The organism is Methylobacterium sp. C33D (assembly GCF_053345825.1).
The window spans coordinates 1-56,381 of the sequence record NZ_JBKFAV010000017.1 but is presented as its reverse complement, the minus strand read 5'-3'; the positions used below and the strand labels follow the sequence as shown (position 1 = coordinate 56,381).

50 protein-coding genes, 2 tRNA genes and 1 pseudogene (1 of these 53 running past the window's edge) are annotated in these 56,381 nt (G+C 73.1%); 35 read left to right on the top strand and 18 right to left on the bottom strand.

The annotated features are described in order from the left end of the window. A protein-coding gene (locus ACLBXO_RS15395) for a LysR family transcriptional regulator (protein ID WP_447685867.1) crosses the window boundary here: on the bottom strand, positions 1–861 show its 5' portion. 57 nt of this gene lie to the left of the window's left edge; the window shows 861 of its 918 coding nt (coding positions 1–861); it begins with the start codon at positions 859–861; its stop codon lies off the left edge, out of view. 129 nt (positions 862–990) lie between these two features. Between ACLBXO_RS15395 and ACLBXO_RS15390 the strand changes: the two genes are divergently transcribed. After that, on the top strand, positions 991–1,845 hold the full coding sequence (locus ACLBXO_RS15390; RefSeq protein WP_447685866.1) for an alpha/beta fold hydrolase: 855 nt from the start codon (positions 991–993) through the stop codon (positions 1,843–1,845). Here the strand turns inward: ACLBXO_RS15390 and ACLBXO_RS15385 are convergent. Next, positions 1,842–1,945: pseudogene (locus tag ACLBXO_RS15385) on the bottom strand (IS481 family transposase); the annotation flags it as partial. The gene ACLBXO_RS15390 and the pseudogene ACLBXO_RS15385 sit on opposite strands and share 4 nt — an antisense overlap. Positions 1,946–2,082: 137 nt before the next feature. Here ACLBXO_RS15385 and ACLBXO_RS15380 point away from each other — a divergent pair. Continuing rightward, positions 2,083–2,292, top strand: a complete 210-nt coding sequence (locus tag ACLBXO_RS15380) for a hypothetical protein (protein ID WP_447685865.1) — start codon at positions 2,083–2,085, stop codon at positions 2,290–2,292. 431 nt (positions 2,293–2,723) lie between these two features. Further along, a complete protein-coding gene (locus tag ACLBXO_RS15375) occupies positions 2,724–3,002 on the top strand; it encodes a hypothetical protein (protein WP_447685864.1) in 279 nt (92 codons plus the stop codon). A gap of 361 nt (positions 3,003–3,363) precedes the next feature. Here ACLBXO_RS15375 and ACLBXO_RS15370 read toward each other — a convergent pair. Beyond that, positions 3,364–3,439 (bottom strand) — tRNA-Glu (locus tag ACLBXO_RS15370). Between the two features lie 147 nt (positions 3,440–3,586). Here ACLBXO_RS15370 and cobU point away from each other — a divergent pair. The 5 genes from cobU to ACLBXO_RS15345 all read left to right on the top strand — a co-directional run bounded on the left by cobU (position 3,587) and on the right by ACLBXO_RS15345 (position 7,923). Beyond that, entirely contained in the window at positions 3,587–4,144 is a 558-nt protein-coding gene (gene cobU, locus ACLBXO_RS15365; protein ID WP_331318991.1) for a bifunctional adenosylcobinamide kinase/adenosylcobinamide-phosphate guanylyltransferase, read from the top strand. Further along, a complete protein-coding gene (gene cobO / locus ACLBXO_RS15360; RefSeq protein WP_447685863.1) occupies positions 4,141–4,743 on the top strand; it encodes a cob(I)yrinic acid a,c-diamide adenosyltransferase in 603 nt (200 codons plus the stop codon). Before cobU ends, cobO begins: the two co-directional genes overlap by 4 nt. A 35-nt stretch (positions 4,744–4,778) precedes the next feature. After that, positions 4,779–6,221 carry a cobyric acid synthase gene (locus tag ACLBXO_RS15355; RefSeq protein WP_447685862.1) on the top strand — a complete coding sequence of 481 codons (1,443 nt, stop codon included), beginning with the start codon at positions 4,779–4,781 and terminating at the stop codon, positions 6,219–6,221. 77 nt (positions 6,222–6,298) lie between these two features. Next, complete coding sequence (locus ACLBXO_RS15350) at positions 6,299–7,645, top strand: MFS transporter (RefSeq protein WP_331318988.1); 1,347 nt, start codon at positions 6,299–6,301, stop codon at positions 7,643–7,645. A 101-nt stretch (positions 7,646–7,746) separates the two neighbouring features. After that, on the top strand, positions 7,747–7,923 hold the full coding sequence (locus ACLBXO_RS15345; protein WP_010687019.1) for a hypothetical protein: 177 nt from the start codon (positions 7,747–7,749) through the stop codon (positions 7,921–7,923). Between the two features lie 30 nt (positions 7,924–7,953). Here the strand turns inward: ACLBXO_RS15345 and ACLBXO_RS15340 are convergent, their stop codons facing one another. Together ACLBXO_RS15340 and cbiB are read right to left on the bottom strand one after the other, a co-directional pair. Next, positions 7,954–8,868 carry an NAD(P)-dependent oxidoreductase gene (locus tag ACLBXO_RS15340; protein WP_447685861.1) on the bottom strand — a complete coding sequence of 305 codons (915 nt, stop codon included), beginning with the start codon at positions 8,866–8,868 and terminating at the stop codon, positions 7,954–7,956. 178 nt (positions 8,869–9,046) lie between these two features. Beyond that, a complete protein-coding gene (gene cbiB, locus ACLBXO_RS15335; protein ID WP_447685860.1) occupies positions 9,047–10,042 on the bottom strand; it encodes an adenosylcobinamide-phosphate synthase CbiB in 996 nt (331 codons plus the stop codon). On the opposite strand from cbiB, the gene cobD reads away from it, so the two are divergent. Beyond that, complete coding sequence (gene cobD / locus ACLBXO_RS15330; RefSeq protein WP_447685859.1) at positions 10,034–11,068, top strand: threonine-phosphate decarboxylase CobD; 1,035 nt, start codon at positions 10,034–10,036, stop codon at positions 11,066–11,068. The genes cbiB and cobD overlap by 9 nt on opposite strands. On the opposite strand, the gene ACLBXO_RS15325 is transcribed toward cobD, so the two are convergent. After that, the gene (locus ACLBXO_RS15325; RefSeq protein WP_331318941.1) at positions 11,061–12,236 is read right to left on the bottom strand and encodes an MFS transporter; all 1,176 of its coding nucleotides are present in this window, start codon (positions 12,234–12,236) and stop codon (positions 11,061–11,063) included. The genes cobD and ACLBXO_RS15325 overlap by 8 nt on opposite strands. Positions 12,237–12,569: 333 nt before the next feature. On the opposite strand from ACLBXO_RS15325, the gene ACLBXO_RS15320 reads away from it, so the two are divergent. The 3 genes from ACLBXO_RS15320 to ACLBXO_RS15310 all read left to right on the top strand — a co-directional run bounded on the left by ACLBXO_RS15320 (position 12,570) and on the right by ACLBXO_RS15310 (position 16,056). Beyond that, positions 12,570–12,761 carry a hypothetical protein gene (locus ACLBXO_RS15320; RefSeq protein ID WP_331318939.1) on the top strand — a complete coding sequence of 64 codons (192 nt, stop codon included), beginning with the start codon at positions 12,570–12,572 and terminating at the stop codon, positions 12,759–12,761. A 251-nt stretch (positions 12,762–13,012) separates the two neighbouring features. After that, on the top strand, positions 13,013–14,422 hold the full coding sequence (locus tag ACLBXO_RS15315; protein ID WP_447685858.1) for a malonyl-CoA decarboxylase: 1,410 nt from the start codon (positions 13,013–13,015) through the stop codon (positions 14,420–14,422). Positions 14,423–14,538: 116 nt separating this feature from the next. Next, entirely contained in the window at positions 14,539–16,056 is a 1,518-nt protein-coding gene (locus ACLBXO_RS15310; RefSeq protein ID WP_447685857.1) for a malonate--CoA ligase, read from the top strand. Between the two features lie 175 nt (positions 16,057–16,231). On the opposite strand, the gene ACLBXO_RS15305 is transcribed toward ACLBXO_RS15310, so the two are convergent. From ACLBXO_RS15305 to ACLBXO_RS15290, 4 genes are all read right to left on the bottom strand, one after another. Beyond that, positions 16,232–17,059, bottom strand: coding sequence for a hypothetical protein (locus ACLBXO_RS15305; RefSeq protein WP_447685856.1), 828 nt, complete (start codon positions 17,057–17,059; stop codon positions 16,232–16,234). A gap of 110 nt (positions 17,060–17,169) precedes the next feature. Next, a complete protein-coding gene (locus ACLBXO_RS15300; protein ID WP_020095580.1) occupies positions 17,170–17,541 on the bottom strand; it encodes a DUF3618 domain-containing protein in 372 nt (123 codons plus the stop codon). 5 nt (positions 17,542–17,546) lie between these two features. Next, positions 17,547–17,984 carry a phage holin family protein gene (locus ACLBXO_RS15295; protein ID WP_331318933.1) on the bottom strand — a complete coding sequence of 146 codons (438 nt, stop codon included), beginning with the start codon at positions 17,982–17,984 and terminating at the stop codon, positions 17,547–17,549. 4 nt (positions 17,985–17,988) lie between these two features. After that, positions 17,989–18,522 (bottom strand): hypothetical protein, encoded by a 534-nt coding sequence (locus ACLBXO_RS15290; RefSeq protein WP_331318931.1) that lies wholly within the window; start codon positions 18,520–18,522, stop codon positions 17,989–17,991. Between the two features lie 419 nt (positions 18,523–18,941). Here ACLBXO_RS15290 and ACLBXO_RS15285 point away from each other — a divergent pair, with 419 nt between their 5' ends. Together ACLBXO_RS15285 and glgX are read left to right on the top strand one after the other, a co-directional pair. Further along, positions 18,942–20,363: an alpha,alpha-trehalose-phosphate synthase (UDP-forming) gene (locus ACLBXO_RS15285; RefSeq protein WP_331318930.1), complete on the top strand. Its 1,422-nt coding sequence runs from the start codon at positions 18,942–18,944 to the stop codon at positions 20,361–20,363. A gap of 54 nt (positions 20,364–20,417) precedes the next feature. After that, complete coding sequence (glgX, locus tag ACLBXO_RS15280) at positions 20,418–22,538, top strand: glycogen debranching protein GlgX (protein WP_447685855.1); 2,121 nt, start codon at positions 20,418–20,420, stop codon at positions 22,536–22,538. Between the two features lie 37 nt (positions 22,539–22,575). On the opposite strand, the gene ACLBXO_RS15275 is transcribed toward glgX, so the two are convergent. Both ACLBXO_RS15275 and ACLBXO_RS15270 read right to left on the bottom strand, forming a co-directional pair. Continuing rightward, positions 22,576–23,520 carry a ribose-phosphate pyrophosphokinase gene (locus tag ACLBXO_RS15275; RefSeq protein WP_012318471.1) on the bottom strand — a complete coding sequence of 315 codons (945 nt, stop codon included), beginning with the start codon at positions 23,518–23,520 and terminating at the stop codon, positions 22,576–22,578. Between the two features lie 235 nt (positions 23,521–23,755). Continuing rightward, entirely contained in the window at positions 23,756–23,992 is a 237-nt protein-coding gene (locus ACLBXO_RS15270) for a DUF4170 domain-containing protein (protein ID WP_331318928.1), read from the bottom strand. A gap of 140 nt (positions 23,993–24,132) precedes the next feature. Between ACLBXO_RS15270 and ACLBXO_RS15265 the strand changes: the two genes are divergently transcribed. Further along, positions 24,133–24,537, top strand: coding sequence for a hypothetical protein (locus ACLBXO_RS15265; RefSeq protein WP_447685854.1), 405 nt, complete (start codon positions 24,133–24,135; stop codon positions 24,535–24,537). Between the two features lie 70 nt (positions 24,538–24,607). On the opposite strand, the gene ACLBXO_RS15260 is transcribed toward ACLBXO_RS15265, so the two are convergent. Next, positions 24,608–24,844 (bottom strand): hypothetical protein, encoded by a 237-nt coding sequence (locus tag ACLBXO_RS15260; RefSeq protein ID WP_331318925.1) that lies wholly within the window; start codon positions 24,842–24,844, stop codon positions 24,608–24,610. Positions 24,845–25,054: 210 nt separating this feature from the next. Continuing rightward, positions 25,055–25,147 (bottom strand) — tRNA-Sec (locus ACLBXO_RS15255). Positions 25,148–25,278: 131 nt separating this feature from the next. On the opposite strand from ACLBXO_RS15255, the gene ACLBXO_RS15250 reads away from it, so the two are divergent. From ACLBXO_RS15250 to ACLBXO_RS15215, 8 genes are all read left to right on the top strand, one after another. Continuing rightward, the gene (locus tag ACLBXO_RS15250) at positions 25,279–27,738 is read left to right on the top strand and encodes an ATP-binding protein (RefSeq protein ID WP_447685853.1); all 2,460 of its coding nucleotides are present in this window, start codon (positions 25,279–25,281) and stop codon (positions 27,736–27,738) included. Beyond that, a complete protein-coding gene (ntrX, locus tag ACLBXO_RS15245) occupies positions 27,735–29,099 on the top strand; it encodes a nitrogen assimilation response regulator NtrX (protein WP_012318476.1) in 1,365 nt (454 codons plus the stop codon). The genes ACLBXO_RS15250 and ntrX overlap by 4 nt, the downstream gene beginning before the upstream one ends. 196 nt (positions 29,100–29,295) lie before the next feature. Then, complete coding sequence (gene hfq / locus ACLBXO_RS15240; RefSeq protein ID WP_007563033.1) at positions 29,296–29,547, top strand: RNA chaperone Hfq; 252 nt, start codon at positions 29,296–29,298, stop codon at positions 29,545–29,547. Between the two features lie 212 nt (positions 29,548–29,759). Then, entirely contained in the window at positions 29,760–31,172 is a 1,413-nt protein-coding gene (gene hflX, locus ACLBXO_RS15235) for a GTPase HflX (protein WP_331318923.1), read from the top strand. After that, entirely contained in the window at positions 31,172–32,497 is a 1,326-nt protein-coding gene (locus ACLBXO_RS15230; protein ID WP_447685852.1) for an adenylate/guanylate cyclase domain-containing protein, read from the top strand. Before hflX ends, ACLBXO_RS15230 begins: the two co-directional genes overlap by 1 nt. A gap of 155 nt (positions 32,498–32,652) precedes the next feature. Beyond that, the gene (locus ACLBXO_RS15225; RefSeq protein ID WP_447685851.1) at positions 32,653–33,612 is read left to right on the top strand and encodes a putative selenate ABC transporter substrate-binding protein; all 960 of its coding nucleotides are present in this window, start codon (positions 32,653–32,655) and stop codon (positions 33,610–33,612) included. A gap of 5 nt (positions 33,613–33,617) precedes the next feature. Continuing rightward, on the top strand, positions 33,618–34,310 hold the full coding sequence (locus ACLBXO_RS15220; RefSeq protein ID WP_331318920.1) for an ATP-binding cassette domain-containing protein: 693 nt from the start codon (positions 33,618–33,620) through the stop codon (positions 34,308–34,310). Continuing rightward, complete coding sequence (locus ACLBXO_RS15215; protein WP_447685850.1) at positions 34,310–35,854, top strand: PhnE/PtxC family ABC transporter permease; 1,545 nt, start codon at positions 34,310–34,312, stop codon at positions 35,852–35,854. The genes ACLBXO_RS15220 and ACLBXO_RS15215 overlap by 1 nt, the downstream gene beginning before the upstream one ends. 154 nt (positions 35,855–36,008) lie before the next feature. Here the strand turns inward: ACLBXO_RS15215 and ACLBXO_RS15210 are convergent, their stop codons facing one another. Both ACLBXO_RS15210 and ACLBXO_RS15205 read right to left on the bottom strand, forming a co-directional pair. Next, entirely contained in the window at positions 36,009–38,252 is a 2,244-nt protein-coding gene (locus ACLBXO_RS15210) for a TonB-dependent siderophore receptor (protein ID WP_447685849.1), read from the bottom strand. A 228-nt stretch (positions 38,253–38,480) separates the two neighbouring features. Then, on the bottom strand, positions 38,481–39,917 hold the full coding sequence (locus ACLBXO_RS15205; RefSeq protein ID WP_447685848.1) for an alpha/beta hydrolase: 1,437 nt from the start codon (positions 39,915–39,917) through the stop codon (positions 38,481–38,483). Between the two features lie 285 nt (positions 39,918–40,202). Here ACLBXO_RS15205 and ACLBXO_RS15200 point away from each other — a divergent pair, with 285 nt between their 5' ends. Continuing rightward, on the top strand, positions 40,203–40,388 hold the full coding sequence (locus ACLBXO_RS15200) for a hypothetical protein (protein WP_447685847.1): 186 nt from the start codon (positions 40,203–40,205) through the stop codon (positions 40,386–40,388). Positions 40,389–40,481: 93 nt separating this feature from the next. Here the strand turns inward: ACLBXO_RS15200 and ACLBXO_RS15195 are convergent, their stop codons facing one another. Next, positions 40,482–42,119: an acyl-CoA synthetase gene (locus tag ACLBXO_RS15195; protein ID WP_331318916.1), complete on the bottom strand. Its 1,638-nt coding sequence runs from the start codon at positions 42,117–42,119 to the stop codon at positions 40,482–40,484. Between the two features lie 119 nt (positions 42,120–42,238). Next, positions 42,239–42,799, bottom strand: a complete 561-nt coding sequence (locus tag ACLBXO_RS15190; protein ID WP_331318915.1) for a PAS domain-containing protein — start codon at positions 42,797–42,799, stop codon at positions 42,239–42,241. A 371-nt stretch (positions 42,800–43,170) separates the two neighbouring features. Here ACLBXO_RS15190 and ACLBXO_RS15185 point away from each other — a divergent pair, with 371 nt between their 5' ends. From ACLBXO_RS15185 to ACLBXO_RS15135, 11 genes are all read left to right on the top strand, one after another. After that, positions 43,171–43,818 (top strand): ParA family protein, encoded by a 648-nt coding sequence (locus tag ACLBXO_RS15185; RefSeq protein WP_012318487.1) that lies wholly within the window; start codon positions 43,171–43,173, stop codon positions 43,816–43,818. After that, on the top strand, positions 43,802–44,125 hold the full coding sequence (locus ACLBXO_RS15180) for a ribbon-helix-helix domain-containing protein (RefSeq protein ID WP_020095560.1): 324 nt from the start codon (positions 43,802–43,804) through the stop codon (positions 44,123–44,125). The genes ACLBXO_RS15185 and ACLBXO_RS15180 overlap by 17 nt, the downstream gene beginning before the upstream one ends. Positions 44,126–44,570: 445 nt before the next feature. Then, complete coding sequence (locus ACLBXO_RS15175) at positions 44,571–45,947, top strand: septal ring lytic transglycosylase RlpA family protein (protein ID WP_447685846.1); 1,377 nt, start codon at positions 44,571–44,573, stop codon at positions 45,945–45,947. Positions 45,948–46,101: 154 nt separating this feature from the next. Beyond that, a complete protein-coding gene (locus ACLBXO_RS15170) occupies positions 46,102–47,346 on the top strand; it encodes a D-alanyl-D-alanine carboxypeptidase family protein (RefSeq protein ID WP_447685845.1) in 1,245 nt (414 codons plus the stop codon). 10 nt (positions 47,347–47,356) lie between these two features. Next, a complete protein-coding gene (gene tmk, locus ACLBXO_RS15165) occupies positions 47,357–48,079 on the top strand; it encodes a dTMP kinase (RefSeq protein ID WP_447685844.1) in 723 nt (240 codons plus the stop codon). A gap of 151 nt (positions 48,080–48,230) precedes the next feature. Continuing rightward, the gene (locus tag ACLBXO_RS15160; protein WP_447685843.1) at positions 48,231–49,283 is read left to right on the top strand and encodes a DNA polymerase III subunit delta'; all 1,053 of its coding nucleotides are present in this window, start codon (positions 48,231–48,233) and stop codon (positions 49,281–49,283) included. A gap of 179 nt (positions 49,284–49,462) precedes the next feature. Further along, the gene (locus ACLBXO_RS15155) at positions 49,463–50,071 is read left to right on the top strand and encodes a MarR family winged helix-turn-helix transcriptional regulator (protein WP_447685842.1); all 609 of its coding nucleotides are present in this window, start codon (positions 49,463–49,465) and stop codon (positions 50,069–50,071) included. Further along, positions 50,068–51,783, top strand: a complete 1,716-nt coding sequence (locus ACLBXO_RS15150) for an FAD-dependent monooxygenase (protein ID WP_447685841.1) — start codon at positions 50,068–50,070, stop codon at positions 51,781–51,783. The genes ACLBXO_RS15155 and ACLBXO_RS15150 overlap by 4 nt, the downstream gene beginning before the upstream one ends. A 1,005-nt stretch (positions 51,784–52,788) precedes the next feature. After that, positions 52,789–54,366, top strand: coding sequence for a methionine--tRNA ligase (gene metG, locus ACLBXO_RS15145; protein ID WP_331318909.1), 1,578 nt, complete (start codon positions 52,789–52,791; stop codon positions 54,364–54,366). Between the two features lie 15 nt (positions 54,367–54,381). After that, a complete protein-coding gene (locus ACLBXO_RS15140; RefSeq protein ID WP_331318907.1) occupies positions 54,382–55,182 on the top strand; it encodes a TatD family hydrolase in 801 nt (266 codons plus the stop codon). A gap of 23 nt (positions 55,183–55,205) precedes the next feature. Continuing rightward, positions 55,206–56,009 (top strand): MBL fold metallo-hydrolase, encoded by an 804-nt coding sequence (locus ACLBXO_RS15135; protein ID WP_447685840.1) that lies wholly within the window; start codon positions 55,206–55,208, stop codon positions 56,007–56,009. Positions 56,010–56,381 lie beyond the last annotated feature (372 nt).

Below are 56,381 nucleotides of genomic sequence, written 5' to 3'. Positions count from 1 at the left end.
GAGGAACGCCCGAAGCTTGAGCGGAAGGCGTCCGTGCCCGACATGGACCACGCTGACCGGGACCGGGTCGAGCTCGAACGACCGCAGCACGAGGACCTGTCGACCGGCGGCGACGAGGGGTGCCGCCTGGTACGACAGGACCTGCGTGAGCCCGACGCCGGCCGCCGCTGCGTCGAGCGCCGCCTCGGCCGTGTTGACCTGGAGGCGGGAGCGTACCCGGACCACCTGGACGGCCTGCCTATCGGGCGTGGCGAAGTGCCAGGCCGGGCCGGCGGCCAGGTCGCTGAAGGTCACGCACGGGATCTCGGCGAGGTCTGAAAGGGTCCGGGGCGTTCCGTGGGCGGAGAGGAAGTCGGGACTGCCGCAGACCACGCGCGTGACCGTGCCCAGCCGCGCCGTCACCAGGGCGCTGTCCGGGAGGTGCGAGATGCGGACCGCGATGTCCACGTGGTCCTCCACGAGGTCCAGGGCCCGGTCGGTGAGGACGAGGCGCACGGTTATGTCCGGGAACCGGGACAGGAACGCCGAGACCACCGGCAGGACGTGGAGCCGCCCGAAGACCAGCGGGGCCGTTATCGTCAACGCGCCCCGTGGCTCGGTGAACTCGCCCTTCACCGCCCGCTCGGTCTCCTCGACCTCGCCGAGCAGGCGTCGGCACGCCTCGATGTAAGCGACCCCCGCGTCGGTCGGGGTGAGCTTGCGAGTGGTGCGCACGATGAGCCGGGCACCGAGATAGGCTTCCAGGTCCGCGATTTTGCGGCTCACGCTGGGCAGGGGGATGCCGAGTCTCCGCCCGGCTGCCGACAGGCTTCCGGTCTCCACCGCGGCGACCAACAGGCTCATGGCCTCCAGCCGGTCCATGCCACCCTCTCGTTTTCGGCAACGATCACTCTCGGATAAGCCTGATTATCCCACGGTGAGCAAGTCGGTATTCAAGCGTCACCGACGGCGCGCAGCAGGGGCTGCGCCGGCCGGACCGGAGGGCAAACGATGACCGAGACTGCCTATCGCACCGTCGACGTCGACGAACATAAGGTCTTCTACCGGGAAGCTGGCGATCCGACGAAGCCGGCGCTCCTGCTGCTGCACGGCTTCCCCTCGTCCGGCCACATGTTCCGCGACCTGATCCCGCTGCTCGCGGACCGCTTCCACCTCGTCGCCCCCGACCTGCCGGGCTTCGGCCTGTCTGAGGTGAAGCCGCGCGACGTCTTCGCCTACACCTTCGACGCCCTCGCGAAGGTCGTCGGGCGCTTCACAGAGGTGATCGGGCTGAAGACCTACGCGCTCTACGTCTTCGATTACGGCGCGCCCACCGGCTTCCGCCTGGCCATGGCACATCCCGAGCGGGTGACCGCCATCGTCTCGCAGAACGGCAACGCCTACGAGGAAGGACTCAGCGAGGGCTGGAACCCGATCCAGCGCTACTGGCGCGACCGGAGCGACGCCAACCGGCAGGCCTTGCGCGAGCTGCTCACCCCCACCTCGATCCGCTGGCAGTACGAGCACGGCGTGCCGGACCCGTCTTCGGTCTCGCCGGACGGCAGCGCGTTGGACGCGTGGTACATCCAGCGGCCTGGGGTCGACGAAATCCAGCTCGACCTGTTCGGCGACTACGCCAGCAACGTGGCGCTCTACCCCGACTTCCAAGCCTATTTCCGCACGCACCGGCCGCGGCTGCTGGCGACCTGGGGCCGGAACGACCCGTTCTTCCTGCCGGCCGGCGCGGAAGCGTTCCGGCGCGACATCCCGGACGCCCAGGTCCGTTTCTTCGACACGGGGCATTTCGCCCTGGAGACGCATGCCAAGGACATCGCCGAAGCTATCGCGAGCTTCCTCAGGGCCTAGCTGTTCGGTCCCGGCATGTGGTGTAACGGATCGAGCCTGAAGCGTTCGGGCTCTCTCGTCCAGTGTGGCAGAAGAATTCGTAGGGCGTGAGGCCGCGCAGCCAGCCCCCGCAATCATCGCCAGCGGCGGTCCCGTGTCCCGTGCCGTCCAGGCCGGACGTGGCGAGCCGCTGCCAACCCGTCATCGCGATATCCGCACCCTCGTGGTCGCCGTGCTTTCCACCGAGGGCGCGCGCCCGTGATCAAGAAGAAGGAACTCAATCTCAGCTCCGGGCGGCACCTTCGCTTCGTGCTCGGTGTCGTGGAGGCGATCGACCTGCTCGTTGAGAGCGACAAAGGCGTGAGCCTGCGGTGCATCCGCATCCTCGCTGACACCGCCAGCTTCCACGCTGCGCATCTGGTCGAGATCCTTGAGATGACGGAAGAAGCGGAGGCGACGTTCCGATGAGCGCCCCCGGATCCCGTCGCGGCTTCCTCCGCGGCCTCGTTTCGCTTCCCCTGGTCGGGGGCGGCGTGACGCTCATCGGGGCTCCGTCTGCAGCAGCCCTTCCCAAGACGCCGGCCCTGCTGAGGGCCTACGCCGATTGGCTCGCCGTGGAAGTATGGCGAGGCGCTGATTGAACCGGACGTCCTCGGTGCGACGGACAAGCCGCTGAGGGTTGCGCTCGCTGTCGAGCAATCCCGCCGGGGATGGTGCCGGGACAACGGCATCCTGAACCCGCCGAGCGGCAGCGGCAGGCGCTTTGAGTGCGCACCTGCCGCTGCCCCGTCCACCCGCGCGGCTGTCGAGTTAGCGGCGGTCAACGGCGATTGGCGGGAGGGCTAATCATGGCTCTAGCGCCTCAGCATGTCCGGCTGGCGGCCAAGGATGGTCGCCGGGTGGGCAGGATCAAAAAGGGGGCGCGCCAAGCCGCTGATCCTGCCATGGAAATTGCCCGCTTACGGCGAACCTTGGATGAGATCAGGAAGCAGGCAAGAACGTCAATCGCCGCGGCGATGGAAGTGCTGAACGCGGCCTTCACCGCTGTGTGTGGAACCGACCGGTTGGCGGCGCGGGCTCTCGTGCCTGAGGCTCTTATCGAATGCCGCTTCGCGCTCGGCGCTCATCTTGTCGTCCGCCCTTGCGCGTTGGCCGAGGAGGGCTCGCTATGCGCCTGACAGTCGGCAATGGTGGTCCGTCCAGTCCATCATCGGACGGTACGAGCCCGCCGCTCATAACGGTCTGATTGGGGGTTTGAATGACACCCCTTCCGCCAGGGGGGTAGCGGCTCGCGCCCCCCCTTGGCATCCACGCCCGCCGTTCAGCTTGGTTCGGACTGAGGAAGACGGGTGCGCGAGCGGGGCTTAAGCTGCCAGCAAGCTCGGCAATAGGTGGCGGGCGTTGCCGGTTCATGTCCGCCATCACAGCCGCCGCTCGCGTCCCCGGTGCGGGCGACAGAGTCCGCCACTGTATAGGTGCGTTTACGGGACATTCGTTGGACATGCCCGCGGCCAACACAAGCTAAGTGCTTGAAAACCCTGGCGCGCCCTACGGGAATCGAACCCGTGTTTTCGCCGTGAAAGGGCGACGTCCTGGACCGCTAGACGAAGGGCGCTCTGGCTGGGCCGGGGTTCTATAATCGGACCGGAGACGCCCGGCAACCGTCCAGGCGCGGCACAGGTGCCACAGGTCCCGAGTTTGCGGGTCCTGGATCTGTCGGTCCTGCGTTTGACCGCGCGCCGGGTTGGGGCGATGGAGAGCCATGCCCCAGCCCACTCCTCGCATGACCCTCGTCCTCGGCGGGGCGCGGTCCGGCAAGAGCGCCTACGCGGAGGGGCTGATCGAGACCTGTCCCGGCCCGTGGCTCTATCTCGCCACCGCCCAGGCCTTCGACGACGAGATGGTCGACCGCATCGCCCAGCACCGCGCGCGGCGCGGCGGCGCCTGGCGCACCCGCGACGTGCCGCTCGCCCTGCCGGAGGCGGTCGCCGAGGCCGATGGACCGGTCCTGGTCGACTGCCTCACGCTCTGGCTCACCAACCTGATCCTGGCGGAGGCCGACGTGGCTCAGGCGACGGCGCGGCTCCTCGCCGCCTGCGCCGGCGCCCCGGGCCCGCTCGTGCTGGTCGGCAACGAGGTCGGGCTCGGGATCGTCCCCGACAACGCCCTCGCCCGGCGCTTCCGCGACGCCGCCGGCCGCCTCCACCAGCAGCTCGCCGCGCGGGCCGACCGGGTCGTGCTCACCGTGGCCGGCCTGCCGCTGGTCGTGAAGCCGCCGGCCCCGCAGACACAAGCCCCCCCGACAGGAGCCTCCGCATGACCGACGACGCCGCGCGCCACCGGGAGAAGATGGAGAAGCGCAAGGCCGTCCAGGACGCCGAGGTGGCCGCCAAGACCCTCGAGAAGGGCCTCCTCCTCGTCCATACCGGCCCCGGCAAGGGCAAGAGCACCGCGGCCCTGGGGCTGATGCTGCGGGCGCTCGGCCGCGGCTGGCGGGTCGGCATGGTGCAGTTCATCAAGGGCGGCTGGGACACGGGCGAGCGCCACGCCGTGGCGGCCTTCGGCGACCGGGTCGCGTGGCACACCCTCGGGGAGGGGTTCACCTGGGAGACCCAGGACAAGGCCCGGGACATCGCCGCCTGCCGCCACGCCTGGGACGTCGCCGCCGCGCTGATGGCCGATCCCACGATCCGCCTGCTCGTCCTCGACGAGCTCAACATCGCGCTGCGCTACGACTACCTCGACCTCGACGCGGTGCTGGCCGCCCTGCGCGCGCGCCGGCCGGACCTGCACGTCGTGGTCACCGGCCGCAACGCCAAGCCGGCCCTGGTCGAGGCCGCCGACCTCGTCACCGAGATGGGCAGCGTCAAGCACCACTTCGCCGCCGGCGTGAAGGCGCAGGAAGGGATCGAGTTCTGAGCCCGCCGCGCGCGAAGGCGCCCAAGAAGGCCCTGATGATCCAGGGCACCGGCTCCGATGTCGGGAAGTCGCTGATCGTGGCGGGGCTGGCGCGCGCCTTCACCGAGCGGGGCCTGAGGGTCCGGCCGTTCAAGCCGCAGAACATGTCGAACAACGCCGCCGTCACCGCCGACGGCGGCGAGATCGGCCGGGCGCAGGCGCTCCAGGCCCGCGCCGCCCAGGTGGCGCCCTCCGTGCACATGAACCCGGTCCTGCTGAAGCCGCAGAGCGAGGTCGGCTCCCAGGTTGTGGTGCAGGGCCGGATGGTCGCCACCGTGAAGGCGCGCGACTACCAGGCCTGGAAGCCCCGGCTGATGTCCGCCGTCCTCGACAGCTTCGCGCGCCTCGCGGAGGAGGCCGACCTCGTCCTCGTCGAGGGCGCGGGCTCGGCCTCCGAGGTCAACCTGCGCGCGGGCGACATCGCCAATATGGGCTTCGCCCGGGCCACCGACACGCCGGTGGTGCTGGTCGGCGACATCGACCGGGGCGGCGTGATCGCGAGCCTCGTCGGCACGCGGGCGGTGATCGACCCGGAGGACGCCGCGCTGATCGCCGGCTTCCTCGTCAACCGGTTCCGGGGCGATCCGAGCCTGTTCGCCGACGGCATGCGGCTGATCGCCGAGCGGACCGGCTGGGCGGCGCTCGGCCTCGTGCCGCACTTCCCCGACGCGGCGCGCCTGCCGGCCGAGGACGTGCTGGGACTGGCGGGCTCCGACGCGCGCGGGCCCGGAGCCCTCACGGTGGCGGTGCCGGTGCTCCCGCGCATCGCCAATTTCGACGATCTCGACCCCCTGCGGGCCGAGCCCGGCATCTCCGTGGTCCTGGTCCGGCCCGGCACGCCGATCCCCGCCGGGGCCGCCCTCGTGCTGCTGCCGGGCTCCAAGACGACGATCGACGACCTGGAGGCTTTCCGCCGCGAGGGCTGGGACGTCGACCTGCGCGCCCATGTCCGCCGGGGCGGCCGGGTGCTCGGCCTGTGCGGCGGCTACCAGATGCTCGGAAGAAGCCTCGCCGATCCGCACGGGATCGAGGGGGCGCCGCGCACCGTGCCGGGCCTCGGGCTCCTCGACGTCGACACCGTGATGTCGCCGGAGAAGCGCCTCGCCGCCGTCACCGGCACGAGCCTGCCCGACGGCGTTCCGTTCTCCGGCTACGAGATGCATATCGGCACGACCGCGGGGCCCGACGCGGACCGGCCGCTGCTGCGCCTCGCCGACGGGCGCCCGGACGGGGCGGTCTCGGCGGACGGGCGCGTGGCCGGGACCTACGTCCACGGCCTGTTCGCCGACGACGCCCAGCGGGCGGCGTGGCTCGCGCGCCTCGGCACCGTCTCGGCGGGCGCCGGCTACGAGGCCGGGGTCGAGGCGGCCCTCGACGGCCTCGCGCGACACATCGCGGCCCATGTCGACTGCGACCGGCTCCTGGCGCTTGCCCGGTAGGCGGCGCCTGAGCCAGGGATTACTCTGTGTAATGCCGGCCCCGCCACGAAGGGCCGCACCGCCCGGAGGAACGCCCCATGCCGCCCACGCCGTCCCCCGCCGGGGAGGATCTCGCCGCGAGCACCGTCCGGACCGTGACCCTGCGGCTCATGCCGCTCCTCGGCCTGCTCTACCTGATCGCCTATATCGACCGGCAGAACGTCTCCTACGCCAAGCTGGAGATGGTCGGCAGCCTCGGCCTCTCCGAGACCGCCTACGGGCTCGGGGCCTCGCTGTTCTTCCTCGGCTACTTCCTGTTCGAGGTGCCGGCCAACGTCTTCCTGGAGCGGGTCGGCGCGCGGATCTGGTTCGCCCGGATCATGATCACCTGGGGGATCGTCACCGTCCTGCTGGGCTTCACCCAGGGCACGGCGATGTTCTACGTGCTGCGCTTCCTGCTCGGCGTCGCCGAGGCGGGCTTCTTCCCCGGCGTGCTGTTCGCCCTGACCCTGTGGTTCCCGCAAGCGCACCGGGCGCGGATGGTCGGCTGGTTCATGATCGCGAGCGCGATCGCCAACGCGGTCGGCGCGGCGGTCGGCGGCGCGCTGCTCGGCCTCGACGGGCTCCTCGGCCTCCAGGGCTGGCAGTGGGTGTTCCTGGCCACCGGCGCGCCGGCGATCCTCATGGCCGCGGTGGTGCTGTTCGTCCTCCCGGACGGCCCCGAGACCGCGCCCTGGCTGTCGCAGGCCCAGCGCGACTGGCTCGCCCGCACGCTCCGGGCCGAGCGCGAGGACGGCGGCCACGTCGACCACGGCAACCCGTTCGCGGCGCTCCTCGACCGGCGGGTGCTGATGCTCGCCGGGGTCTACGTCTCCCTGCCGCTCGCCGCCTACGGCCTCGGCTACTGGCTGCCGACCGTGGTCAAGGGCTTCGGCGTCTCGAACCTCACCAACGGCTTCCTCAACATCATCCCGTGGCTCGCCACGGCCTTCGCCCTGTGGTGGGTGCCGCGCCACGCCGCCCGCACGGGGGCGCAGGGCAACGCGCTGACCTGGCACGTGGTCGGGCCGGCGCTGGTCGGGGCGGCGGGCCTGGCCCTCAGCGTCGTCCTGCCGGGCAATGCCGTGAAGTTCGCCTGCCTGTGCGTGGCCGCGGCCGGGACCTTCGCGGCCCAGCCGGTCTTCTGGTCGATGCCCGGGACGTTCCTGCGCGGCGCCTCGGCGGCCGCCGGGATCGCGGCGATCAACTCGGTCGGCAATCTCGGCGGCTTCGTCGCCCAGAACGCCGTGCCGTTCATCCGCGATCAGACCCGGAGCGACCTCGTGCCGATGCTGTTCCTGGCCGCCTGCCTGGCCCTGGGCGCCGGACTCATGTTCGTGGTGCTCTCCGCCCTGCGCCGCGACGCGGCGCGGCGGGCGGTGCCGACGGCCGCGAGACCGGCCTGAACACGGCACGGATTCGTGCGTTATCCTTCCTCAGGCCGGCTCGTCCGGCAAGATGATGCAGACCCGCAAGCCCGCGGGCCATCGTCGAGGAGGGCACCGCGATGAGTCAGGGATTTCCGCTCATGATCCTCGCCTTCGGGACGCTCGGCGGCATCTGGTTCCTGGCCGCCGCGGCCCGGAAGCAGGTCGCCGACGCGAAGGGCAGCCCGGAGCGCTCCAGCGTGATCCACCACCACGGCGGCGAGCCGCGCCCGAACATGCAGGGCACCGAGCACTGACGCGACCGCGGCGTCCCCGCCGCGCGTCCGTCAGCCCGCCGCGATCCGCCGGCAATGGTCGAGGGCGGCGCCGATCAGGTTGTCGCTGGCCTCGGGCGTGCGGAACGCCGAGTGCGCCGACAGGGTGACGGTGGGCAGGCTCGCCAGCGGGTGATCCGCCGGCAGGGGCTCGACCGTGAACACGTCGAGCCCGGCCCGCGCCACGTGGCCGGCGCGCAGGGCCTCGACCAGGGCGGCCTCGTCCACCACCGCCCCGCGGGCGGTGTTGATCAGCATCGCGCCGGGCTTCATCGCGGCGATCCGCGCGGCCGACAGGAACCCGCGCGTCGCGTCGGTCAGGAGCAGGTGGAGCGAGACCACGTCGCTCTCCGCGAGCAGGTGCTCGAGCGGGACGAAGTCGACGCCGGGATGGGTCTTCGGAGTCCGGTTCCAGGCGAGCACCCGCATGCCCGCGCCCCGGCACAGCCGCGCCATCTCGGCGGCGATCCCGCCGAACCCGACGAGGCCGACGGTCTTGCCGGTGAGCTGGATGCCCTCCGTGCGCAGCCAGGATCCGGCGCGCATCGCCCGGTCCATCTCGGGCAGGCCGCGGGCGGCGGCCCACATCAGCGCGAAGGCGCACTCGGCGACCGCCGTGTCGCCGTAGCCCTTGATGGTGTGAACGCTGACGCCGAGCGCGTCCCGGAGCGCCTCCGGGTCCATGTAGCTGCGGGCGCCGGTGCCGAGGAACACGACGTGCTTCAGGCCCGCGCAGGCCCGGGCCACGTCGAGGGGGAGGGCGGTGTGGTCGATCACCGCGGTCTCGGCGCCGTCGAGGATGGCGGGCAGATCCTGCGGCGCGATGCCGGGATCCGCGTGGATCGCGAAGGGCGGGTCGTCGGGCCGCAGCAGCCGCCGGGCCACCGCCGCCAGGGTCTCGCTGGCATCCACGAACACGGCGCGCATCGGCGTCTCCCTCATCCAGTCCCGTCCGGCCACGATGCGTCCGGTGCGCGGACCGTGCCAAGGCCCGATCGAACGGCGCTCCGTCTCGGCGAGCGGCGCGGAGCCAGCCAGGGCAGCGGGCGCCCCGTCCGCGTGGCGCGGCTGGATTGCTTCGCTCCGCTCGCGAAGACGGCGTGGCTCAGCCCGTGAGCGACAGGCAGAGCCCGAGGAGCGCCAGCACGAGCCCGCCCTGGAGCCAGCAGGCCGTCCGGTAGAGGGTCAGGGCCCGGGCGATGTCGTCGGCCGTGGCCGCGTCCCGGCCGTCGCCCATATGGGCGTCCGGGACGAGGGTCCCGTCGTAGACCCGCGGCCCCGCGAGCCGCAGGCCGAGCGCCCCGGCCATGGCGGATTCGGGCCAGCCGGCATTCGGCGAGCGGTGCCGGCGCGCGTCCCGGGCCATGGCCCGGAGCGCCCCGCGCGCGTCGGCGCCGCGCAGGGCGGCCGCCCCGGCGATCAGCAGGCCCGCGAGCCGGGAGGCCGGGAGGTTCACGCCGTCGTCGAGCCGGGCCGCCGCCCAGCCGAAGGCCGCGTAGCGCGGGCTGCGGTGGCCGATCATGCTGTCGGCGGTGTTGATCGCCTTGTAGAGGGCGCCCCCCGGCAGGCCGAGGCAGCCGATCCAGACGGCCGGCGCCACGATCCCGTCGGAGAAGTTCTCCGCCAGGCTCTCGATCGCGGCGCGGCAGACCGCCGCCTCGTCGAGGCGGTCGGGGTCGCGCCCCACGATCATCGCCACGGCCCGGCGCCCGGCCTCCAGGCCGCCCGCGCGCAGGGCCGTCTCCACGGCGGCGACGTGCTGGTGCAGGCTGCGCTGCGCCGGCAGGCTCGCGCTGAGCAGGCCGAGGAGGAGCAGGGCGGGGAGGGGGCCGGCGAGCCCCGCCAGCGCCGCGACGGCGAGGGCGGCCGAGCCCACCGCGGCGAGGAGCAGCGCCAGCGCGGCGCAGCCGGCGATCCGCCGCCGGCGCGGCGAGCCGCGGTTGAGACCGCGCTCCAGGACGGCGATCAGCCGGCCGATCCAGGTGACAGGGTGACCGGCCGCCCTGTAGAGCGCGTCGGGATAGCCGGCCGCCGCCTCGATCCCGAGGGCGACGGCGAGGACGGCGAGCGTGTCGGCGAACGTACCGGGCAGATGGACCATTCGGTGTGGAGCGTTCCCGCGCGTGAGGCCGCCCCGATCGCGCATGGCGGCGATCTCGGCGGACTCCGACAAGCCTTTCCCGACGCGCCGGAGCCCTGGCTCGACCTCTCGACGGGGATCAACCCGGTCCCCTATCCCGTGCCCGCCCTGGAGGCCAGCGCCTGGGCGCGGCTGCCCGAGGCCGCGGAGGTTCGGGCACTCCGGGAGGCCGCCGCCGCGGCCTACGGCGCGCCGGACGCCGACCACGTCGTGCCCGCGCCCGGCACGCAGATCCTGATCGAGACCCTGCCCCGGCTCCTGGCCCCGACCCGGGTCGCGGTGGTCGGGCCGACCTACGCCGAGCACGCCGCCGCCTGGGCGCGGGCCGGGCACGCGGTGGCGGAGGTTCCGAGCGTCGACGCCCTCGGCGAGGCCCGGGTGGCGGTGATCGTCGATCCCAACAACCCGGACGGGCGGACCCATCCCCTGGCCGAGCGCCGGGCGCTCGCCGCGGCGCTCGGTCGGCGCGGCGGCCTGCTCGTCGCCGACGAGGCCTTCGCCGACCTGGAGCCGGTGGAGAGCCTGTGCCCGCACGTCGCCGCACCGGACTTGGTGCCGGGCACGGTGGTCCTGCGCTCCTTCGGCAAGACCTACGGGCTCGCCGGCCTGCGCCTCGGCTTCGCGGTCGCCGAGCCCGGCACGGCGGCCCGGATCGCCGCGGCGCTGGGCCCCTGGGCGGTGTCGGGCCCGGCCCTGGCGATCGGGCGCGCGGCCCTGTCGGACGCGGGCTGGCGCGCTGAGGCCGCCCGGGACCGCGCGGCGGACGCGGGCCGCCTCGACCGGTTGATCGCCCGGGGCGGCGGCCGAGTCGTCGGCGGCACCTGCCTGTTCCGGACCGCCGACTTCCCCGACGGGCCGGACCTCTACCGGCGGCTGGCGGCGTCCGGGATCGCGGTGCGGCGCTTCGCCGGGCGCCCCGAGCGCCTGCGCTTCGGCCTGCCGCCCGACAGGGCGGGCTGGTGCCGGCTGTCGCGGGTGCTCAGGTAGGCCGCGCCCCCGGCGGGTGCGGGTCGCGGGCCGCCACGATGACGGCCAGCGCCGAGAAGGCGAGGCCGACCGCGCAGACGCCCGGCCATCCCACGAGCAGGAAGGCCTGCGAGCCGGCATAGGCGCCGAGCGCCCCGAACACGAACAGGGTGGTGAACAGCACGGTGTTGATGCGGCCGCGCGCGCCCGGGACCAGCGCGTAGGCGCGGGTCTGGTTGGCGATGAGCGCGCCGTTCATGCCGATGTCGATGAGCAGCACGCCGAGCGCCACCGCGGCGAGCGACCACGTGCCCCCCGCCCAGAGCACGACGAAGGACAGGGCGACCAGCAGGCTGCCGCCGAGGACGACGGGCTTCGCCCCCCGCCGGTCGGTGAAGCGGCCCGAGATCGGCGCCACGAAGGCGCCGCAGACGCCGATCACCCCGAACAGCCCGGCCCCGGCCGCGGTGAGGCCGAAGGGCGGCCCCTCGACCAGCAGGGCCAGGGTCGCCCAGAAGGCGTTGAAGCCCGCGAACAGCAGCGCCTGCGACAGGCTCGCCGTGCGCAGGACCGGCTGGGTGCGGGCGAGGTGGAGGATCGACAGCATCAGGGCGCGGTAGCGCAGCGGGTGCGTCTGCACCGTGTGGGGCAGGGTGGCCCGCGCGATGCCCGCCATGGCGAGCGCCAGCACGGACGCGACCAGGAAGACCGGCCGCCAGCCGAGATGCGCCCCCAGGAAGCCGCTCGCCGTGCGGGCGAGCAGGATGCCGGTGAGGAGCCCGGTCATGACCTGGCCGACGATCCGCCCGCGGCTCGCGTCCGGGGCGAGCTCGGCCGCGAACGGGACCGCCTGCTGGGCCGCGCAGGACAGCACGCCGACCACCAGATGGGCGAGCGCGAGGCAGGCGAGGTTCGGCGCGAGGCCCACGGCGAGCAGGGCCAGGGCGAGGCCGAGGCACTGCCCCACGATCAGGGCGCGGCGCGGCAGGGCGTCGCCGAGCGGCACGAGCCCGACGATGCCGAGCCCGTAGCCGACCAGGGCCGTGGTCGGCACCCACAGGGCGGCGCGGTCGCCGAACTCGGCCACGATCAGGCCGAGCAGCGGCTGGTTGTAGTAGATGTTGGCCACGGCCCCGCCGGCGATCAGCGTCAGGCCGAGCCGGGCCTTCGCGTCGAGGGGTGCGGTCACGGCCGGGTCGGGGGCAGGCGGGTGGGCCGCCGCGGGAGAACCATGGTCGGGTCCGTGTGGGGAGGGCGATCGGAGCGGCGAGCGATACGGGCGGAGCGCGCCGCCGGGCAAGCTGCGGCGATGCATCCCTGCCGGGACGCTCGGGGCCCCTTCACCGGAGCCGGCGGCGCACCATATGCATCAGACGCAGCCGGCGCCGCCCGCATGCCGGCGGGCGCCGCGACCGATGCGCCGGGCGCCGAGCCTCGCGGGGTTTTCGGACCGGACTACGAACGAGAGGGCGGTTTCGTTCCGTACGGACGGCGCCGGGGCCGCCGCAGCAGGGAGTACGGGATGCCGAACTACCGCGTCGACTTCGCCAAGGAGATCCTCGGGGTGCCGTTCACGATCGGCACGGTCGCGATCGCGCGGGCCCGCGACCCCGAGCGCGCCCGCCGCGCCGCGGAGCTGCGCTTTGCCCGCCAGCACGGCGTCGGCGACTGGCGCGAGCGGGCGGACCTCGCCACCGTGGCCGAGCGGCTCTGACGACCGCCCGGCCGGACCCGTCGCGCGGCCCCACCCGTCACACGATCTTCGTGCCGCTCCCGCACTCTGGGATCCCCGCGTCGGCGACCGGTCAAGCTCTGGTCGCGGCGGCCGCGGCGCCGTAGAATGGCGGGCGGACCGGGACGCCCGCCGGCGTCCCGGTCCGGTTCCGTCCGCGCCCGACCGGCGAGCCGGCGTCGCGGGACCGGACACGTCTCGAATCCGGGTCGACGGGAGTCAGTGCGAAGGTCATGGCGGCGATCTCCTTCTTCGGCGACCTGCTTCAGACCATCAGCGAGCGCGGCCGCGACCTGATCGGGATCGGGCGCGGCGACATGGGGTCCCGGGCGAGCGCCGGCGACCTCGTGAAGCTCTGCGAGGACCTGATCTCCCGACGCGGCGAGGCCTCCGGGGTGGCGCTGGCCCGCCTGATCCTCGACCGCTACGCGAGCTTCGGCCAGGCGGAGCGCCACGCCTTCCTGCGGGCCATCGCCCTCGACTTCGACGCGGACCACGCCGCCGTCGACGAGGCGATCGCCGCCTACCGCGCCGCCCCCTCCCGCGCCCGGCTCGGCAGCCTGCACGAGGCCGCCGAGCCGCGCAGCCAGGAGCTGATCCGCCGGCTCAACCTCGCCCGCGGCGGCACGCTCAGCCTCGTGCGGATGCGCGAGGACCTGTTCGACCTGCGCCGGGCGCTGCGCGCCGGCGACGCGGCCGATCCCGCCCTGATGGACGCCGTCGACAGCCTCGACTGCGACTTCGAGCACCTGTTCGCCTCGTGGTTCAACCGCGGCTTCCTGGTGCTGCGGCACATCGACTGGACGACGCCGGCGCACATCCTGGAGAAGATCATCCGCTACGAGGCGGTGCACGCCATCTCCGGCTGGGACGACCTGCGCGCCCGCATCGAGCCGCCGGACCGGCGCTGCTTCGCGTTCTTCCACCCGGCGCTCGCCGACGAGCCGCTGATCTTCGTGGAGGTGGCGCTCACCGGAGAGATCGCCGCGGCGATCGCGCCGATCCTGTCGCAGGAGCGCAAGCCGCTGCAGCCGCAGGCCGCCACCACGGCGGTGTTCTACTCGATCTCGAACTGCCAGAAGGGCCTCGCCGGCGTGACCTTCGGCAACTTCCTGATCAAGCAGGTGGTCGAGGACCTGACCCGCGAGGTCCCCACGCTCAAGACCTTCGTGACGCTCTCGCCGGTGCCGGGCTTCGCCGCGTGGCTGGCGCGGGAGCGCCGGGCCGACAGCCCCCAGGGCCTGCTGCCCGAGGATGTCGAGACCCTGCGGGCGCTGGACGACCCGGCCTGGTCGGCCGACAAGGCCCGGGCCGAGACGGTGCGCCGGGCGCTGATCCCGGCCGCGGCCGCCTATTTCCTGCGCGCCAAGAACGAGCGCGGGCGCCCCCTCGACCCGGTGGCCCGGTTCCATCTCGGCAACGGCGCGCGCCTCGACCGGATCAACTTCCTGGGCGACACCTCCAAGAAGGGGCTGGCGCAGTCCCACGGGCTGATGGTCAACTACCTCTACGACCTCGCCGCCATCGAGCGGAACCACGAGACCTACGCCAATCTCGGCACCGTGGTGGCGGCCCCGGCGGTGACCCGGGAGCTGCGCGCCAAGCTGCCGCCGCCCCGGGCCGTGGTGCTCGCCGAGGCGTAGGCGTCGCGACTCACCGGACCGCGCGGACGACGCGCCGCCGGAAAGGGCTCGCCGAGGGGGCCTCCGGGCGGTTATGGGTGCGCGCGACCCATAGCCCGTGATAGCCCAGCCTCACGATGACGAACCACCTCTTCTCCCTGGTGCGGGACGGTGCCGCCGATCCCGTCAAGACCGTGATCGAGACGCCGGACGGGCGCCGCTACGCGTACGCGGACCTGATCGCCCGCTCCGGCGCCTACGCGGCGGCCCTGCGGGCGGCGGGCGTCGCGCCCGGCGACCGGGTGGCCGTGCAGGTCGAGAAGAGCCCCGAGGTGATCTTCCTGTATCTCGGCGCGGTCCGGGCCGGCGCCGTGTTCCTGCCGCTCAACACCGCCTACACCCCGGCGGAGATCGGCTACTTCCTGGGCGACGCCGAGCCGACCGTGTTCGTCTGCGACCCGGGCCGGCGCGACGCGCTCGCCGAGGCCGCCGCCGGCGTCCGGCAGGTCTGGACCCTCGACGGGGCGGGCGGCGGCAGCGCCGCGGAGGCCGCTGACCGGGCGGCGACGGCGGGGCACGATTTCGCCGACCTGACCCGGGGTCCGGAGGATCTCGCGGCGATCCTCTACACCTCGGGCACGACCGGGCGCTCCAAGGGCGCCATGCTGACCCACGACAACCTCGCGTCGAATGCCCGGACGCTGGTCGAGTACTGGCGCTTCACCGCCGACGACGTGCTGATCCACGCCCTGCCGGTGTTCCACACCCACGGCCTGTTCGTGGCGACCAACACGGTGCTGGCGAGCGGCGGCTCCATGCTGTTCCTGCCCCGGCTCGACCCGAAGCTGATCCTGAGCCTGATGCCGCGGGCGACCGCCCTGATGGGCGTGCCGACCTTCTACACCCGGCTCCTCAAGGAGCCGGGACTATCGCCGGAGGCGGCCAAGGGCATGCGCCTGTTCGTGTCGGGCTCGGCGCCGCTGCTCGCCGAGACGCACCGCGAGTGGCAGGCCCGCACCGGCCACGCCATCCTCGAGCGCTACGGCATGACCGAGACCAACATGAGCACCTCGAACCCCTACGCGGGGGACCGGGTCGCCGGCACGGTGGGCTTCCCCCTGCCGGGCGTGTCCCTGCGGGTGGTCGACCCCGAGACCGGCGCGGCCCTCGGGCCCGACGCGGTCGGCATGATCGAGGTGAAGGGCCCGAACGTGTTCCAGGGCTACTGGCGCATGCCCGAGAAGACCGCCGCCGAGTTCCGGGCCGACGGGTTCTTCATCACCGGCGACCTCGGCAAGGTCGACGGCCGGGGCTACGTCCACATCGTCGGGCGCGGCAAGGACCTGATCATCTCGGGGGGCTTCAACGTCTACCCGAAGGAGGTCGAGACCGAGATCGACGCCCTGCCGGGCGTGGTGGAATCCGCCGTGATCGGCCTGCCGCACCCGGATTTCGGCGAGGCCGTCACCGCCGTGGTGGTGGGCGGCGCCGGCTGCCCCGACGAAACCGGCGTGCAGGCCGCCCTGGAGGGCCGGCTCGCCAAGTTCAAATGCCCCAAGCGCGTCCTGTTCGTGGACGAGCTGCCGCGCAACACCATGGGCAAGGTCCAGAAGAACCTGCTCCGCGAGGCGCATGCGGGGCTGTATCGGGACTGACGCGCAGTCCCGTCAGAAGGGTCGACGGGAGCGAGGATCCGGCCACCGCGTCGTTGCGAGCGGAGCGAAGCAATCCAGGCGGCGCCACGCTGCTCAGCGTCGCGCAACTCCGGGGCACGTCGCCTCGCCCGGGATGACGGCGCCGAGGCCCCCACGGAGGGGCCTCGGCCACGGATCAGAGATTGTGCTGCGTCCGCTCGCCCTCGGGCGGGGTGTGGCCATCCGGATCGACCACCTTGCGGGCGGCGGCGTTGAGGTTGTCCGGATCGAGGGCGGTCTGGACGAACTCGCGGCCGATATTGGTCACCTCACGGGCGTAGCGCAGACCCTGGTCGCGAACCTCGTCGGCCCAGGGACCGATGCTCCGGTCCTCCTGGCGGGTGCGCGGCAGCAGCGCGCCGAGCAGCAGGCCCGCGGCCACGCCGACCACGCCGACGAGCAGCGGGTTGTCGTCCACGAAGCGCTCGACCGCGGTGCGGCCGCGGTTGATCCCCTCGATCCCCTGGTTGGTCAGGTCGTCCAGGGCCCGCATGTTGCGGCGATGGAGGGCGCCGGCCCGCTCCCGGGCATCGTCGTAGGCCGCGGCGGCGCGGTCGCGCGCCTGATCGGCCGCCCCGCCGAGGCGGTCGTTGATGTCGTCGGCGAGGCCCGACACGGTGCGCCGCGCCTGTCCGGCGAACTCCGTGGCCCGGTCGCCCGCCGCCCGGATGCCGTCCTTCGCGGCCGAAGCGGCGTCATGGGCAGCGTCATGGGCAGCATAATGGGCGGCGTCGTGCGCGGACGCGTCGTGCGAGCCCGTCGCCGCGCCGGGCCGGAGCGGGTCGTGCAGGCCGCGCGGATCGGGCCGGATGGTGAAGTCGCCCGCGGCCGTGCCGGGCGCGCCCGGGTCGCCGAAGCCGGCCGGATCCGGGCGCAGGCTCTTGTCGTCGGCGCCGTGCGGCATCCCCGCCGCGGCGGCGAGCTGCTCGGGGGTGCTGGAGGGGATACCCGGCTTGTCGGTCATGGCGCTGTCCTCAAATGTCGGTCTCGGCGGCCCGCCCTCGGCGCCGGTCTGCCCGGTCGTCCGGCCGGGCGCGCGCGGTGTCTCGTCCCGGATCCGGCCGGATCCGGTCCTCAGATCTCGGTCGTGTCCAGCGGATCGCGGGCCGGGCGGACCGTCGGGCGGTCGGGATCGTAGCCGCGGGCCGCGCCGGTGTTGAGGGTGGGCACGCGCTCGGCCGAGACCTCGGTGCGGCGGCGCTGGGCGTCGCGGGCCATCCGGTTGAACAGCAGGCCGACGCCCGCCGCGATCAGCAGCACCGGCACCGGGTTGCGGCGCACCGCCTCCAGGGCCGAATCGTAGGTGGTGTTCAGGGCCGGCACCCGCCGGGCATTGCCCAGCATCTCGTCCACGAGATTCGGCACCGAGAGCCGGCCCTGGATCCGGTCGATCGTGTCGTCGAGCCGGGCGCGGCTCTCCTCGATCTCCTTCTCGAGGTCGTTCATCGTACTCATCCGGACACGCGCTCCGAGAGGGCCTGGGCATCCTGGCGTACCTGGCGCGTGGTGCGCTTCGGGGCCAGGGTCGAGAGGGACAGGACGCTGCGCGCCCACAGGGCCATCCCGAGGGCGAGGAGCAGCAGCACGCCGCCGACGATCAGGGCGGAGAGCCATTCCGAGCCCACGATGGTGGCGAGCCACTTCACGAAGGCGCCGATCAGGACCAGCAGGGCGACCACCGCGAAGACCGCCGAGCCGACCATGCAGGCGAGTCCGACGATCAGCTGGCGGACGTTGCCGGCCATCTCGGCCCGGAACAGCGCGATCTCCTTGCGGGCGAGCTCGTTGGTCTCCCGCAGGGCGTCGCCGATCAGGCTCTGGATGCTGGAGGGGCCGGTGGACGGGTTCGAGGATGGGCCCGCCTGGCGCGGGTCGGAGCCGTGGGTCATGGCGTCAGGCCCGGAAGCTGTCGCGGGCGTCGCCGTCCGGCGCCTCAGGCGGGAGGCTCGACGACTTGATGAAGCGGGCGGCGATCAGGCCGGCCACGAAGGTCCCGACCGCCACCGCGACCGGCGCGCGCCGGGCGAAGGACTCGGCCTCGCTGTAGAACTCGCCGAGGCTGCGGCGCTCGATCGAGGAGCCGAGCTGCTCCAGCCCGTCGGCGGCGCTGTCGAAGAAGGCGCGGACATTCGGCTTGTCGCCGAGGTCGCGGCCAGAATTGCGGATCGTCTGCGCCAGGTCGTGGACCGACTGGGCGGCGTCGCTCTTGCGCTGCTCGACGTAGCTCTGCGCCTGCAGCCGGGCCGCGTCGAGCAGGCCGCGTCCGCGCTCGGCCGCCACGTCGGCGAGCCCCTCGACGTCGCCCTGCAGGGCGCGCCACTGCGCGCGCTCCTCCGCGGCGGTGTGAGGCGCGTCGTGCGACCCCGCGCGGTGCGGATCCGCGATCGGGTCCGCGGGGGTGCCTTGCGGTAACTCGTTGCCGGCCATCTCGAAAACACTCCTCGCGGCGCGGGGACGGGGCCGCTCGCGGCGACCGCGGGCCCCGCGATGGCTGAGTAACCGACTCGGCTGTCGCGGGTTCCGGTCCCTCTGCACCCTTCCGGTGCGCGCGGGGTCCGGCGCGGCACCGCTCAGTCCCCGTTCAGGCAAGGTCTGCCAGAACCGCCACGCTTGCACAACGCTCGCACAACGCCCGCACGGGGCGACCGCCCGGGACGGAGGGGCCGCCCTGTCCCGGAACGGCAGGGCCTCGACTTGACCCGCGCCCGGCTTCACGCTTGGGTTGCCGGACGACCGACAAAGGATCGCGCAGGGACTCCGCGCGTTCTGACATAGTAGTGATGTCCCGATGCAGGCGCGGCGAGATCCTCGACCTGGCCCGCGCCCCTGATCCGGAGCCGACCCGCGTGGCACGCCTTGTGATCGTATCGAACCGCGTCGCCGTCCCGGAAGAGGGCGGCAAGGCGGTGGCGGCGGGCGGTCTCGCCGTCGCGGTCAAGGAGGCCTTCACGGCCTACGAGGGTCTGTGGTTCGGCTGGAGCGGCACCATCACGGAGGAGCCCTCCGAGGAGCCGACGCTGATCGACCGGGGCCGGGTCCAGTACGCCGTCGTCGACCTCTCGCCGCAGGATCACCTGGAATACTACGCCGGCTTCGCGAATCGGGCCCTGTGGCCGATCATGCATTACCGGCTCGGGCTCGGCGCCTTCTCGCGCTCGGACTATGCCGGCTACAGCCGCGTGAACCGGACCTTCGCGCGGGCGCTCGCCAAGCTGGTCGAGCCCGACGACATCATCTGGGTCCACGATTACCACCTGCTGCCGCTGGCGGCCGAACTGCGCGGCCTCGGGCTCGACAACCCGATCGGCTACTTCCACCACATTCCCTGGCCGGCCGCCGACGTGTTCAACTCGCTGCCGGCGAGCGGCGAGCTCCTGCGCGCGATCGTCGATTACGACCTGATCGGCCTGCAGACCGAGGCGGACGTCCAGAACCTGCAGCGGAACCTCGTCGACACGCAGCGGGCGATCCCGCTCGGCGGCGGCTCGCTGATGGTCGACGGCCGCCGGACCCGGATCCGCGCCTTCCCGATCGGCATCGACGTCGCGGGCTTCAAGGAGGCCGCCGAGAAGGCCAGCGCCAACAAGGTCGTGCGCGAGACCATCGCGGGCCTGCGCACCCGCAAGCTGCTGATCGGCGTCGACCGGCTCGACTATTCCAAGGGCGTACCCGAGCGGATGGAGGCGGTGGAGAGCTTCTTCGCCTCGAATCCCGACCAGCGCGGCAACGTCACCTACATCCAGATCACGCCGAAATCCCGCAGCGAGGTGCCGGAATACGAGCAGCTCGCCCGTGAGGTGAACGAGAAGGTCGGCGAGATCAACGGCTCGCTCGGCGACCCGGCCTGGACCCCGATCCAGTACATCACCAAGGCCTATCCGCGGCCGGTGCTGGCCGGCCTCTACCGGGCCGCCCGGGTCGGCCTCGTCACGCCGATGCGCGACGGCATGAACCTCGTCGCCAAGGAGTACGTCGTCGCCCAGTCCGAGGACGATCCGGGCGTGCTGGTCCTGTCGAAATTCGCCGGCTCCGCCCGGCAGCTGCCCGAGGCGCTGCTGATCAACCCCTACGACCGGTTCGAGGTCGCCGAGGCGATCCGGGCCGCGCTCTACATGCCCAAGGCCGAGCGGCTGGCGCGCTGGAAGCCGATGGTCGAGCGCATGACCCGCGAGGACGTCGACTGGTGGGCGCGCAACTTCCTGGCGGAGCTCGAGAATTTCCGCACGATCGAGCGCGAGCCGCCCACCGCAGCCGCGGCCGCCGAATAGCCGGCGCCGCCCGCTGCTTACGCCCGCCGCCATCCGTGTGACCGGACGCCCCGCATGATCGCCGTCGACGACGGGGTGCCGGCGCCCCTCGGCGCCCATTTCGACGGGCGCGGCGTCAACTTCGCCCTGTTCTCCGAGCACGCCACCGCGGTCGACATCTGCCTGTTCGAGCCGGGGGAGCGGCACGAGACCCGCACGGTGCGGCTGCCCTGCCGGACCGACGACGTCTGGCACGGCTACCTGCGCGGCGTGCTGCCAGGCCAGCTCTACGGCTACCGGGTGCACGGCCCCTGGGACCCGGCGGCGGGCCACCGGTTCAACGCCTCGAAGCTCGTCCTCGACCCCTACGCGCGGGAGATCCGCGGCAAGATCCGCTGGCACGACGCGCTCTACGGGCACCGGCGGGGCGGGCGCGAGGACCGGATCGACCGGCGCGACAGCGCGGTCTACATGCCGCGCTGCGTGGTCACCGCGCCGGAGGTGCCCGACCTCGCCCTCAACCCGGTCCGCCGGCCCCTCGCCGAGACGGTGGTGTACGAGGCGCACGTCAAGGCGCTGACCCGCACCCATCCCGACATTCCCGAGGCGGAGCGCGGCACCTACGGGGCGCTCGCCCACCCGGCGATCATCGAGCACCTCGTCAAGCTCGGCGTCACCGCCCTGGAGCTGCTGCCGATCCAGGCCTTCGCGGACGACCGCTTTCTGGTGGAGAAGGGGCTCGTCAATTTCTGGGGCTATCAGCCCCTGGGCTACTTCGCCCCGGAGCCGCGCTACCTGGGGGAGGGCGGCCTCGGCGGCCTGAAGGCGGCGATCCGGGAGCTGAACGCCGCCGGGATCGAGACCTGGCTCGATGTGGTCTACAACCACACCGCCGAGGGCGACCATACCGGCCCGACCCTGTCGTTCCGCGGCATCGACAACGCCAGCTACTACAAGCTCGACCCCGCCGACCCGCGCCGCAACCGCGACTGCACCGGCTGCGGCAACACCTTCGACGCGAGCCACCCGCGGGTGATGCAGCTCGTGCTCGATTCCCTGCGCCACTGGGTCACCGCCTACGGCATCGCGGGCTTCCGCTTCGACCTCGCCTCGAGCCTCGGGCGGGCGCCCTTCGCCTTCACCCCGCAGGCGGCGTTCTTCCAGGCCGTGGCGCAGGACCCGGTGCTGGCGCGGGTCAAGATGGTGGCCGAGCCGTGGGATGTCGGGGAGGGCGGCTACCAGCTCGGCGGCTACCCGCGCGGCTGGAGCGAGTGGAACGACAAGTTCCGCGACGCCGCCCGGGGCTTCTGGAAGGGCGATTCCGCCACGCTCGCCAAGGTCACGCAGGGGCTGACCGGCTCGCGCGAGGTGTTCGCCCCGTCCGGGCGCTCGCCGCTGGCCAGCGTCAACTTCATCGCCAGCCACGACGGCTACACGCTCGCCGACACGGTGTCGTACGAGGAGAAGCACAACGAGGCCAACGGCGAGGACAACCGCGACGGCCATAACCACAACGTCAGCCGCAACTACGGCGTCGAGGGCGACACCGACGACGCGGCGATCCTCGCCCTGCGCGCCCGCCAGAAGCGGAACATGCTGGCCACCGTGATGCTGGCCCAGGGCGTCCCGATGCTGCTCATGGGCGACGAGCGCTCCCGCAGCCAGGGCGGCAACAACAATGCCTACGCCCAGGACAACCCGACGAGCTGGATGGACTGGAGCGTCGATCCGGATCCCGCCCTCACGGACTTCGTCGCCAACCTGCTGGCCCTGCGCCGGGACCAGCCGGCCCTGCGGCGGCGGCGCTTCTTCACGGGCGCGCTGATCGACCCCGACGAGCCCCTGCGCGACGTGCACTGGCTCTCCCCCGAGGGCATCGAGATGGAGGTCCGGCACTGGTCCGACGACGGGCTCCAGGTCTTCGGCATGCAGATCGGCAACGACGGCGATCCGGGCGACCGCCTGCTGATGCTGTTCAATGCCGGGGCGGAGGCCGTCAGCTTCCGCCTCGCCCCGGTGATCGGCGGCCCGTGGACGCCGGTCTTCGACACGGGCGAGCCGGCGGGCGCCCGCGCGCCCGGCGCGCCGGCCGTCGCGGCCGGGGGCGCCGCGCCGCTGCCGGGCCGCACGGTCCTGGTGCTCACCGCGCCGGGGACGGAGACCGGCAACCGCGGCGGCTGGGTGCCGGGCGGGTAGGGGCGGGCGGTCCGGGGACGGGCCGCCCGGCGGCCGGTCAGTCGAACAGGCTGGAGACGCTGGATTCCGTCGCGGTCCGGCCGATCGCCTCGCCGAGCAGCGGCGCGATGGTCGCCACCCGGATGTTGCGGGCGAGCTTGACGGCCTGGGTCGGCTGGATCGAGTCGGTGATCACCAGCTCCTTCATCCGCGAGGCGGCGATGCGCGAGACCGCGCCGCCCGACAGCACGCCGTGGGTGATGTAGGCCGAGACGTCCTTGGCGCCGGCGTTGAGCAGGGCCTCGGCGGCGTTGACCAGGGTGCCGCCCGAATCGACGATGTCGTCCACGAGGATGCAGGAGCGGCCCTCGACCTCGCCGATGATGTTCATCACCTCGGACTCGCCGGGGCGCTCGCGGCGCTTGTCGACGATGGCCAGCGGGCAGTCGATCCGCTTGGCGATGGCCCGGGCCCGGACCACGCCGCCGACGTCCGGCGAGACCACCATCCGGTCGGCGCTCGGCAGCCGCTCCTTGATGTCGCGCACCATCACGGGGGCGGCGAACAGGTTGTCGGTGGGGATGTCGAAGAAGCCCTGGATCTGGCCGGCGTGGAGGTCGAGGGTCAGGACGCGGTCGGCGCCCGCCTCGGTGATCAGGTTCGCCACCAGCTTGGCCGAGATCGGGGTGCGGCCGGAGGTGCGCCGGTCCTGCCGCGCGTAGCCGAAATACGGGATCACCGCCGTGATGCGCCGGGCCGAGGACCGGCGCGCGGCGTCGATCATGATCAGCAGCTCCATCAGGTGGTCGTTCGCCGGGAACGAGGTCGACTGGACGATGAACACGTCCTCGCCGCGCACGTTCTCCTGGAGCTCGACGAAGATCTCCATGTCGGCGAAGCGCCGGACCATGCACTTGGCGAGCGGCAGTTCGAGATAGGCCGCGATCGCCTCGGCCAGGGGCCGGCTGGCATTCCCGGCGATGATCTTGATCGAGGATTTCATGGGCGGCCGCTCGCTCGCGGCCGGACCTCCCGCCGCTCTTGTTCAGACCGGTCTCCCGGGGAGCCGGAACGATCCGATGACGGGCGAGGCTCTTAGCAGCGGGCAGGAAGTGTCACAATGCCTTCACGGCCGCCCCGCACGCACCGCGCACGCCCTGCGCACTCATCGCGGATGCGCGGGGTCCCGGAGCCAGGCCCGGACCGGGGCCGGGACCGGGACCGCGCGCCCGGTCCCCTCAGGCGGCCGGCGGCTCCAGCAGCCGGTGCAGGTGAACCACGAAGTAGCGCGTCTGCGCGCTGTCGACGGTGGCCTGGGCCTTGGCCCGCCACGCGGCCTGGGCGGAGGCGTAGTCCGGGAAGATGCCGACGATGTCGAGGTTCTTGATGTCCCGGAACCGGACCCCGTCGAGATCCTGCAATTCACCGCCGAAGACCAAGTGCAGCTTCTGGTCGCTGTCGATTGCCGTCGTCATGGCCCGTCCTCCGTTCCTTCGCGGCGCTCGCAAATGGCGGGCCCGCGGTCAAGCCTGAACATCCGCAGGCGAGCCCCGAGCCCGCCGCAGGTCTGCGCGGCGGATGCGCAACCCCGGACGCGCCGTGCTACGAGCGGCCGATGACACGCCGCCTCCTCTCCAACGCCGTCCCCGTCGCGCTGGCCCTCGGCCTCGGCGCGGCGCAGGTTCAGGCCCAGCAGGTCCCCCGCGCGCCCCGCGCGGCCGGATCCGACAGGAGCGTTCCGGACCGGCGGGCCGGACCGCCGGTGATCGGCTGCCCGTCGCTGGCCAATTACCGCATGCTGATGCGCGACGGCGCGGCCGCCGCCGCGGCGCATCTGGCCGATCCCAAGGCGGACCATCTCGGCTGCGCGGCGCTGGCGCGCACGGAGCTCACCGGCATCGTCGACAAGGTGACGCTGGGCGGCCAGAGCTACGACTGTGCCGGCGTGCGCGGCACCACCGCCTGCCACTGGATCGCGCCCGGGACGATTCCCGAGGCCCGCGCGCCGGCCAAGCGCTGACGGACGGGTCCCCGGTCACGCTTCTGGTCAGCCCATCGCCCAGCTCCTTGCTCAGCCCCTCGGCCCGCGATCAGCGCAGGTGGCCGCTGGCGCGCAGATCCCGCTCGACGGCGTCGTGGAGGGCCTGAAGGGGATTGTCGTTGATGGCGGCGGGCGGGTGCAGCGGCGCCATCGGGGCGGGCCGCGTGTCGAGTCCCGGCAGGATCGTGGCCTCGGCCCCCGGCTGACGCGCCGGCCGGCGCGCCGCGAGGGTGCGCAGCGCCTCGCGGGCGCCGGGCGGGAGGAGCGTGACGAGTCTGTCCAGCATGGCCGGCCTCAGCGCGCACGGCCGGCCGAGGCCGGCGGGAACGGGACGGTGGCGGCGGACCGGTTCTTCACGCGGGTACCCGTGCGGGATCGATCGCGGGAAACGGGCCGGCACCCCCACAGTTCCGACGAAGCAGTATTGCGAATTTTGTCGCACGTGTCGCCTGGATATCGGCGAACACTGGTTCATCGGTTGCGATTGTCTGAAGATTGGCGGAAGCGGATGGGAATCGAACCCACCGTACGCTGTTGGCGTACCGCTGGTTTTGAAGACCAGGAGGGCCACCAGACCCCGTTCGCCTCCGCGGCCGGGGGTACGAGCCGGGCGGGGTGGGGTCAAGGCCGTCCCCCTGCGGCGGATCGCGCCGCGGGTCCGCCGCCCGAACGCCCGGATTCGTATTAATTCCGCCACACTGTTGTGGCCCTGCACCAGTCATGCCGTTCCTGAGACGCTCACGGACAGAGGAAGGCCCCACGCCGGTCCCCGAGAGGGGCATCGACGGGGCGGGCCAGGACGCGGCCCGGCCGGCCGCGGATCAGCAGGACGCGGGCACGCCCGCGGGCCCCGAGGCGTCCCTGCCGTCGTCCCTGCCGGCGTCCCAGCCGTCCGGCACGCCCCTGGCGGAATCGCTGCGGCCGGGCCCGCGCGGTCCCGGCTGGATCGGCGCCGCGATGGTGGTCACCGCCCTGGTCTCGGCGCTGGCGACCTTCCTGATCCTGGCCGGGGTGATCCGGGTGACGCCGACGCCGGCCTACGGCGTGACGCTGCTCGCCATCAACGCCGCCCTGGTGCTCGGCCTCGCGGTCATCATCGCCTGGGAGGCGCGGGTCTTCCTGCACGCCCGCAAGGCCAACGCCGCGGTGGCGCGCCTGCACACCCGCATCGTCGGCCTGTTCTCGCTGATCGCGATCCTGCCGACGATCCTGCTCGCCGTGGTCGCCTCGGTCACGATCGACCGGGGCCTGTCGCTCGGCTTCACCGACCGGGTCCGCGACGTGGTGCTGAAATCCGTGGAGGTGGCCGACGCCTACCAGGAGAACCAGTGCCAGAGCCTCGCCCGCGAGATCCGCATCCTCGCCGACGACCTCACCCGGGCCCGGCCGAACTTCGACGTGAACCGGGACTGGTTCCAGACCTTCCTGACCACCCGGGCGACCAATCTCGGGCTGCCGGTGGCGCAGATCATGCGCGGGCCCACCGAGGTCGTCGCCCGGGCCAAGATCGACGTCCTGAAGACGAACCGCCTGCCCTCGGCGGCGGCCTTCGAGGACGCGGCCAACTCCGCCGACCCGATCTGCCTCCTGCCCACCGAGGGCCGGGTCTTCGCCGCGCTGCTGCGCATGCCGGCCTACGACGACGCCGTGCTGATGGTGCAGCGGGAGGTGAGCCAGCTCGCCATCGAGTTCCCCGGCGTCTCCCGGGCGGCGGCGGCCGAGTACCTCACCTACGATTCGCTGCGCCGCTCGATCCAGATCACCTTCGCGTCGGTGTTCCTGCTGATCGCCCTGATCGCGCTGCTCTCGGCCGTCTGGTTCGGGATGAACTTCGCCAACCGGTTCGTGGCGCCGATCCGCCGGCTGATCAACGCCGCCGACCAGGTGGCGTCGGGCAATTTCTACGCCCAGGTGCCGACCAAGAAGACCAGCGGCGACCTCGCCCATCTCGGCGAGAGCTTCAACAAGATGACCCAGGAGCTGCGCCGCCAGCACGCCGGGCTGATCGCCGCGAGCGACCTGATCGACACCCGCCGCCGCTTCACCGAGGCCGTGCTGTCGGGGGTCTCGCCCGGGGTGATCGGCCTCGACGCGGCGGGCTTCGTCACCATCGCCAACCCGGCGGCCGAGCGGATGCTCGACCTGGACAGCGACGCCCTGGTCGGCCAGCCGCTGGGCCGCGCCGTGCCGGAACTCGCCCCCGTGCTCGCCGAGAGCGAGGCGCGCCCGCGCAGCCTGCAGCAGCAGCAGGTCCAGCTCACCCGGTCCCGGGGCGAGCGCACCATCACGGTGCGGGTCACGAGCGAGCAGGCGCAGGGGGCCTCCCGCGGCTCGGTGGTGACGCTCGACGACATCACCGACCTCGTCCAGGCGCAGCGCAGCTCCGCCTGGGGCGACGTGGCGCGCCGCATCGCCCACGAGATCAAGAACCCGCTGACCCCGATCCAGCTCTCCGCCGAGCGGATCCGGCGCAAGTACGGGAAGGTCATCACCGCCGACAAGGAGGTGTTCGACCAGTGCACCGCCACGATCGTGCGGCAAGTGGACGAGATCAAGCGCATGGTCGACGAGTTCTCGGCCTTCGCGCGGATGCCCAAGCCGGCGATCGCGCCGAACGACCTCACCGAGATCGCCAAGCAGAACCTGTTCATGATGCGCGTGGCGCACCCGGACATCGACTTCGCGTTCTCGGCCCAGGGCGGCGCGGGGAGCTCGGAGAAGATCGTGGCGGCCTTCGACATCCGGCTGCTCAGCCAGGTGATCACCAACATCCTCAAGAACGCCGTCGAGGCGGTGGTCGAGGTGCCGGAGGCCGAGCTCGGCAAGGGCAAGATCGCCTTGAGCCTCGCCGTCGAGGACGGGTTCGCGGTGATCGCCGTCACCGACAACGGCAAGGGATTTCCGGCCGAGGGGCGCCAGCGCCTGCTCGAGCCCTACATGACCACCCGCGAGGGTGGCACCGGACTGGGGCTTGCTATCGTCAGCAAGGTGCTTGAGGAGCACGGCGGCGGGATCGAGCTGAACGACAATCCCGCCGGCCGCGGCGGCCAGGTCCGGATGCGGGTCCCGCGCGAGCACGGGCCCGAGCCGGCGGCGGCGGCCCCTGAGACCCTACCCGTCACGACAGAGGAGAAGGGCGCCGCGCCGACGGCCCCCCGGATCGCGGAGATGCACGCATGAGCGCCGATATCCTGATCGTCGACGACGAGGCCGACATCCGCGACCTCGTCGCCGGGATCCTGGACGACGAGGGCCACCGCTGCCGGACGGCCGGCGGCTCGGACGAGGCGCTCGCCGCCATCGAGGCGCGCCGGCCGCACCTCGTCTTCCTCGACATCTGGCTGCAGGGCTCCCGGCTCGACGGCCTGCAGGTGCTCGACCTGATCAAGGCCGCGAACCCCGACCTGCCGGTGGTGATGATCTCGGGCCACGGCAACATCGAGACCGCGGTCTCGGCCATCAAGGCGGGCGCCTACGACTTCATCGAGAAGCCGTTCAAGGCCGACCGGCTGATCCTGGTGGCCGAGCGGGCCCTGGAGGCCTCCCGGCTCCGGCGCGAGGTCCGCGACCTGACGGCGCGCTCCGGCGCCACCAACCGCATCGTCGGCACGTCGCTCGCCATCAACCAGCTGCGCCAGACCCTCGACCGGGTGGCGCCGACCAACGCCCGGGTGATGATCACCGGCGCGCTGGGCTCCGGCAAGGAGCTCGCGGCGCGCAGCCTGCACAAGGCCTCGGCCCGCGCGAACGGCCCGTTCGTGCTGCTGAACGCGGCGGCGATCCTGCCCGAGACCATGGAGGCGGAGCTGTTCGGGGTCGAGGGCGAGAGCGGCCGGCGGGTCGGCGCCCTGGAGGAGGCCCACGGCGGCACCCTCTACCTCGACGAGGTCGCCGACATGCCGCGCGAGACCCAGAACCGGATCCTGCGCGTCCTCGTCGACCAGAACTTCCAGCGGGTCGGCGGCACGACGCGGGTGCATGTCGACGTGCGCATCATCTCCTCGTCCTCCCGGGACCTCCAGGAGGAGATCGCCGCGGGCCGCTTCCGCGAGGACCTGTTCCACCGCCTGTCGGTGGTGCCGATCCGGGTCCCGGCCCTGTCGGAGCGCCGGGAGGACGTGCCCGAGCTGATCCAGTTCTTCATGGACAACATCTCGTCCCAGACCGGCCTGCCCAAGCGCCGGATCGCCGAGGACGCGATGGCGGTGCTGCAGTCGCACAACTGGCCGGGGAACGTCCGCCAGCTCAAGAACAACGTCGAGCGGCTGATGATCCTGACGCAGGCCGACCCGGAGCAGGAGGTCACTTCGGAGATGCTGCCCTCCGAGATCGGCGCCCTGGTGCCGACGACGCCCGGCGGCGCGGGCGGCGAGAAGCTCATGAGCCTCGCCCTGCGCGAGGCCCGCGAGATCTTCGAGCGCGAGTACCTCGTGGCGCAGATCGCGCGGTTCTCGGGCAACATCTCGCGCACCGCCGAGTTCATCGGCATGGAGCGCTCGGCCTTGCACCGCAAGTTGAAGTCCCTCGGCATCGGCCCGTGAGGGCGCGGCGCCGGCGCGCGGGTTGAGAGCGGGGCCGATCCGTCACGGATCGGCTGGAACGGGGGTTGCTTGCGCCCACGCTTTCACGTCGTCATGGTGTTTGTATACACGGCCCTGGACCGGATGATCGGACGATCCGGCCGGCGGCATACCCATCCCGGGCCCAGCGAGCCGGGACAACAAGAAGGCCAAGAAGATGGCGGGCGAACGCGCACAGAACCTTCAGGACACCTTTCTCAACCATGTCCGCAAGAACAAGATTCCGCTGACCATCTTCCTCGTCAACGGCGTCAAGCTCCAGGGCGTGGTGACGTGGTTCGACAATTTCTGCGTGCTGCTGCGCCGGGACGGGCACTCGCAGCTGGTCTACAAGCACGCGATCTCGACGATCATGCCGGGCCACCCGGTGCAGCTGTTCGAGCCGGACGAGACGGCCGAGAAAGCGTGAGGGTCGGCGGCCGCGGCGCCGAGCGGCGGCACCGGGGAGCGGGACGGGCCGCGGTGCCGCCGCGCGGCGGGGACGGGGGGAGACCCCGCCCGCCGGCGGATATCTGTGTCCGTTCGCGGCCGGCATCTTGGCCCGGCCCGCCCGCATCCCCATTCTGACACTCCGACCTCTCCAACGAAGCCGTCGCCCGGGGCGGCGGTGTCAAAGGCTGCATGAGCGAGACGCTGACGTCCGGCGAAGCCCGCCTCCAGGCGCAGGCCGCCCCCGAGGGCGAGATCGCCGCGGCGACCCACACCCTGGTGATCGGCCCCTATCTGGCGCGCAACGCCTACGGGGCCGGTCCGGGACAGGCCGTGCCCACCCGCTCCGTGGAGGCCCGCCTCGACGAGGCGACCGGGCTCGCCGCCGCGATCGAGCTCGACGTGGTCGAGAGCCTCGCGATCAGCCTGCCGCGGATCCGGCCCTCGACCTATCTCGGCAAGGGCCGGGTCGAGGAGATCGCCGGCCTGATCCGCGCCCGGGAGATCGGCCTCGTCGTGATGGACTGCGCCCTGTCGCCGGTGCAGCAGCGCAACCTCGAGAAGGCCTGGGGCGCCAAGGTCATCGACCGCACCGGCCTGATCCTGGAGATCTTCGGGCGGCGCGCCTCGACCCGCGAGGGCACGCTGCAGGTCGAGCACGCCCACCTCGCCTACCAGAAATCCCGGCTCGTCCGGTCCTGGACCCACCTGGAGCGGCAGCGCGGCGGCTTCGGCTTCCTGGGCGGCCCCGGCGAGACCCAGATCGAGGCCGACCGGCGCATGATCCAGGAGCGCATGACCCGGATCGAGCGCGACCTCGACGCCGTGGTGCGCACCCGCGGCCTGCACCGGCAGAGCCGGGCGCGGGTGCCGTACCCGATCGTGGCGCTGGTGGGCTACACGAACGCCGGCAAGTCGAGCCTGTTCAACACGCTGACCCAGGCCGAGGTCACCGCCAAGGACATGCTGTTCGCGACCCTCGACCCCACCGCCCGGGCGACCAAGCTGCCCCACGGCGAGACCGTGATCCTGTCCGACACGGTGGGCTTCATCTCCGACCTGCCGACGCCCCTGATCGCGGCCTTCCGGGCGACGCTCGAGGACGCCATCGAGGCCGACGTGCTGCTCCACGTGCGCGACGTCTCCCACGTCGATTCCGAGGCCCAGGCCGAGGATGTCGGCGCGGTGCTGCGCGAACTCGGCATCGAGACCAGCGCCGACCGGATCATCGAGGTCTGGAACAAGGCCGACCTGCTGGACGCCGACGAGCGCACCCGGCTCCTGAATCTCAGCGGCCAGGCCAAGGCCCGCAACGACCGGGACAGCGCCGCGCCGGTCCTGGTCTCGGCGCTGACCGGGGAGGGGCTCGCGGCGCTGACCAGCCGGATCGAGGCGCGGATCGGGCGCAACCGGGCGAGCTTCGCGGTGGCGCTGCCGCCGGAGGACGGCGCGGCCCTGAACTGGCTCTACGAGAACGCCGAGATCCTCGACCGCCGGTCGGAGGCCGACGGCACCCTGCACCTCGCGATCCGGATCGCCCCCGAGAAGGAGCCGCGCTTCCTCAACCGCTTCGCGGCGGCCCGGCGCCTCGGCCGGGGCGGTTGATGGCCTCGGGCAGCGCCGGCAACCCGACGCTCTCCGCGCTGCGCCCCGCGCGGGCTCCGGCCGAGCGCCGGGCGGATCCCGCATCCGACGACGAGGCGGTGCTGCGGGCCATGCAGGCCGGCGGCGGCCTGCGCCTGCTCGGCCTGCGGGTGGTGATCGTGCTGGTGCTGCTGATGGCGGCCCAGGCCTATGACGGCTCGCTGCACGCCCTGAGCCACTGGCTGATCCTCGGCCTGTACGGGCTCGGCACGGTCTGGTTCGGGCTCCGCGAGCGGGGCGGCGGCCCCGCGGCCAACGCCTACAGCTGGGCCGGCACCGGGCTCAATGCCGGCCTCGCCGTCTACGTGATCATCGAGCACATGCTGGCCGGCGGCGGGGCCGGGCTCGGCGCCGACGCGGTGAGCCGCCTGCCCGCCTTCCTGCTCCTGCTCCAGACCGGCCTGAGCATGCGGGTGGCGCAGACCCTGCTGTTCTGCGGGCTGGTCACCGTCTGCTGGAGCGCGGCCTTCCTGGTCGGCCTGGTCCATCCCGACCTGTTCCCGAACGCCGACACCTTCCCGACCGCGCAGGTCACCGGACTCGCCACCTTCATGGCGGCGGGACTCCTGGTTGTCGACGGCATGATCCGCCTGCGCGCCGCGGTGGCGCGGGCCCTGCGCATGGAGCACGAGCGCTCCCAGCTCGCCCGCTTCGTGCCCGGCACGGTCGCCCTCGACCTCGCCGCCGAGGACGGCGATTCCGGCCTCGGCATCCACCGGCGCCACGCCTGCCTGATGATCCTCGACATCCGCGGCTTCTCGCGGCTCTCCCGCGAGCACCCGCCCGAGGCCATGGTGACGGCCCTGCTGGCGGTCCGGGCGGCCGCCCAGGCGGCGGTGGCGGAGCAGGGCGGCCTCGTCGACAAGTACATCGGCGACGCGGTGCTGGTGCAGTTCGTCGTCGGCCATCCCGACGTCCAGGCGCGCGCGGCGCTCGCCTGCGCCCTGTCGATCCGCGACCGGATCGCCGCCCTCAACGCGGCCCGCGCCCGGGAGGGGCTGTTCGCCCTGCGGGTCGTGGTCGCCCTCCACGCGGGCGACCTGCTGGTCGGGGTCTTCGACGACGGAGTCCGGGCCGAGTACACGGTGCTGGGCCCGGCGATGAACGCCCTGGCGCGGATCGAGACGCAGGCCAAGGCGGCCGAGATCGAGCTCGCCGCCTCGGGAGACTTCCTGGACCTGCTCGGGGGCGCGCTCCCGGCGGGGATCCGGACCGTGCCGGTGCCGGACGCCGCCCTGCCGGAGCCCCTCACCCTGTCGGCGGTCGCGGTGGCGCCGGGCGCCTGACGCGGCTCCCGTCGGTCTCGGACGCCCTCCCGGCGCTCTCCCGGCGTCGCAGGGCGCCGGTATCGCGGGGATCGAGGCTGGCGCGCGCGGCGTCTTCTGCTACGCCCACCGTCTTGCGAGCCCACCGTGCGTGGGCGCGGTGCCACGAGGACGCGATGCGGGGATCGAAGCCGGGATCGAAGCCGGGATCGAGATCGGGATCGAAGCCGGGACCGGGCTGGCTGGGGCGGCTCGCCCTGGGGGCCGCGGCGACCCTGGCGGCCCTGGCCGCCGCGGGGCCGGCGCGGGCGCAGGACAAGCCGGCGCCGAAGGCGCTCCCGCCCCTCGTCTTCACCGGCATCCCCGACCAGGACGAGAGCCGGCTCGTCGAGCGTTTCGGCAAGGTCGCCGCCTACCTGGAGGCCGAGCTCGGCGTGCCGGTGCGCTACATCCCGGTGAAGAGCTACCCGGCGGCGGTCACCGCCTTCACCAACGGGCAGGTGCAGCTCGCGTGGTTCGGCGGCTTCACCGGCGTCCAGGCGCGCAAGGCCGTGCCGGGCTCCCAGGCGATCGCGCAGGGTGCCGAGGACGCCGCGTTCAAGACCTACCTCATCGCCAACGCCGCCACCGGGCTGAAGCCGGAGAAGGATTTCCCGACGGCCATCGCCGGAAAAACCTTCACGTTCGGCGCCCGCGCCTCAACCTCCGGGCGACTGATGCCCGAGTACTTCATCCGGCAGGCCTTCCCGGGGAAGACCCCCGAGCAGGTCTTCGCCCGCGTGGGCTTCTCGGGCGACCACACCCGCACGATCCAGCTGGTCCAGTCCGGCGCCTTCGCGGTCGGCGCCGTCGACTACTCGGTCTGGGACCTCGACTCGAAGGCCGGCAAGGTCGACCGACAGGCGGTCTCGGTGATCTGGGAGAGCCCGACCTTCCCCGACTACCAGTGGACCGTGCGGGGCGACGTGGAGCAGACCTACGGCGCCGGCTTCACCGACAGGCTGCGGGCCGCGCTGACCGGCATCACCGATCCGGCGATCCTGGAGCCGTTCGGGCGCTCAAGATTCATCCCCGTGACCAACGCGGCCTACGAGCCCCTCGTCGAGGTCGGACGCTCCACCGGCCTCCTGGACTGACGCGCGTGTCGGGCGGCGCGGCAGCCGGCGCGGATCCCGAGGCGGCCATCGTCCTGGCGAACGCCTCCGCGGCCTATGACGGGCGCCCGGTTCTGTCGGGCCTCGACCTGACCGTGCGGGCGGGCGAGCGGGTCGCGCTCATGGGGCGCTCGGGCGCCGGCAAGTCGACCCTGATCGGCCTGATCCACGGGCAGGCCCCCGAGCGGGTGGCGCTGGTGCCGCAGGCCGCCGCCCTGGTGCGCCCGCTCTCGGTGTTCCACAACGTCTACATGGGCCGCCTCGACCGGCGCTCGACCCTGCACAACCTGCGCACCCTGGTCCGGCCGGCGCGGGCCGACGTCGCCGCCGTGGAGGCGGTCCTCGACCGGGTCGGGCTCGCGGACCGGCTCTGGGCCCGGGCCGGGGAGCTCTCCGGCGGCCAGCAGCAGCGCGTCTCGGTGGCCCGCGCCCTCTACAACGGCCGGCCGATCCTGGTGGGGGACGAGCCGGTCTCGGCTCTGGACCGCCAGCAGGGCGGCCGGATCCTCGCCGAGCTGGCCCGGAGCCACGAGACCCTGATCCTGGCGCTCCACGACGTCGCCCTGGCCCTCGCCCACACCGACCGGGTCGTGGTGCTGGAGGCCGGCCGCATCGTCCTCGACGCCCCGTCGAAGGACCTCGATCCGGCACGCCTCAGCCCGTTCTACGAGGCCGCCTGATGCGCGCCGGATTCCTGCCGCGGCCGGGCTACGCGGCGGTGAGCCGCTGGTTCCTGGCGGCGGCGCTCGCCGGCCTGCTGGTCGCCGACCTGCAGGTCACGACGCTCCACCCCTTCGCCGACCTCGCCCGGCTGCTGGGCGGCCTGATCCGGCCCGACTTCCCCGCCGTGGAGGGCTGGAGCGTCGTCACCACCGTGGCTTTCGCGATGCTCGGCGTCGGGCTCGGGGCCGGGGCGGGGCTGCTGCTCGCCGTCCCGTTCGCCCGCTCGCGCGCCGTCCGGCTCGCCTGCGCGGGCCTGCGCGCCGTCCACGAGCTGTTCTGGGCGCTGCTGCTGATGCAGGTCTTCGGCCTGTCGGCGACCACCGGCGTGCTCGCCATCGCGCTGCCCTACGCGGGCATCTGCGCCAAGGTCTACGCCGAGCTGATCGAGGAGGCCGACCTCGCGGCGCTCCGGGTCCTGCCCGCGGGCACCGGCGCGCTCTCGGCCTTCCTGTACGGGCGCCTGCCCGAGGTGGCCGGGCGGATGCGCGACTACACCCTCTATCGCCTGGAATGCGGCCTGCGCTCCAGCCTCGTGCTCGGCTTCATCGGCCTGCCGACCATGGGCTTCGCCTTCGAATCCGCCTTCCGCCAGGGCCGCTACGCCGAGGCCGGGGCGCTGCTCCTGATCTTCTACGCGCTGATCGGCACGCGGCGGCTCTGGGTGCGTGCCCGGACCCTGCCGATCCTCCTCGTCGGGTCGGCGCTGGCGCTGCCGCCGGCCGTCGGCAGCGCGGCGATCGGCCCGAGCCTCGCCCGCTTCCTCGGCCACGACGTCGTGCCGGCGCCGCTCCGGGGCGCGCCGCTCGCCGAGCCCGAGACCTGGGCGCGGCTCTGGTCGTGGCTGCGCCCGATCCTGACCGAGCAGGTCCTGCCCGGCACCGCCCAGACCCTGATCCTGGCGCAGATCGCCCTGGCCGCCACCGCCCTCGGGGCCCTCGTCCTGTTCCCGCTGACCGCGCGGCGCTTCGCCGGCCCGGTCGGGCGGCCCCTGGGGCGGGCGCTCCTCGTGGTGGTGCGCTCCACGCCGGAATACGTGCTGGCCTATGTGGGCCTGCAGCTGCTCGGCCCCTCGATGCTGCCGGCGATCCTGGCGCTGGCGCTGCACAATGCCGGCATCGTCGCCTACCTGATGGGCCGGCACGCCGACGCGATCCCCTACCGGGCCGACGCGCCGCGGGGCCTCGACCTCTACGCCTACGAGACCGTGCCGCGGCTCTACGGGCAGTTCCTGGCCTACCTCCTCTACCGCTGGGAGCTGATCCTGCGGGAGAGCGCGATCTTCGGGATCCTGGGGGTCACCACGCTCGGCTTCTACGTGGACGCCGCGATCTCGGAACTGCGCCTCGACGTGGCCGCGGTGCTGATCGCCGCCACCGCCCTGATGACGGTGGCGGTCGACGCGTTCTCGCGCGCCTTGCGCCGCTCCCTGCGGATAGACGCCCTGCCGACCCGGCTGTCGGGTCCGCAGCCGATCACCGGGGCGGAGGGGGTGGACGGCTGAGCGGGGCGCCGCCGTCGTTGCGCGCGGAGCGAAGCGATCCAGCGGCGCCATGCCCGCCGATGCCGCGCTGCCCTGGATCGCCTCGCGACGCTCGCGATGACGGGGCTGGTCACCATGCTGCGGGCGGCCGCAAACAAGAACCGCCCGGGCCGCCTCACCACTTGTAGCTGACCTTCGCCAGCACCCGCCGGGCGTCGCCGTAGAAGCACGACACGTTCGACTGGCAGGAGGCGACGTAGCGCCGGTCGGCGAGGTTCGAGGCGTTCACCTGGAAGCGCCAGTTCTCGACATCGTAGTGCACCTGCGCGTCGAACAGCACGTAGTCGGGCACCCGCAGGGTGTTGCCGACATCGGCGAACGAGCTGCCGACATAGCGCACGCCGCCGCCGAAGCCGAAGCCGCGCCACGGCCCGAGCGGGATGGTGTAGTCGGCGAACAGCGAGGCCAGGGTCTGGGGGATGTTGACCGGCGTCTTGCCGACCCGCACCGGGTCGGGATCCCGCACGGTGGTGAAGTCGAACTTGGTGAACGAGGCGACGAGGTTGAGGCCGTCGGCGACGTTGGCCACGAGCTGCGCCTCGAAGCCGGTGGAGCGCACCGCGCCGAGCTGGGTGTTGAACAGCGTGTTCACCGGGTTCGGGGTGAGCACGTTGTTGCGGTGGATGTCGAAGCCGGCCAGCGTCAGGAAGTAGCCCTGGCCGGGCGGCTCGAACTTGACGCCGCCCTCGACCTGGTCGCCGGTGTCGGGCTTGAAGGCGCGGTTGTTGATGTCCGACCCGATCTCGGGCTGGAACGAGGTCGCGTACATGATGTACGGCGCGAGGCCGAAGTCGAGATTGTAGATCGCCGCCGCCCGGTAGGTGAAGGCGCTGTCGTTGCGGCCGTTGGTGTTGGCGGGGGTCAGGCGGTCGTAGACGGTGTTCTGGACGAAGTCCTGGCGGCCGCCGAGGATCAGGGTCAGCTCCGGCGTGAGCTTGATCTGGTCCTGGAAGTAGAGGCCGACCTGCTGGAACGAGTCGGCGTTGACGAGGTAGGGCGAGGCCGAGACCGTCTGCGGGCCGTAAGAGGGCGCGAAGATGCTGAGGTTCGGCCCGGGGAAGCCCGAGGCCTGGTTGTCGTGGATCTGGAAGTTCCGGTACTCGATGCCCATCAGGAAGTCGTGGCGGAAGAAGCCGTCGGAGAACTTGGCCTCGGCCTGCGTGTCGACGTCGAGCTGCGCGATCTTGGCGGAATCCCGGAACAGGTAGCGGCCGAGCTGCGTCTGCAGCGGGTCGGCGTAGCCGAGCTGGCCGATATACGAGTTCTGGTAGCTCTGCGTGTAGGCGTAGCGGGCGTTCTGGCGCACCGCCCAGGTGTCGTCGAAGACGTGCTCGAACTCGTAGCCGATGAAGGCCTGGTCGCGCCGGTAGGTGTTGAAGCCGGCATCGCCCACGTTGAGGGCGCGCGGGATGCGCAGGCCGAGCACGGTCGGCCGGGCCGTCCCGTAATAGGGCAGGAAGTTCGCCGTCACCGCCGTGTTGTCGTGCTGGAAGCTCGACAGGACCGTGAACTTGGTCGACCCGTCCGGCTTATAGGTGAAGGCCGGGGCGATGTAGTAGCTGTCGTCCGGCGCCCCCTGGACCTGCGTGCCGCCGTTGCGGGCGTAGCCGGTCAGGCGGGTGAACCAGTGCCCCTCGGCGTCGGCCGGGCCGCCGACGTCGAAGGCGGCGTAGCGCTGGTCGAAGGAGCCTCCGCCGACCTCGATGAGCCCGAACGGGCTCTCGGTCGGGCGCTTGCTGATCTGGTTGATCAGGCCGCCGGGATTGCCGGCGCCGAACAGCACAGCGGAGGGGCCGCGCAGCACCTCGATCCGCTCCAGCCCGAACGTGTTCACCCGGCTGTAGGCGAAGCCGTAGTTCAGGAGCTGCAGGCCGTTGAGGTAGAGGCCGTAATCGCTGACCACGAAGCCGCGCAGCTGGAAGAAGTCGAGGCGCGTGTCGGCGCCGAACGTGCCCGCGTAGGTGCCGGCGACGTACTGGGTCGCCTGGGTGAGGGTCTGGGCGTTCTGGGTGTCGAGCTGCTGCCGGCCGACCACGGTGATCGATTGCGGGGTCTCGATCAGCGGGGTGTTGGTCTTGGTCGCGGTCGCCGAGCGCCGGGCCACGTAGCCGTCGATCGGGCCGGTCGGGCTCTCCGCGCCGGGCCCGGGCGCCCCGGCGCGGACCGCGGAGGCCGGGCCGCCGCCCTGGCCGGTGACGCTCAGCTCCTCGAGCTGCACGCTGCCGCCGGCCGGCGGGTTGGCGCCGCCGCGGCGCGGCGCCGCGTCCTGGGCGAGGCTCGGCGCGGCCTGCGCCAGCACGGCGAGCGAGGCGCCGGCGAGCAGGGCGCGCAGGGTGGGGCGGGGGTGGGCGGCTCTCATGGTCCTTGCCGGATGCGACGCTGCGGGCAGCCGGCCGCGCGCGCCGGATTCGCCCCCGACGTCTCAGCCGCGCTGTTTAGAATTGTGACAAACTACTGTAATACTTGATCTTTCTATACACCCGACTACGGACAGCCGGGGCCGGCCGCAAGCGGCCTTCACGCGGAAGGCGACGGCTGTTGCCGTAGCGACACGTATCGGTGGTGCGGCGGAGTCGGTCCCGCGGGGCTACTTCACGCGGCCCGCGAGCCAGCCGGCGAGGACGTCCGCGACGGCGTCGCTGTTCGTCTCCAGCATCATCATGTGGCCGTTGCCGTGGAGGCCCTGGTCGGCCAGCCGGACCACGTCCGGCCTGGCGCCGGCCTGGGTCAGGAACGCGACGGTGCAGTCGTCGTAGGTCGCGTGGAAGGAGGCCTCCGCGGTCACCACCACGGTCGGCACCTTGGCGAGGTTCGGCAGGGTCCGGACCGGCTCGCCCTGCAGCCAGCAGCGGATCCGCCCGTCCGCGGGCTTGGTGTCCGGCCTGGTGTCCGGCTTGGAATCCGGCCTGGACTCGGATCCCTTGGCCTGCTGCGCCACGGTCAGATCCTCGGGCGCCCTGACCGGCGGGTCGAAGGTCAGCGGCATGCGGGTCAGCCCGTAAGCGCGGGCGCGCCCGTCGCCGGTCTTCTCCCAGAACTCCTTGCCGCCGCGGAACTGCACGTCGAAGAAGGGCGGGCCGTTCGGCTCGACGGCGACGTGCGCCTTCACGAGGTCCGGCCGCGCGTCCGAGGCCGCCCAGCCGAACAGGGCCGCCTGGCCGTGGGTGAGCAGGATCGCCGGCCCGATCCTGTCCAGGAGCGCCACCAGGGCCGGGTCGACCAGCTCCTCGGTCTGCTGGCTGTTGGCGAGGAACGGGACCTGGCTGGCGAAGAACTGGTCGAAGGCGGCGTTGCCCTGCACGCCGGCCCCGCCCGGCCAGCGGGTGTGGAGCTTGGCCTGCGGGTAGAGATCGTAGACCTCCGGGGCCGTGTGGGTGCGCTCCAGGCTGCGCGTGCCGAGCCGGTCGTACGGCCCGTAGACCTCCGGGTTGGTGCCCGAGCGCCCGCGCCCGACCTGATCGACCACGTAGACCTGGTAGCCCTTCTCGACGAAGCGCTGGACCCAGCCGGGGCGGCCGTCCGCGGTGGCGAGGTAGTTCACGCCGGTCTGGGCGAGGCCGTGCACCATCACCACCGGGTAGGGCTGCGTGACCCGGGCCGGGGTGCGCGACTGCACGAACATCTGGCCGACCATCACGGTCTTGTCGCCGAGCTTCTGATAGCGGCCGCCGATGTAGAAGTAGCCGGCGCGGGTCACCGGATCGGCCGGGCCCGGCTCCGCGGCTTGCGGCGGCGCTCCCGGCGGGGCGGGCGCCGGACTCCGGGGCGCGGCACTCGGGACCGGAGCACTCGGGGGCGCGGCGTTCGCAGGCGCCGGGGGCGGGGCCACGGGCTGGGTCGCGGGCTGGGACGGGACGGTTCCCTGGGCCCGGGCGGGGCCCGCGGCCGGTCCCGAGAGCAGCCCGGCCCCGAGCCCTGCGGCCAGCGCCAGCCCCTGACCGGCGCGCCGCGCCGCGCGGAAGCCGTTCGCGCGGTCGTTCGCGCGGTCGTTCGCGGTGCCGCCCACGCTGCCGCTGCCGGCCATGCCGTCTCTCCCGGATGCGCGCCGCTCCGCGCCGCGCTTATTGCGGGAAACGCAACGTTCGGCCAGCCAGGAAAGCTGCACGGTCCCGCGCGATCGCCCCGGGCCGGACGAAGCGTCGCGGTAACCTGAATCGCGGCCGAGCCCGGCCCTGCGCGCATGCCAGGCGCGACCGCGGCGGTGCTGGCGCGGCGTGGGCGGCGCGCCCACCTTGGGGAGACACCGGCGCCACCAGCGGCGCCCCCCGCCCGGATCGCCCGCGGCGGGGCGAAGCCAAGGACTCCCGCCGTGGATCCCGAAACCGCCAAGACCCTGGTCTCCGCCGCCCTGGTCGTGTCCATCACCCTGTTCAGCCTCGTGTCGCTCCGGGCGTTCGTCGCCCAGATCGTGGCCGACCTCCGCGACGCCGGATCCGCCCCGAAGGCCGTGCCGGTGCCGGTCCGCGCCGACCGCCGGGAACCGCCGCAGGGCTGACGAGGCGGCCTGACAGCGGCGCGACAGGCCCGCGCCGCCGCGACCGTGACGCGTTCGGAAGGGTGTCCGGAAGGGTGTCCGGCCCGGCGCCGATCAGGCGCCGTCCTGCCGGGCCCGCTCGCGCAGGATGAATTTCTGCACCTTGCCGGTCGAGGTCTTCGGCAACTCGCCGAAGACCACGTGGCGGGGGAGCTTGTAGGAGGCCAGCCGCCCCCGGCACCACTGGATCAGCTCGTCGGCCGTGGGGGCCGCGCCGGCTTTGAGCTCCACGAAGGCGCAGGGCGTCTCGCCCCACTTCGCGTCGGGCTTGGCCACCACCGCGGCCGCGGCCACCGCCGGGTGCTTGAACAGGGCGTCCTCGACCTCGATCGACGAGATGTTCTCGCCCCCCGAGATGATGATGTCCTTCGAGCGGTCCTTGAGCTGCACGTAGCCGTCCGGGTGCTTCACCCCGAGGTCGCCGGTGCGGAACCAGCCGCCCCTGAAGGCGGCCTGCGTGGCGGCCGGGTTCTTGAGGTAGCCGCGCATCACCACGTTGCCGCGCATCATCACCTCGCCGATCGTCGCCCCGTCGGCAGGCACAGGCTCCAGCGTCTCCGGGTCGCGCACGTCGAGGGCCTCGAGCACCGGGTAGCGCACGCCCTGGCGGGCCTTCTTGGCCGCTCTCTGGTCGGCCGCCAGCGCGTCCCAGTCGGCGTGCCACGCGTTGACCACCGCCGGCCCGTAGCTCTCGGTCAGGCCGTAGAGGTGGGTCACGTCGAACCCGGCCTCCGACATGCCGGCGAGCACCGCCTCGGGGGGCGGGGCGGCCGCCGTGAAGAAGGCGACGCGCCGCGGCAGGTCCCGGCGCTCCGCGTCGGGGGCGTTGATCAGCATCTGCATCACGATCGGCGCGCCGCAGAGATGCGTGACCCCGTGCTCGGCCATCAGCCGGTACATCGCCTCGGCCCGCACCTGCCGCAGGCAGACATGGGTGCCGGCCACGATCGACAGGGTCCAGGGGAAGCACCAGCCGTTGCAGTGGAACATCGGCAGGGTCCAGAGATAGACCGGGTGCTGACCGAGCCCGCCCGTGATGACGTTGCCGAGCGCCAGCAGCGCCGCCCCGCGATGGTGGTAGACCACGCCCTTCGGGTCGCCGGTGGTGCCCGACGTGTAGTTCAGGGTGATCGCGTCCCACTCGTCGTCCGGCAGGCGCCAGTCGTGCTCCGGGTCGCCCCCCGCCAGGAAGGCCTCGAAGTCGGTCGCGCCGAGGCGGGCGCCCGGGCCGTCGTACTCGGGATCGTCGACGTCGATGACGAAGGGCCTGTCGGCGAGCCCCTCCAGGGCCGCGGCGGCCGTCCCGGAGAACTCGCGGTCGGTGATCAGGACCTTGGCCTCGCCGTGCTGCAGGCAGAAGCGGATCGCGTCGGCGTCGAGGCGGGTGTTGAGGGTGTTGAGCACCGCCCCGGTCATCGGCACGCCGTAGTGGCACTCGATCATCTCGGGGGTGTTGGCGAGCAGCGCCGCCACGGTGTCGCCGCGGCCGATCCCGCGCGCCGCCAGCGCCGAGGCGAGGCGGCGGGCCCGGGCGTAGACCTCCCGGTAGGGCCGCCGCAGGGTGCCGTGGACCACCGCCACGTGGTCGGGGAACACCCGCGCGGCCCGGTCCAGGTAGAGCAGGGGGGTCAGCGGCTGGTGGTTGGCGGGGACGCGGTCGAGATCGCGGTCGTAGATCGTGTCGCGGGCCATCCCCGTCCTCCCGGCAAAGTGTTGCCGGGACAGTAGCTTGCCGGAACGGGCGCGATCAATCGGTCCGGCGGGGCTTCCGCACCGGCGGCCCCGCGCAACGCCCCGCGCTCGGTGGCCGCTCAGTGGCGCGGCTCGTCCTCGGGCTCGGGCAGGAAGCGGGCGAGTTCGAAGCCGATCTCGATCATCAGGTGCTCGATCCGGTCGGTGAGCGTCGGCCGGTGCAGGGCGCGGGCGAGGTCGCGCAGGGCGATGACGTGCTCGGCCATCCGGTTCACCACCCGCTCGCTCTGCACGAGGTTGGCGGCCTGCTCCTCGGTGCGGTCGATGGCGATGCCGCGCCCGCGGGTCGCCCCGCCGGCGGGGTCCCGCTCGATCCGGCCGCGCATCAGCAGCGTGCGGATCCCGGTGCGCGTGTCCTTCGTGCGGAACTCCGCCTCGACGGGACCGCCGGTCTCGGCAACCGCGTGCAGATAGCTCTCGATCCGGACGCGGTCCTCGGGATGGGTGCGGTCGAGGAAGGTCTCCAGGGACACGCCGGCGGCGGCCGCCTCGGGGTCCAGGCCGAGCAGATCCGCGAGCGGGGCCGAGAGCGCCAGCTGCCCCGCCCAGTAATCGTGGGCCCAGGTGCCCACGACGCCGGAGGCTTCCAGAATGGATTGCGGGATCGGGCCTTCGGACATGCCATTCCTCGATGGGGCGATCCTTGTCTTTAAACTTGAGGTTTTCACCCCCACCAAGCTCCTCGTCTCACCCGCACTCACGCTACGGTATCCGGGCGTCGCTGGGAAGGCTGTTAACCCTCTATATGCCAAGAATCTTAACTTGAAGTTTAGACTGCTGTCCTGCTGCCGCGCTGGGCGGGGACATCCGGATCGGACCGCGGTCTTAACGGCTCGTTAACCATGCCGGGCCCAACCTGTGCCCGGACATCCTTGGGTCACAGGATCGCGGCACGCCGCGAACCCCATACCTGAGGTTGGCACAGGCGGCGCGGCGACCGGCGGTTGCGGGCGCCTCGACGGATGCAGGGGCCTTCTGGAGGACGCCCGGGATGAAAGCGATCACCTTCGTCACGCAGAAGGGCGGCAGCGGCAAGAGCACGCTGTGCATCTCCCTGGCGGTGGCCGCCCGGGAGGCGGGCCACACGGTCTGCATCCTGGAGATGGACCGGCAGGCCACGATCTCCGACTGGCTGGACCACCGCACGGCCGACGGTCCCGAGGTGGCGCAGATCGACGCCACCCAGATCGACGCGGTGATGGAGCGCCTGCGCGACTCCGCCTACGACTACGTGTTCATCGACACGCCCGGCGTCGACTCCACCGGCACCCTCTCGGCGATCCGCGCCGCGGACCTGTGCATCATCCCGTGCCGGCCGACCCCCGCGGACCTGCGGGCGTTCAAGCCGACCCTGGCCGCCGTCTACCGGCTGGAGAAGAAGTTCGCCTTCGTGCTGAACCAGACCCCGCCGCGCTCCTACCGGGTCCGCGACGCCGCGGACGGGCTCGCGGTGCTCGGCATCCTGCCCGACGTGAACATCGTCGCCCGCACCGACCACCAGGACGCGATCGGCCTCGGCCAGGGCGTCACCGAGTTCAACCCCAAGGGCCAGGCCGCCGGCGAGGTCCGCCGCCTGTGGTCCTGGATCGAGCGCCGCACGCAGTCCCTGAGGACGGGCCAGCATGTCCAAGCCGCCTAAGCTCAGCCTCGCGGCGATCGTGGCCTCGGCGAGCCCGCCGGCCCGGCCCCAGGCGGCCCGGCCGCAGGGCGCCGAGATCGTGTCGCTCACCCTGGCGCCCCCGGCGCCGAAGCAGGCGGCCACGCTCAAGCAGCGCGCCCGCCAGATGTCGGTCTACCTGGAGCCGCCGGTCTACGACCAGCTGCGCGACCTCGCCTACGCCGAGCGGACCAAGATGCACGCGCTGATGCTGGAGGGCCTCGACCTGCTGTTCAAGCAGCGCGGCGCCCAGTCGATCGGGCAGCTCACCGACACGCAGTCCCGCTGAGGATCGGCCGGCCCGCACCGGCGCGGCCGTCCCGTCGCCGCGGCGGCGCCCCGGACGGACGAGGCGGATCGACCGGGGCGGATCGACCGGGGCGGATCGACCGGGGCGGCCTCCGCGCCTGCCCCGCGCCGAGCCGCCGCGACCCCGATCCCGCCCCGCGCCCACACGGAAAAGGCGAGTGCCGCGCGTCGGGACGGCGGAATGCGCCCGTCCATGGAATCTCGACAAACCTGATCCGGAGCAGAGACTTGCCCGCGGTTCCTCGCGCAGCGCTCGATATCCGGGCAGGCGGACGGCCGGCTTCCTGAACCCGGCCGCGCCCCATCGTTCAGGCTTCCTTTACGCGACCGCTACAAATCTGGGTGGACTGGTCGCGGCTTCGTGCACGCGGCCGGCTCCGGTCCGGTCGGGCCCCGGTCACGCGTAGAGTTTGGTGAACCCCACGATGGTGCGCACGACGCTTCCCCGGCCGGCGCGCCTCGCCCTGCGGCTCATGGCCGTCTCGGGCGTGGCCCTGGCCACGGCCAACTGCGCGACCTCGCCCCAGCAGAAGCTCGCCGCCGGGAACGGGATCGATCCGAAATACGGGGTCAAGGCGAGCCCGCGCCTCTACAACGAGGGCGACGTGATCCCGAAGGGCGGCGGCCGCCGCTACACCGGCAAGCCCTACGTGGTGGCCGGCCAGACCTACGTCCCGAAGGAGAATCCGAACGGTTACGTGCGCGAGGGGCTCGCCTCCTGGTACGGCGCGGCCTTCCACGGCCGCATGACCGCCAACGGCGAGGTCTTCGACCGCCACTCGATCGCCGCCGCCCACCCGACCCTGCCGCTGCCGAGCTACGCCCGGGTGACGAACCTCGACAACGGCTACTCGATGCTGGTGCGCGTCAACGACCGCGGCCCCTACCATGCCGGCCGCGTCATGGACGTGTCGGAGGAGGCGGCCGACGCGCTGGGCTTCCACCGGAAGGGCACCGCGCGGGTGCGCGTTGAGTATGTCGGGAAGGCCTCGGTGGCCGGCAGCGACGACCGCAAGCTCCTCGCCAGCCTGCGCACCGACGGCCGGCCGGCCGGCCGCTCGACCGTGATGGTGGCCGATCTCGGCCCGAACGAGGACACCGAGCGCTACACGCGCTCCGCCCCGGCCCTGGCCTTCAGGCCCGCCCAGGAGGCGGAGGAGGCCGAGAAGGAGACCGGGAAGGCGCCCGCCGAGGCCCCGGCCGCCCGGCCCGAGCGGACGGCGCCGGTGCGCGCGCCGATCGTGCTGGCCGCGGCCGCCGTGACGGTCCCGGCGGCCGTGCAGCCCACCGCGCCGCGGGTGCGCGAGTTCCGGCCCGGCCCCGTGCCGGCCGTCGCCGCCAGGGGCGGCCTCGGGGCCGGGACCCTGAAGGTCGCGGGTCTGAACCCGGCCGTCGCCCCGGGCCTCGCCCCGGCCGCGCCGCCGGCGCACGGTCACGCCGCCGGGAAGCCCGGCGCGAAAGCCGGACCGGCGGCCCGCCCGGCGCTCGCCGAGGCCCACGGCCGGGCGGCCCCGGCACCCGGGATCGTCAAGCTCGCCAAGGCGTCGTCCGGCCCGTCGTCCGGCCCGTCCTCCGCGCCGCACGGCAAATCCCCGGCCGCGATGCCGGTCTCGGCCAAGCTCGCCATGGCGCGCCTCGCCGCGGTGCCGGCCAGGGCGTCGGCCACGAAGGCCGGTGCGCCGGCCGCGACAGCCTCCGCGAGCGCCTCCGCCAAGACCGCCCCCAGGGGCCCCGCCGCCAAGGGGCCGGCCACCAGGACCGCCGCGAAGGCGGGACACGCCCGCCTCGCCGGGATCTACTGACGGCGGGACCGCCGCCCCCGACGCGGCGTCGGGGGCGGCGTCGATGCGGCATTTCGCGTTCGATCCGGCGCCGAAACCGTAATATGGTCACGCTTGTTATTGGGATACGGCCGGGACGCTTCCGGTCCGACGGCAGGCGCGGGACGGAACGGTGATGCGCAGACCCCTTCTCACCCTTCTCGCGGCCGCCTGCGCGCTGGGCGCCGGCCTCGCCGCCGCCGCCGCGCAGAGCTTCCAGACCGCGGCCCCGCACGCGATCCTGATCGACGCCGATTCCGGCTCGGTCCTGTTCGAGAAGGCCGCCGACGAGCGGTTCTCGCCGGCCAGCATGGCCAAGCTGATGACCACCGACATCGTGTTCGAGGCGCTGAAAACCGGCCGCCTGTCGATGGACACGGAGTTCACCGTCACCGAGGACGCGTGGAAGCGCGGCGGGGCCGGCGGCGGCGGCTCGTCGATGTTCGCGCAGGTCAACAGCCGCATCAAGATGTCGGACCTGCTGCGCGGCCTGATCGTGCAGTCGGGCAACGACGCGGCGATCACGATCGCGGAGAACATGGCCGGGTCCGAGGAGGCCTTCGCCGGGCTGATGAACCAGCGCGCCAAGGAGATCGGGCTGACGAACTCGACCTTCCGCAACGCCACCGGCTACTCGGCGCCCGACCAGAAGGTCACGGCCCGGGACATGGCGAAGCTCGCGCTGCACATCATCGACACCTACCCGGACTACTACAAGATCTTCTCCGAGAAGGAGTTCACCTGGAACAAGATCCGCCAGCAGAACCGCAACCCGCTGCTCGCCCTCGACATCGGCGCGGACGGGCTCAAGACCGGCTACCTGGAGGAATCCGGCTACGCGCTCACCGGCTCGGCGGTGCAGAACAGCCAGCGGCTCGTGCTGGTGGTCTCGGGGCTCAAGACCGCCCGGGACCGCGCCTCCGAGTCACGCAAGCTGATGGAGTGGGGCTTCCGCGCCTTCGAGCCGCGGCAGGTCTTCGCGCCGGGCGAGACCGTGGCCGAGGCCTCGGTGTTCGGCGGCCAGTCGGGCTCGGTGCCGCTGGTGGCGAAGAAGCCCGTGCGGGTGCTGCTGCCGCGGGGCTCCAGCGACCGGGTCAGCGCCCGGGCGATCTATACCGGGCCGCTCGTCGCGCCCGTGGAGGAGGGCCAGCGGGTCGGGATCCTGCGCGTCCAGCGCGGCGACACCGTCGCCCTCGACCAGCCGCTCTTCGCCGGCGCCGCGGTGGAGCCCGGCACCCTGTCGCAGCGGGCGATGGACGCGGCGCTGGAATTCGGCACCGGCCTCGTCCGCAAGGCCTTCGACCGGGCCGCGAAGGGCGGGGACAAGGGGACGGACAAGGGGACGGACAAGGGTGCTGCCGGGGCGGCCAACCCGTCGTGACGGCGCGCGCGTGACCGGGCCGGGTTCCGGGGATCCCGCCGCGGCGGGCGGCACCTTCATCACCTTCGAGGGCGGGGAGGGGGCCGGCAAGTCGACCCAGATCGCCCGCCTCGCCGCGACCCTGCGCGCGCGCGCGGGCCGGCCCGTCTGCGTGACGCGCGAGCCCGGCGGCTCGCCGCGGGCCGAGGAGATCCGCGCCGCGCTGCTCGACGGCGTCGCCAAGCCCTACGGCCCGTTCGCGGAGGCCCTGCTGTTCAGCGCCGCCCGGATCGACCACCTCGACCGGCTGATCCGCCCGGCTTTGCGCCGGGGCGAGACGGTGCTGTGCGACCGGTTCATCGACTCGACCCGGGCCTACCAGGGCGCCGCGGGCGGACTCGATCCGGAGACCGTGGAGGCGCTGGAGCGGGTCGTCGTCGGCCCGACCCGGCCCGACCTCACCCTGATCCTCGACCTCGCCCCCGAGGCCGGCCTCGCCCGCGCGGCCGGGCGCGGCGCCCGGACGGGGCAGGGGGCCGACCGGTTCGAGGCCGAGGCCCTCGACTTCCACGTCCGGCTGCGGGAGGCGTTCCTGGCGATCGCCCGGGCGGAGCCGGGCCGCTGCGCGGTGATCGACGCGTCCCGCGACCCCGACGCGGTCGAGGCGGCGATCCGCGCCGCCGTCGCGTCCCGGCTGCCGGCGCTCCTGCCCGACCGGCCGGCGGGAGCGGGCCGGAGCGGCGACGCGGCGTGAGGCGGCGCGAGCGGGCCCTTTCCCGGCCCGACCGGTCCCATCCTGGCCGGTGGCCGTGTAAGCAGCCGCTGCGGCGGCCCCCGCGGGCGCGCCGACCGGACCGGAGCCCCTCCGGTCAGCCCCGTGAGATCCGCCCCGTGAGAGCCGCCCCGTGAAGCCCATCGACCGCGCCGCCGACGACGTCGAGCCCGGGGACCTCGCCGGGATCCCGCGCCCGCGCGAGACCCTCGGGCTCGTCGGCCACGCCGCCGCGGCCGACGCCTTCGCGGCCGCCATCGCGGCGGGGCGCCTGCACCACGCGTGGCTGATCGGCGGCGCCCCCGGCATCGGCAAGGCGACCCTGGCCTACCGGGTCGCCCGGCGCCTGCTCGCCTACCCCACGGGCGGGGGCCCGGCGGGCCTCGACGTGCCGGCGGGCGACGCCGTCCTCGGCAAGGTCGCGGGCCTGTCGCACCCGAATCTCGTGGTCCTGCGCCGCCACCGGAGCGCCGGCGCCAAGACGCTGCCGACCAAGATCTCGGTCGACGCGGTGCGCCGCGCCCTCGACCTGTTCGCCGCGACGGCCGCGGATTCCGGCTGGCGCGTCTGCATCCTCGACAGCGCCGAGGACCTGAACGCCAACGCCGCCAACGCCCTGCTCAAGGTCCTGGAGGAGCCGCCGCCCCGCGCGCTGTTCCTGATCCTGTCCCACCAGCCCGGCCGGCTGCTCCCGACGATCCGCTCCCGCTGCCGGGCGCTGATGCTGCGCCCGCTCCCGGCCGAGGACGTCGCCCGGGTGGTGCGCGGCCTGCCCGAGCCCTTCGCGCAGCCCGACGAGACCGCCCTGGCCCGGGCGCTGGCCCAGTGCGAGGGCTCGGTCGCCCGCGCGCTCGCGATGCTCGATCCCGTCACCGCCGGCCTCGTGGCCGAGATCGAGACCCTGCTGGCGCGGGCGCGCACGCCCGACTGGGGCCGGGTGCTCAAGCTCGCCGAGACCCTGGCGGGCCGCGACGCCGAGGCGCGGTTCGAGGCCGCCCAGGACGCGGTGCTGCGCTTCGTCTCGGCCGAGATCGACCGGCGCCGGGACGAGCCCCCCGCCCGCCTCGCGGCCCTGGTCGAGGTCGCCGACCGGTTCGGCCGCGCCGCCCGGGAGGCGGCGATCTACAACCTCGACCGGCGCCCGGTCGTGCTGTCGCTGTTCGGGGATCTCGCGGCCGTCGCGTAGGCCCGTCCTCGCCGCCCGCCCCCGAGCCACGTCCCGAGATCCGCCCCGGAAGCCGGCTCGAGATCCGGCTCGAGATCCGGCTCGAGATCCAGCTTGGAACCGTCCGGCCCCGGCCCCGTTGTCCCGCCGATGACAGCATACTGTCATCTTGACAACACCCTGCCGCGAGGACCCGCCCCATGGAGCCCGATCCACCCAGGACAGTGCGCGGCCGCGACCGGACGCGGCAGGCCCTGTCGGATCTCGTGGTCGCGGTGTTCCGCCTCAACGGCGACCTGCTCGCGGCGGGCGACACGCTGGTGCAGGACCTCGGGCTGACCAGCGCCCGCTGGCAGGTGCTGGGGGCCATCGCCCTCGCGCCGGCGCCCCTGCCCGTCGCCCACATCGCCCGCAACATGGGCCTCGCCCGCCAGTCGGTGCAGCGCCTGGTCGGCGAGATGCGGGCGGACGGGCTGATCCGGCTCGCGCCCAACCCCCATCACCGCCGCGCGCCCCTCGTCGCCATGACCCCGCGGGGCGCCGACGCCTACGAGCGGGCGATGGCGCGCAACGCCCTCTGGTCGGACGGGCTCACCGAGGGCCTCGCGCCCGAGGCCCTCGAGGCCGCCGCCGCGCTCCTGCAGAGCCTGCAGCGGCGGATCGACGCCTCCCACGGCGCCATCGCGTCGATCGCCGGCACGGCCCGGGAACAGGGCCCCGGTGAGCGCCGGGACGGGGGCCGGCAGGAGTACCCGCAAGAGATCCCGCAAGAGACCCCGCAAGAGACCCGACAGGAGACCCACGGATGACCGACGCCGACGCCGCACCGGGCTACGACACCGACGTGATCGTCGTCGGCGCGGGCCCCATCGGCCTGACCGCGGGCTGCGCCCTGCGCCATCACGGCGTGCCGTGCCTGCTCCTGGAGCAGCGCACGGCGGTCAGGGCGTACTCGCGGGCCAACAATCTCTGGGCCCGCCCGCAGGAGCTGCTCGCCGGCATCGGCCTGCGCGACGCCCTGGCGGAGAACGCCCACGCGATCCGCACCATCAACTTCTTCGTCAACGGCGCGCCGACGACGCCCATCCCGATCGCCGACGTCGCCAGCCCCCATCCCGACGTCCTCTACAGCGGGCAGGACGTGATCGAGCAGACCCTGACCGCCGCGTTCGAGGCCCGCGGCGGCCGGCTGGAGCGGGGCTGCACGGTGACCGGCATCGACCAGGACGGGGCGGGGGTCACCGTGACCCTCCGGCGGGGCGCGGACGGGCCGGAGACGCGGCTGCGCGCCCGCTACTGCGTGGCCGCCGACGGGGCCCGGAGCACGATCCGCGCCCGGCTCGGCCTGGATTTCGAGCCCGAACGGCTCGCGGGCTGCATGAACCGGCAGGTCGACGCCCGGCTGTCCTGGCGCCGCGGGTCCGAGCCGGACCAGCTCTGGTTCTTCTACTACCCGCGCGGCTTCGCCGGCATCATGCCGGTCTGGGGCGGCTACCACCGGCTGTTCTTCCTGGCCGACGACACCGGCGTGCCGGACCGCGACCCGACGCTCGACGAGATCCAGGCGCTCGCCCGGGAGGTCTCCGGCGACGAGACCCTCGCGCTGAGCGACCCGCAATGGCTCACCCACAGCCGCTTCGCCTACGGGGTCTCCCCCGGCTACGCGCGGGGCCGCGTGTTCCTGGCGGGCGATGCCGGGCACCTGTCGCTGCCGATCGGGGGCCAGGGCATGAATGCCGGCCTCCACGACGCGGTCGAGATCGCGTGGCGGCTGGCCATGACCCTGCGGGGCGAGGCGGCGCCCGCCATCCTCGACTCGTACGACGGCGAGCGCGGCGGCGAGCACGCCCGGCTGAGCGCCCAGCAGGTGCGCGGGTTCCGGTGGACCGTCTACCGGGGGCCCGTCACCGACACGGTGCTGGGGCTGGCCGCGAAGGCGCTGCCCAACCTGGGCTCCCTGCTGCAGGGCACGGACGACATGCAGCAGATGGGCGTCGCCTATCCCGGGAGCCCCCTGAACGCGGATCACCTGTCCGGCCTGGCGAACGTGGCGCACCTGCTGCGGCCGGGGCCGAGGCCGGGCCAGCGCGCGCCGGACGCGCCGGTGACGCGGGACGGGGCGCGCACGCGCCTGTTCCCGTTCCTCTACAACCCGGACGGGTGGACGACGGGCTGGGCGCTCCTGTGCTTCGACGGACGATCCCCGGAGGCGGGTCCCGCCCTGCTGGAGGCGGTGCGGGCCGTCGCGCCCTGGCCCTGGCTGCGTCCGCGGCTCGTCCTCGCCGGCCCCCTGATCGCGGCGGACGTACCCGTCCTCTCGGACCTGGACGGCCGGGCGCACGGCGCCTACGGGCTGGAGGGCCAGCCGGCGCTCGTGCTGGTGCGCCCGGACGGGCACATCGCCTTCCGCGGCGGCGCGGACCGGACCGACCGCCTGATCGCGTACTGCCGCGCGCTCTTCGCCGCGGCGGACCGGGAGGCCCGGGACGGGGCGCGGCCGGAGGCGGCGCTGGCCGGGTGAGGGCGGCGCCCCCCGCGGCCCCGGCGGCCGCCCGCGGGGGCCGCCCGGATCGCGTTCCGACGGCGGCTCGCGTGCCGGCCCCGATCGTGCCGCGGCGGTCCGGAAGACAGGGGTCTCCGCCCGGGACATCCGCGCCGCGCCTCCTCTCCCGACGGCACGCGGGCCTCTCCGAGAGCCGCACTGAGAAGCCCAGGCCGGCTAAACCCGACCTCGGCGGCGCGGGGACCCGCGCGGCCCGCCGGTCGATACGGGTCCGCACCGGCCCCGCGCCTTGACAATGTTCCTATTTTGTGCTTCATGACCTGACCTGTCCGCGGCGTCCCGGGAGCGATCCCGGGGCGTCCTTCGGGGGCCCGCCCGGTGGCTGACCGTGCGGGTCCGGGGACGGGGCGGCGCCCGCGTCGGTGGCTTCTCAGCCGCCATCGCCCCGGGCGGCGGACCGGTGCGGGGCGTGCCTCGGACGCGGGCGTGAGACCGGGCGGCACTGTGCCCGGCGGGGTGAGGAAATGCCCCCGCGCCGACCCGCCTCTGGGCCGACCCTGAGCGACCTGCGGACCCGCCCACCACGAGGCGGGGGACGGCTGGAAGGCCACGGCGCCGATGCGGGTTCCGGAGGTGCGGGCACGGCGTGCAGGCACCTCGACCGAGACCGCTAACGGGGAGTCGCAGGACCGGGACGTCGGAGACGCCGCGACGAGAAAGACGGCACCGAACGGGGCAGGCGCCCGGCCGGTGCCGCGGGGCGCCGCGGGGATCGGATCCCGCGCGTATCTGGCCGACACCTGGGTTCCCGCGGCGTCCCGCGTCCCTCGTGTGGTCTCCCGGGCCATGCCCCCGGCGCCAGACGGCGCGCGGGGACGATAACGCGTGTCCGCGGCGGGTGAAGCGTCACCGGCCGACCGGCCCCGGCCGGGCGCCGCGCCGGCGGGCCGCGACGGTTGCGTCCCGGCGCCGGCCGCGCGACAACGCGGGCAGCTTCCCGCGCTCATCCGGAACACCACAGACGTGACGTCCAACGCCCCGGCGAACCCCCGAAAGACCTTCGGTCTCTCGACCGCGATCTCCTACCCCAACGGCGCGCCCCATATCGGCCACGCCTACGAGGTGATCGCCGCCGACGCGATCGCGCGCTTCCACCGCCTCGACGGCTACGACGTGCTGTTCTCCACCGGGACCGACGAGCACGGGCTGAAGATCCAGCAGGCCGCGACCCGGGCCGGCACCACGCCGCGCGCCTACGTCGACGGCACGGCCGCCCGGTTCCAGGCCATGGCCGACCGGATGGACTGCGCCTACGACCGCTTCATCCGCACCACCGAGCCCGACCATTACGCGGCCGCCCAGGAGATCTGGCGGCGGATGGAGGCCAACGGCGACATCTACCGCGACAAGTATGCCGGCTGGTACTCGGTCCGCGACGAGGCCTACTACGACGAGGCCGAGACCCGGCTCCTGGAGGACGGCAGCCGCCGCAGCCTCGCCACCGACACGCCGGTCGAGTGGATGGAGGAGGAGAATTTTCTTTTTCGTTTGTCCGCCTACCAGGATCGGTTGCTGAAGCTCTACGAGGAGCAGCCCGGCTTCATCGGGCCGGACACCCGAAAAAACGAGGTGGCGAGCTTCGTGCGCTCCGGCCTCAAGGACCTGTCGGTCAGCCGCACCAATTTCGACTGGGGCGTGCCGGTGCCAGGGCATCCGAACCACGTGATGTACGTGTGGGTCGACGCGCTCACCAACTACCTGACGGTGACGGGCTTCCCGGACGAGTCTAATCCCAAAAAGAAATTCTGGCCGATGGATCTGCACATCATCGGCAAGGACATCGTCCGGTTCCACGCGGTCTACTGGCCGGCCTTCCTGATGTCGGCCGGGCTGCCGCTGCCCAGGCGGGTCTTCGGCCACGGCTTCCTGCTCTCCAAGGGCGAGAAGATGTCGAAGTCGCTGGGCAACGTCCTCGACCCGTTCGAGCTCGCCGACACCTACGGGGTCGACCCAGTGCGCTACTTCGTGCTGCGCGAGGTGCCGTTCGGCGGCGACGGCAGCTACAGCCACGAGGCGATCATCGGCCGGATCAACGCCGATCTCGCCAACGATCTCGGCAACCTCGCCCAGCGCTCGCTCTCGATGGTCGCCAAGAACTGCGACGGCGCGGTGCCGGATCCGGGCGCCCTGGACGCGGCCGACACGGCCCTGCTGGCCCAGGCCGATGCCCTGCCGGCGCGGGCCCGGACCCTCATGGGCGAGCTCGCGCTCCACACCGTCCTGGCGGAGATCTGGGCCGTGGTCGCCGAGGCCAACCGCTACTTCGCCGCCCAGGAGCCGTGGAAACTGCGCAAGTCCGACCCGGCGCGGATGAGCGCGGTGCTCTACACGACGCTGGAATCCCTGCGCGTCTTCGGCATCCTGACCCAGCCCTTCGTGCCGGGGGCGGCGGCCAAGCTCCTCGACCTGCTGGCGGTGCCGGCCGACCGGCGCGGCCTCGCCGATGTAGGGGAGGGGGGCCGGCTCGTGCCCGGCACGGCGCTCCCCGCCCCCGCGCCGATCTTCCCGCGCTTCGAGCGCCCCGAGAATCCGGCCGCCTGACGGCCCCGAGACCCGATGCTCATCGACAGCCACTGCCATCTCGACTTCCCGGACTTCGCCGCCGACCTCCCGGGCGTGATCGCCCGCGCCAGGGCGGCGGGCGTGACCGGCATGCTCACGATCGCCACCCGGGTCGCCAAGGCCGACACCTACCGGGCGATCGCCGAGGCCCATCCCGAGGTCTGGCACACGGTCGGCACCCATCCCCACGGGGCCGCCGAGGAGCCTGACGTCGCCGCCGAGACGATCGCGGGCCTCGCGCAGGCCAGCCCGCGCTGCGTCGGGATCGGCGAGGCGGGCCTCGACTACCACTACGCCGACGCCGCCCCCGAGGCCGTGCAGGAGCGGGTGCTGCGCGCCCATATCGCGGCGTCCCGCCTCGCCGGGGTGCCGCTCGTGATCCACGCCCGCGACGCCGACGACCACATGGAGCGGGTGCTCGCCGACGAGATGGGCCGGGCGCCGTTCCGGGCGGTGCTGCACTGCTTCTCGTCGGGGCGGCGGCTGGCGGAGGCCGGGGTGGAGCTGGGGCTGTACGTGTCCTTCTCGGGCATCGTCACCTTCCGGCGCTCGCACGACCTGCGCGACATCGCCAGGGCCGTGCCCCTCGACCGGATCCTGGTGGAGACCGACGCGCCGTTCCTGGCGCCCGAGCCCCACCGGGGGCGAACCAACGAGCCGGCCTACACGGCCGACACCGCCCGGTCACTGGCCGAGACCCTGGGGCTGACCGCCGAGGATCTCGCCCGGACCACGACGGCGAACTTCTTCACGCTGTTCGACAAGGCCGCCGGAACGGCTCCGGGCGCCGCGTGACGCGTGACGAGCGGGAGATCCGGATGGCGAGCCTGACCCTGCGCATCCTCGGTTGCGGCTCGTCCGGCGGGGTGCCGCGGGTCGGCAGCGGTTGGGGCGCCTGCGACCCGGGGGAGCCGCGCAACCGCCGGCGGCGCTGCTCGATCCTGGTGGAGCGCGCGTCGGGGGCGGGGCGGACGACGCTCCTGGTCGACACGTCCCCGGACCTGCGCGAGCAGCTCATCGACGCCGGCGTCACGCGCCTCGACGGGGTGCTCTACACCCACGCCCACGCCGACCACACCCACGGGATCGACGACCTGCGGCCGCTGGTCATCGCCATGCGGGCCCGCATCCCGGTCTATGCCGACGGCCTGACGCGGTCGCTGCTCACGACCCGGTTCGGCTACTGCTTCGAGACGCCCCCCGGGAGCGCCTACCCGCCGATCCTCGACCTGCGCGACCTCGCCGCCGGCCGCGACCTGACCCTGGAGGGGGAGGGGGGTGCGATCAGCGTGGAGGCGCTCCCGGTGGAGCACGGCAACGAGGCGGCCCTGGGCTTCCGCTTCGGCGCGGCCGCCTACATGCCCGATGTCAGCCTGATCCCCGAGGCGAGCCTCGCCCGGCTCCGCGGTCTCGACCTGCTGATCATCGACGCCCTGCGCGATACCCCGCACCCGACCCACTTCTCGGTCTCGGACGCCCTCGCGCTGATCGAGTCGGTCCGCCCCCGCCGGGCGGTCCTCACCAACCTGCACACGGATCTCGACTACGGCGCCCTCGCGGCGCGCCTGCCGGAGGGCATCGTGCCCGCCTACGACGGCATGACCCTGAGCCTCGAGGCTTAGCGCGCCCGCCGGGAGCGCGAATCGGGCGTCACACGCCTGTCGTCGGCCGAGTCCAAGAAAATCGGCTTCCCGGCCAACAAGCCTGTTGACGGCCGGGAACCGTGGATCTATACCCCGGCTCATCGGCGCCGGCCGCGGAAGTGGACCGGGCGCTGAGCCATCTTCTGACAAGCGGCGGGATTGGCCGGCGGGATTGCCGGGCGGTCTTCTGTTTGCCTCTGATGAGCCTCGGGTGACCGGGGCGTTCTTTGACAAGTTGGAATGAGGAAGGGAGACGCGGGCGGCGTTTGTCCTTGCGGCCGGGTCTTAGGGCCTGGCGTGAGTAGACTTGTGCCGATCTGTTGTTCTTCTTTCTGAGCTCACCGACGGGTG

Bases quoted from the DNA above. Each gene is read 5' to 3' on its own strand.
- cobO (WP_447685863.1), top strand. From the start codon at position 4,141: ATGACCGACGACGCCGCGCGCCACCGGGAGAAGATGGAGAAGCGCAAG.
- cobU (WP_331318991.1), top strand. From the start codon at position 3,587: ATGCCCCAGCCCACTCCTCGCATGACCCTCGTCCTCGGCGGGGCGCGG.
- ACLBXO_RS15195 (WP_331318916.1), bottom strand. From the start codon at position 42,119: ATGGCCCGCGACACGATCTACGACCGCGATCTCGACCGCGTCCCCGCC.
- ACLBXO_RS15150 (WP_447685841.1), top strand. From the start codon at position 50,068: ATGACCGACGCCGACGCCGCACCGGGCTACGACACCGACGTGATCGTC.
- ACLBXO_RS15180 (WP_020095560.1), top strand. From the start codon at position 43,802: ATGTCCAAGCCGCCTAAGCTCAGCCTCGCGGCGATCGTGGCCTCGGCG.
- ACLBXO_RS15390 (WP_447685866.1), top strand. From the start codon at position 991: ATGACCGAGACTGCCTATCGCACCGTCGACGTCGACGAACATAAGGTC.
- ACLBXO_RS15225 (WP_447685851.1), top strand. From the start codon at position 32,653: ATGCGGGGATCGAAGCCGGGATCGAAGCCGGGATCGAGATCGGGATCG.
- ACLBXO_RS15230 (WP_447685852.1), top strand. From the start codon at position 31,172: ATGGCCTCGGGCAGCGCCGGCAACCCGACGCTCTCCGCGCTGCGCCCC.
- ACLBXO_RS15290 (WP_331318931.1), bottom strand. From the start codon at position 18,522: ATGGCCGGCAACGAGTTACCGCAAGGCACCCCCGCGGACCCGATCGCG.
- ACLBXO_RS15320 (WP_331318939.1), top strand. From the start codon at position 12,570: ATGCCGAACTACCGCGTCGACTTCGCCAAGGAGATCCTCGGGGTGCCG.
- ACLBXO_RS15345 (WP_010687019.1), top strand. From the start codon at position 7,747: ATGAGTCAGGGATTTCCGCTCATGATCCTCGCCTTCGGGACGCTCGGC.
- ACLBXO_RS15190 (WP_331318915.1), bottom strand. From the start codon at position 42,799: ATGTCCGAAGGCCCGATCCCGCAATCCATTCTGGAAGCCTCCGGCGTC.
- hflX (WP_331318923.1), top strand. From the start codon at position 29,760: ATGAGCGAGACGCTGACGTCCGGCGAAGCCCGCCTCCAGGCGCAGGCC.
- ntrX (WP_012318476.1), top strand. From the start codon at position 27,735: ATGAGCGCCGATATCCTGATCGTCGACGACGAGGCCGACATCCGCGAC.
- ACLBXO_RS15355 (WP_447685862.1), top strand. From the start codon at position 4,779: ATGATCCAGGGCACCGGCTCCGATGTCGGGAAGTCGCTGATCGTGGCG.
- ACLBXO_RS15155 (WP_447685842.1), top strand. From the start codon at position 49,463: ATGGAGCCCGATCCACCCAGGACAGTGCGCGGCCGCGACCGGACGCGG.
- ACLBXO_RS15310 (WP_447685857.1), top strand. From the start codon at position 14,539: ATGACGAACCACCTCTTCTCCCTGGTGCGGGACGGTGCCGCCGATCCC.
- ACLBXO_RS15300 (WP_020095580.1), bottom strand. From the start codon at position 17,541: ATGAACGACCTCGAGAAGGAGATCGAGGAGAGCCGCGCCCGGCTCGAC.
- ACLBXO_RS15270 (WP_331318928.1), bottom strand. From the start codon at position 23,992: ATGACGACGGCAATCGACAGCGACCAGAAGCTGCACTTGGTCTTCGGC.
- ACLBXO_RS15315 (WP_447685858.1), top strand. From the start codon at position 13,013: ATGGCGGCGATCTCCTTCTTCGGCGACCTGCTTCAGACCATCAGCGAG.
- glgX (WP_447685855.1), top strand. From the start codon at position 20,418: ATGATCGCCGTCGACGACGGGGTGCCGGCGCCCCTCGGCGCCCATTTC.
- ACLBXO_RS15170 (WP_447685845.1), top strand. From the start codon at position 46,102: ATGCGCAGACCCCTTCTCACCCTTCTCGCGGCCGCCTGCGCGCTGGGC.
- ACLBXO_RS15305 (WP_447685856.1), bottom strand. From the start codon at position 17,059: ATGACCGACAAGCCGGGTATCCCCTCCAGCACCCCCGAGCAGCTCGCC.
- cbiB (WP_447685860.1), bottom strand. From the start codon at position 10,042: ATGGTCCATCTGCCCGGTACGTTCGCCGACACGCTCGCCGTCCTCGCC.
- ACLBXO_RS15350 (WP_331318988.1), top strand. From the start codon at position 6,299: ATGCCGCCCACGCCGTCCCCCGCCGGGGAGGATCTCGCCGCGAGCACC.
- ACLBXO_RS15265 (WP_447685854.1), top strand. From the start codon at position 24,133: ATGACACGCCGCCTCCTCTCCAACGCCGTCCCCGTCGCGCTGGCCCTC.
- hfq (WP_007563033.1), top strand. From the start codon at position 29,296: ATGGCGGGCGAACGCGCACAGAACCTTCAGGACACCTTTCTCAACCAT.
- ACLBXO_RS15275 (WP_012318471.1), bottom strand. From the start codon at position 23,520: ATGAAATCCTCGATCAAGATCATCGCCGGGAATGCCAGCCGGCCCCTG.
- ACLBXO_RS15185 (WP_012318487.1), top strand. From the start codon at position 43,171: ATGAAAGCGATCACCTTCGTCACGCAGAAGGGCGGCAGCGGCAAGAGC.
- cobD (WP_447685859.1), top strand. From the start codon at position 10,034: ATGGACCATTCGGTGTGGAGCGTTCCCGCGCGTGAGGCCGCCCCGATC.
- ACLBXO_RS15295 (WP_331318933.1), bottom strand. From the start codon at position 17,984: ATGACCCACGGCTCCGACCCGCGCCAGGCGGGCCCATCCTCGAACCCG.
- ACLBXO_RS15140 (WP_331318907.1), top strand. From the start codon at position 54,382: ATGCTCATCGACAGCCACTGCCATCTCGACTTCCCGGACTTCGCCGCC.
- ACLBXO_RS15250 (WP_447685853.1), top strand. From the start codon at position 25,279: ATGCCGTTCCTGAGACGCTCACGGACAGAGGAAGGCCCCACGCCGGTC.
- ACLBXO_RS15205 (WP_447685848.1), bottom strand. From the start codon at position 39,917: ATGGCCGGCAGCGGCAGCGTGGGCGGCACCGCGAACGACCGCGCGAAC.
- ACLBXO_RS15340 (WP_447685861.1), bottom strand. From the start codon at position 8,868: ATGCGCGCCGTGTTCGTGGATGCCAGCGAGACCCTGGCGGCGGTGGCC.
- ACLBXO_RS15135 (WP_447685840.1), top strand. From the start codon at position 55,206: ATGGCGAGCCTGACCCTGCGCATCCTCGGTTGCGGCTCGTCCGGCGGG.
- ACLBXO_RS15210 (WP_447685849.1), bottom strand. From the start codon at position 38,252: ATGAGAGCCGCCCACCCCCGCCCCACCCTGCGCGCCCTGCTCGCCGGC.
- ACLBXO_RS15215 (WP_447685850.1), top strand. From the start codon at position 34,310: ATGCGCGCCGGATTCCTGCCGCGGCCGGGCTACGCGGCGGTGAGCCGC.
- ACLBXO_RS15260 (WP_331318925.1), bottom strand. From the start codon at position 24,844: ATGCTGGACAGACTCGTCACGCTCCTCCCGCCCGGCGCCCGCGAGGCG.
- ACLBXO_RS15175 (WP_447685846.1), top strand. From the start codon at position 44,571: ATGGTGCGCACGACGCTTCCCCGGCCGGCGCGCCTCGCCCTGCGGCTC.